This window comes from Stutzerimonas sp., assembly GCF_982611455.1.
Map to the genome: position 1 here is coordinate 25,637 of NZ_CEXBBO010000023.1, position 52,304 is coordinate 77,940.

The 52,304-nt window shown below is 61.2% G+C and carries 47 protein-coding genes and 1 pseudogene; 18 read left to right on the forward strand and 30 right to left on the reverse strand.

The features are described from left to right. Positions 1-227 precede the first annotated feature (227 nt). Positions 228-1,796, reverse strand: coding sequence for a class I adenylate-forming enzyme family protein (locus AC2LD7_RS14500; RefSeq protein WP_484598438.1), 1,569 nt, complete (start codon positions 1,794-1,796; stop codon positions 228-230). A gap of 279 nt (positions 1,797-2,075) precedes the next feature. On the opposite strand from AC2LD7_RS14500, the gene AC2LD7_RS14505 reads away from it, so the two are divergent. Beyond that, positions 2,076-2,399, forward strand: a complete 324-nt coding sequence (locus tag AC2LD7_RS14505) for a PA3694 family proteiin (protein WP_484598439.1) — start codon at positions 2,076-2,078, stop codon at positions 2,397-2,399. A gap of 84 nt (positions 2,400-2,483) precedes the next feature. Here AC2LD7_RS14505 and lptF read toward each other — a convergent pair whose 3' ends face one another. The 3 genes from lptF to AC2LD7_RS14520 form a co-directional block, all read right to left on the reverse strand. Continuing rightward, the gene (gene lptF, locus AC2LD7_RS14510; protein ID WP_484598440.1) at positions 2,484-3,287 is read right to left on the reverse strand and encodes a lipotoxin F family OmpA-related lipoprotein LptF; all 804 of its coding nucleotides are present in this window, start codon (positions 3,285-3,287) and stop codon (positions 2,484-2,486) included. A gap of 44 nt (positions 3,288-3,331) precedes the next feature. Next, positions 3,332-3,727, reverse strand: coding sequence for a DUF4398 domain-containing protein (locus tag AC2LD7_RS14515; RefSeq protein WP_484598441.1), 396 nt, complete (start codon positions 3,725-3,727; stop codon positions 3,332-3,334). 272 nt (positions 3,728-3,999) lie between these two features. After that, positions 4,000-4,335 (reverse strand): pilin assembly protein, encoded by a 336-nt coding sequence (locus AC2LD7_RS14520; protein ID WP_484598442.1) that lies wholly within the window; start codon positions 4,333-4,335, stop codon positions 4,000-4,002. A 201-nt stretch (positions 4,336-4,536) separates the two neighbouring features. Between AC2LD7_RS14520 and ppc the strand changes: the two genes are divergently transcribed. The 11 genes from ppc to AC2LD7_RS14575 all read left to right on the forward strand — a co-directional run bounded on the left by ppc (position 4,537) and on the right by AC2LD7_RS14575 (position 14,471). Then, a complete protein-coding gene (gene ppc / locus AC2LD7_RS14525) occupies positions 4,537-7,173 on the forward strand; it encodes a phosphoenolpyruvate carboxylase (protein WP_484598443.1) in 2,637 nt (878 codons plus the stop codon). 256 nt (positions 7,174-7,429) lie between these two features. Then, positions 7,430-8,077, forward strand: coding sequence for an adenylate kinase (gene adk / locus AC2LD7_RS14530; protein ID WP_484598444.1), 648 nt, complete (start codon positions 7,430-7,432; stop codon positions 8,075-8,077). A gap of 161 nt (positions 8,078-8,238) precedes the next feature. Continuing rightward, the gene (gene tsaB, locus AC2LD7_RS14535) at positions 8,239-8,916 is read left to right on the forward strand and encodes a tRNA (adenosine(37)-N6)-threonylcarbamoyltransferase complex dimerization subunit type 1 TsaB (RefSeq protein WP_484598445.1); all 678 of its coding nucleotides are present in this window, start codon (positions 8,239-8,241) and stop codon (positions 8,914-8,916) included. A gap of 59 nt (positions 8,917-8,975) precedes the next feature. Continuing rightward, positions 8,976-9,338 (forward strand): hypothetical protein, encoded by a 363-nt coding sequence (locus AC2LD7_RS14540; RefSeq protein ID WP_484598446.1) that lies wholly within the window; start codon positions 8,976-8,978, stop codon positions 9,336-9,338. 16 nt (positions 9,339-9,354) lie between these two features. Beyond that, positions 9,355-10,218, forward strand: a complete 864-nt coding sequence (locus AC2LD7_RS14545; protein ID WP_484598447.1) for a DUF72 domain-containing protein — start codon at positions 9,355-9,357, stop codon at positions 10,216-10,218. 84 nt (positions 10,219-10,302) lie between these two features. Further along, on the forward strand, positions 10,303-10,995 hold the full coding sequence (locus tag AC2LD7_RS14550; RefSeq protein ID WP_484598481.1) for an extensin-like domain-containing protein: 693 nt from the start codon (positions 10,303-10,305) through the stop codon (positions 10,993-10,995). 55 nt (positions 10,996-11,050) lie between these two features. Next, a complete protein-coding gene (locus tag AC2LD7_RS14555; RefSeq protein ID WP_484598448.1) occupies positions 11,051-11,836 on the forward strand; it encodes a class I SAM-dependent methyltransferase in 786 nt (261 codons plus the stop codon). Between the two features lie 179 nt (positions 11,837-12,015). Next, positions 12,016-12,435 carry an HPF/RaiA family ribosome-associated protein gene (locus AC2LD7_RS14560; RefSeq protein WP_484598449.1) on the forward strand — a complete coding sequence of 140 codons (420 nt, stop codon included), beginning with the start codon at positions 12,016-12,018 and terminating at the stop codon, positions 12,433-12,435. Positions 12,436-12,749: 314 nt separating this feature from the next. Then, positions 12,750-13,010: a hypothetical protein gene (locus AC2LD7_RS14565; RefSeq protein ID WP_484598450.1), complete on the forward strand. Its 261-nt coding sequence runs from the start codon at positions 12,750-12,752 to the stop codon at positions 13,008-13,010. 202 nt (positions 13,011-13,212) lie between these two features. Beyond that, a complete protein-coding gene (locus AC2LD7_RS14570; RefSeq protein WP_484598451.1) occupies positions 13,213-13,470 on the forward strand; it encodes a DUF2789 domain-containing protein in 258 nt (85 codons plus the stop codon). Between the two features lie 173 nt (positions 13,471-13,643). After that, entirely contained in the window at positions 13,644-14,471 is an 828-nt protein-coding gene (locus tag AC2LD7_RS14575; RefSeq protein ID WP_484598452.1) for an inositol monophosphatase family protein, read from the forward strand. Between the two features lie 120 nt (positions 14,472-14,591). Here AC2LD7_RS14575 and AC2LD7_RS14580 read toward each other — a convergent pair whose 3' ends face one another. The 7 genes from AC2LD7_RS14580 to AC2LD7_RS14610 all read right to left on the reverse strand — a co-directional run bounded on the left by AC2LD7_RS14580 (position 14,592) and on the right by AC2LD7_RS14610 (position 23,604). Beyond that, positions 14,592-15,059, reverse strand: a complete 468-nt coding sequence (locus AC2LD7_RS14580) for a DUF3597 domain-containing protein (protein WP_484598453.1) — start codon at positions 15,057-15,059, stop codon at positions 14,592-14,594. A 110-nt stretch (positions 15,060-15,169) separates the two neighbouring features. After that, a complete protein-coding gene (locus AC2LD7_RS14585) occupies positions 15,170-16,645 on the reverse strand; it encodes an efflux transporter outer membrane subunit (RefSeq protein WP_484598454.1) in 1,476 nt (491 codons plus the stop codon). Next, a complete protein-coding gene (locus AC2LD7_RS14590; RefSeq protein WP_484598455.1) occupies positions 16,638-19,799 on the reverse strand; it encodes a multidrug efflux RND transporter permease subunit in 3,162 nt (1,053 codons plus the stop codon). Before AC2LD7_RS14590 ends, AC2LD7_RS14585 begins: the two co-directional genes overlap by 8 nt. Continuing rightward, on the reverse strand, positions 19,796-20,971 hold the full coding sequence (locus AC2LD7_RS14595; RefSeq protein WP_484598456.1) for an efflux RND transporter periplasmic adaptor subunit: 1,176 nt from the start codon (positions 20,969-20,971) through the stop codon (positions 19,796-19,798). Before AC2LD7_RS14595 ends, AC2LD7_RS14590 begins: the two co-directional genes overlap by 4 nt. Positions 20,972-21,238: 267 nt before the next feature. Continuing rightward, positions 21,239-22,522 (reverse strand): mechanosensitive ion channel family protein, encoded by a 1,284-nt coding sequence (locus AC2LD7_RS14600; RefSeq protein ID WP_484598457.1) that lies wholly within the window; start codon positions 22,520-22,522, stop codon positions 21,239-21,241. A gap of 159 nt (positions 22,523-22,681) precedes the next feature. Beyond that, complete coding sequence (locus AC2LD7_RS14605) at positions 22,682-22,768, reverse strand: small membrane protein YohP (protein ID WP_484598482.1); 87 nt, start codon at positions 22,766-22,768, stop codon at positions 22,682-22,684. Between the two features lie 101 nt (positions 22,769-22,869). Beyond that, positions 22,870-23,604, reverse strand: a complete 735-nt coding sequence (locus AC2LD7_RS14610; RefSeq protein WP_484598458.1) for a sulfite exporter TauE/SafE family protein — start codon at positions 23,602-23,604, stop codon at positions 22,870-22,872. Positions 23,605-23,878: 274 nt separating this feature from the next. On the opposite strand from AC2LD7_RS14610, the gene AC2LD7_RS14615 reads away from it, so the two are divergent. After that, entirely contained in the window at positions 23,879-24,697 is an 819-nt protein-coding gene (locus tag AC2LD7_RS14615; RefSeq protein WP_484598459.1) for a CAP domain-containing protein, read from the forward strand. A 35-nt stretch (positions 24,698-24,732) separates the two neighbouring features. On the opposite strand, the gene AC2LD7_RS14620 is transcribed toward AC2LD7_RS14615, so the two are convergent. From AC2LD7_RS14620 to AC2LD7_RS14660, 9 genes are all read right to left on the reverse strand, one after another. After that, positions 24,733-25,104, reverse strand: coding sequence for a SpoIIAA family protein (locus AC2LD7_RS14620; protein ID WP_484598460.1), 372 nt, complete (start codon positions 25,102-25,104; stop codon positions 24,733-24,735). A gap of 295 nt (positions 25,105-25,399) precedes the next feature. Beyond that, positions 25,400-25,681, reverse strand: a complete 282-nt coding sequence (locus AC2LD7_RS14625) for a peptidylprolyl isomerase (RefSeq protein ID WP_484598461.1) — start codon at positions 25,679-25,681, stop codon at positions 25,400-25,402. A 106-nt stretch (positions 25,682-25,787) separates the two neighbouring features. Then, a complete protein-coding gene (gene glpD / locus AC2LD7_RS14630) occupies positions 25,788-27,338 on the reverse strand; it encodes a glycerol-3-phosphate dehydrogenase (RefSeq protein ID WP_484598462.1) in 1,551 nt (516 codons plus the stop codon). Between the two features lie 334 nt (positions 27,339-27,672). Beyond that, positions 27,673-28,431: a DeoR/GlpR family transcriptional regulator gene (locus tag AC2LD7_RS14635; protein ID WP_484598463.1), complete on the reverse strand. Its 759-nt coding sequence runs from the start codon at positions 28,429-28,431 to the stop codon at positions 27,673-27,675. 145 nt (positions 28,432-28,576) lie between these two features. Further along, positions 28,577-30,088, reverse strand: coding sequence for a glycerol kinase GlpK (gene glpK / locus AC2LD7_RS14640; protein ID WP_484598464.1), 1,512 nt, complete (start codon positions 30,086-30,088; stop codon positions 28,577-28,579). A 12-nt stretch (positions 30,089-30,100) separates the two neighbouring features. After that, the gene (locus AC2LD7_RS14645) at positions 30,101-30,970 is read right to left on the reverse strand and encodes an MIP/aquaporin family protein (protein WP_484598465.1); all 870 of its coding nucleotides are present in this window, start codon (positions 30,968-30,970) and stop codon (positions 30,101-30,103) included. 328 nt (positions 30,971-31,298) lie between these two features. Then, on the reverse strand, positions 31,299-32,954 hold the full coding sequence (locus AC2LD7_RS14650; RefSeq protein WP_484598466.1) for an FMN-binding glutamate synthase family protein: 1,656 nt from the start codon (positions 32,952-32,954) through the stop codon (positions 31,299-31,301). Positions 32,955-33,053: 99 nt separating this feature from the next. Further along, entirely contained in the window at positions 33,054-33,479 is a 426-nt protein-coding gene (locus tag AC2LD7_RS14655) for a DUF1810 domain-containing protein (RefSeq protein ID WP_484598483.1), read from the reverse strand. A gap of 536 nt (positions 33,480-34,015) precedes the next feature. Continuing rightward, positions 34,016-36,502, reverse strand: coding sequence for a helicase-related protein (locus tag AC2LD7_RS14660; RefSeq protein WP_484598467.1), 2,487 nt, complete (start codon positions 36,500-36,502; stop codon positions 34,016-34,018). 291 nt (positions 36,503-36,793) lie between these two features. On the opposite strand from AC2LD7_RS14660, the gene mepA reads away from it, so the two are divergent. Together mepA and AC2LD7_RS14670 are read left to right on the forward strand one after the other, a co-directional pair. Then, on the forward strand, positions 36,794-37,582 hold the full coding sequence (mepA, locus tag AC2LD7_RS14665; protein WP_484598468.1) for a penicillin-insensitive murein endopeptidase: 789 nt from the start codon (positions 36,794-36,796) through the stop codon (positions 37,580-37,582). A gap of 39 nt (positions 37,583-37,621) precedes the next feature. Continuing rightward, positions 37,622-38,322: pseudogene (locus tag AC2LD7_RS14670) on the forward strand (DUF72 domain-containing protein). A gap of 246 nt (positions 38,323-38,568) precedes the next feature. Here the strand turns inward: AC2LD7_RS14670 and AC2LD7_RS14675 are convergent. Next, positions 38,569-38,832 carry a hypothetical protein gene (locus tag AC2LD7_RS14675; protein ID WP_484598469.1) on the reverse strand — a complete coding sequence of 88 codons (264 nt, stop codon included), beginning with the start codon at positions 38,830-38,832 and terminating at the stop codon, positions 38,569-38,571. Then, a complete protein-coding gene (locus AC2LD7_RS14680) occupies positions 38,774-39,184 on the reverse strand; it encodes a hypothetical protein (RefSeq protein ID WP_484598470.1) in 411 nt (136 codons plus the stop codon). The genes AC2LD7_RS14675 and AC2LD7_RS14680 overlap by 59 nt, the downstream gene beginning before the upstream one ends. 285 nt (positions 39,185-39,469) lie before the next feature. Here AC2LD7_RS14680 and AC2LD7_RS14685 point away from each other — a divergent pair, with 285 nt between their 5' ends. Then, positions 39,470-39,907 (forward strand): hypothetical protein, encoded by a 438-nt coding sequence (locus tag AC2LD7_RS14685; RefSeq protein WP_484598471.1) that lies wholly within the window; start codon positions 39,470-39,472, stop codon positions 39,905-39,907. A gap of 332 nt (positions 39,908-40,239) precedes the next feature. Further along, positions 40,240-41,430 carry a sugar transporter gene (locus AC2LD7_RS14690; protein WP_484598484.1) on the forward strand — a complete coding sequence of 397 codons (1,191 nt, stop codon included), beginning with the start codon at positions 40,240-40,242 and terminating at the stop codon, positions 41,428-41,430. A 62-nt stretch (positions 41,431-41,492) separates the two neighbouring features. On the opposite strand, the gene AC2LD7_RS14695 is transcribed toward AC2LD7_RS14690, so the two are convergent. From AC2LD7_RS14695 to AC2LD7_RS14715, 5 genes are all read right to left on the reverse strand, one after another. Beyond that, complete coding sequence (locus AC2LD7_RS14695) at positions 41,493-42,806, reverse strand: methyl-accepting chemotaxis protein (RefSeq protein WP_484598485.1); 1,314 nt, start codon at positions 42,804-42,806, stop codon at positions 41,493-41,495. Between the two features lie 171 nt (positions 42,807-42,977). Beyond that, on the reverse strand, positions 42,978-43,391 hold the full coding sequence (locus tag AC2LD7_RS14700) for a septal ring lytic transglycosylase RlpA family protein (RefSeq protein WP_484598472.1): 414 nt from the start codon (positions 43,389-43,391) through the stop codon (positions 42,978-42,980). Positions 43,392-43,674: 283 nt separating this feature from the next. Further along, positions 43,675-44,451 carry a transporter substrate-binding domain-containing protein gene (locus AC2LD7_RS14705; protein WP_484598473.1) on the reverse strand — a complete coding sequence of 259 codons (777 nt, stop codon included), beginning with the start codon at positions 44,449-44,451 and terminating at the stop codon, positions 43,675-43,677. A gap of 200 nt (positions 44,452-44,651) precedes the next feature. Continuing rightward, positions 44,652-46,652: a peptidase U32 family protein gene (locus AC2LD7_RS14710; protein ID WP_484598474.1), complete on the reverse strand. Its 2,001-nt coding sequence runs from the start codon at positions 46,650-46,652 to the stop codon at positions 44,652-44,654. A 189-nt stretch (positions 46,653-46,841) separates the two neighbouring features. Then, positions 46,842-47,636: an ion transporter gene (locus tag AC2LD7_RS14715; protein ID WP_484598475.1), complete on the reverse strand. Its 795-nt coding sequence runs from the start codon at positions 47,634-47,636 to the stop codon at positions 46,842-46,844. Positions 47,637-47,927: 291 nt separating this feature from the next. Here AC2LD7_RS14715 and AC2LD7_RS14720 point away from each other — a divergent pair, with 291 nt between their 5' ends. Continuing rightward, positions 47,928-48,779, forward strand: coding sequence for a CAP domain-containing protein (locus AC2LD7_RS14720; protein ID WP_484598476.1), 852 nt, complete (start codon positions 47,928-47,930; stop codon positions 48,777-48,779). A 204-nt stretch (positions 48,780-48,983) separates the two neighbouring features. Here the strand turns inward: AC2LD7_RS14720 and AC2LD7_RS14725 are convergent, their stop codons facing one another. The 3 genes from AC2LD7_RS14725 to AC2LD7_RS14735 all read right to left on the reverse strand — a co-directional run bounded on the left by AC2LD7_RS14725 (position 48,984) and on the right by AC2LD7_RS14735 (position 51,120). After that, on the reverse strand, positions 48,984-49,562 hold the full coding sequence (locus AC2LD7_RS14725) for a hypothetical protein (RefSeq protein ID WP_484598477.1): 579 nt from the start codon (positions 49,560-49,562) through the stop codon (positions 48,984-48,986). A 14-nt stretch (positions 49,563-49,576) separates the two neighbouring features. Continuing rightward, a complete protein-coding gene (locus tag AC2LD7_RS14730; protein ID WP_484598478.1) occupies positions 49,577-50,182 on the reverse strand; it encodes a hypothetical protein in 606 nt (201 codons plus the stop codon). A gap of 284 nt (positions 50,183-50,466) precedes the next feature. After that, entirely contained in the window at positions 50,467-51,120 is a 654-nt protein-coding gene (locus AC2LD7_RS14735; RefSeq protein WP_484598479.1) for an ion channel, read from the reverse strand. Positions 51,121-52,304: the final 1,184 nt, after the last annotated feature.

Below are 52,304 nucleotides of genomic sequence, written 5' to 3' on the forward strand. Positions count from 1 at the left end.
GGCGGGCCTTCCTACCAGAGCAAAGCAAAAGCACATTCCATGAAACCATGCACGGGCCGCTTCGGTGGGAGGCGCGCCCCGCGGCGAAAGCGGATTGTCTGCCGGCTCAAAGCCAAAAGCTTCGCCCCGAGGGCGGGCCTCCAACAAAAGCACACTGCCGAGCATCGTGCCGGATTAACGGGGGGGGCATTCGCCGGCCGACTGTACGGCCGGCGTTGCCGGTCCGCTCAGTCCGCTGTGCCGTGCTCGGCCATGTAGCGATCACGTAGTTCGCGCTTGAGAACCTTACCAATGGCGCTGCGCGGTAGCTCGTCAGCCAGTTCCAGGCGTGCCAGGCGCTGGGTCTTACCAACGCGACCGTTGAACCAGTCCAATAGCGCTTCCGACGTTTCCGTCGCACCGGTCTTCAGCACCACGAAGGCCACCGGCGTTTCACCCCACCGCGTGGATGGCACCCCGATCACGGTGGCGTCGGCTATCGCAGGGTGTTCGCGCAGTATCGCTTCGAGATCGCTCGGGTACAGATTGAAGCCGCCGGAGATGATCATGTCCTTTTTGCGATCGAGCAGGGTCAGGAAGCCTTCATCGTCGAAGCGCCCGACGTCCCCGGTGCGGATAAAGCGCTTGCCGCTGGCGTCGAACCATTCGGCTTCGGCGGTTTTCTCAGGCTTGTTCAGGTAGCCGATCATCATCGCTGGCGAGTGCCCGACTATCTCGCCTACGGCGCCGGGTGGCAGCTCGTTGCCCTCGTTGTCGATCACACGGATGTCATGCCCTTCGGCCGGTTTGCCGACGGTGTGCAGTTTGTCCGGATATTCATGGGCAGCGAGGATGCAGGTGCCGCCGCCTTCGGTCATCCCGTAGAAATCCATCAGTGCACCGGGCCAACGCGCCAGGACGTCCGCCTTGAGCGCGGCGTTGAACGGGGCGCTGGTGCACATCTTGTAGCGGAAACGGCTGAGGTCGTAGTCGCTGAAATCAGCCCGCGCCATGATTCGCTGGTATTGCACCGGCACCAGCATGGTGTGGGTGACGCCGTGCTGCTGCGTCAGCCGCAGGTACTCGCCGGCTTCGAACTTGCTCATCAGCACCACCGTGCCGCCAAGCGCCAACGTTGGCAGAAAGGCGACCAGCGTGGTGTTGGAGTACAGCGGCGTGGAAATCAGCGTGGTGGCGTCGACGCCATAGTCGTAGGCCGCGCTGCGGCGGACATGTGCCCAGCGCATGGCGTGGGATTGCACGATGCCCTTGGGCTCGCCGGTGGTACCGGACGAGTAAATAATGTTGAACGCCCAGCTCGGCTGGATTGCCACCGGTTCCGGCATCGCATCGCTCAGCCATTCGGACAGCCCGTTCGCAGCTGTCTGATCCAATCGCAAGACTGGGCAAGGCAGTTGCGCCGAGATCGGTTCCAGGTGCTGCGCCGATTGCGCATCGACGAACAACAGCCGGGCCGAGGCGTCCGTCAGCATGGTCAGCAGGCTTTCGGCACTGGCGGACGGCGCCAGCGGGGCGACCGCTACACCGGCGCGCAACGCTCCGAGAAATACCGTCGCATATTCGATGGAATTAAGGGCGCATATAGCCAGCACATCGCCCGCCTGCAAACCGTCGCGCTGCAGCGCGGCAGCGACTCCGTTCATGGCGGCGTCGAGATGGGCGAAGCTCAAGCTGCGCCCGTCCTGGATCAGTGCGGGGTGCTCAGGTCGATGCTTGGCCCAGTGCCCTATAAGGTCCGGAACGGCGGCGAAGGGCTGGTCGAGATCGAGGGCATAGGGGCGGGTCAGGATATCCATGGCTGGCTCGTTCGGTCGGGTGAGATAAACGGCGCCGTGCAACAGCAGGTCGGCCCCAAGTTACGTCAACCTTCAGCGGTTATCGCATCCGCGGGAAGTGCTATTCGTTACGTCAATGGCAAACAATCAACAGTGGGAAACTTGCTGAGGGAATAGAGGCTGGCCTTTACCGTTACCTGGCTTCGATCATGCGCTCGCGGTGCGACAAGATAGCTCGGTCTTCGCCTTGGGCGCGTTAATTTTGCGACAATGCGGAATTTCCGATCAGGTGAGCCCGCCATGTCCGAACGCAATGTTATCCCGCTGATTCTCACTGCCGTCGGCAGCGTCATTGGCACCGTCGCGGTGCTGTCCTATTACGGCTATGTGCACATCGCCAAGCCAGAAGACGCCCTGCTATTGGCCGACTTCACCATGCTCAAGACCATTCCCGGCGAGGACTACCGCGTCTCGCTCAAGCCTGCGCCGCAGGTAGCGCAATGCATCGACGGCGTGCTGGTGATGTTCGATACCGAGCAGAAGGGTTTGACTGGTGTGCTGGTGGACAGCCGCAAGCAGGCGGTGCGCTGTGAAGGTGCGGCGATAGGACAGCGCAACGACTAACGGGCAAAAAAAACCGCATGAATGCGGGCAAAATCTAAAGCAACAGGTAACTTGCCGGGCGAGTTGCCTCGCCCGGTCGATCATTTATTCCATCGACGAGCGCGGGGCGACCTGCTGGTTGTCGTTGGAAATGGTCACTTCAACACGACGGTTCATGGCGCGATTGGAGGGAGAGTTGTTGCTCGCGACCGGATATTCCTCACCGTAGCCGACGGTTTGGATCCGCTGCGGATCGACACCGGCGCGGGTCAAAGCACGAAGCACGGACTCAGCGCGCCGCTGTGAGAGCTGCTGGTTATAAGAATCGGAGCCGGTGCTGTCGGTGTAGCCTTCAACCACCACCTTGCGCTCCGGATTCTCATTGAGGAAGTCGGCGAGCTTCTGCACGCCGCGCATCCCGGACGGCTTGAGGTCGGCCTTGTCCAAGTCAAACAGCACGTCGCCGAAGGTCACTAGCGTGCCGCGCTCGGTCTGCTTGGCCTGCAAGTCCTGCTGCAACTGGCGAATTTCCTGCTGCTGTCGCTTGAGCTGCTGCTCGCGTGATTCGAGACGGGCTTCTGCACGCTTGGCCGATGCCTTCTCGATCTCCTGTTCGGCGGTGCGTAGAGCGATGGTCTGTTCGGCGAGCTCGATACGGCGCTTGGTCAGGTAGGAGAGCTGGTCGACTTTTTCCTCGTCTGCATCGTTTAGGTAAGCCTGGTTGGCTTTTTCCAGCATGTTGCCGGCATCTTCGGTTTCCAGCGCGGCCAACTGATTGGAGCGGGCGTCGGCCTGCAGTTGTGAATATTGACTGCGGGCCTGCTCGAGATTCTGGTTGGGCTGAGAAGAACAGGCTGCCAGCCCGATGGTCATGGCCAGGACTGTTGGAAGAGTCAGTAATTTATTCATAACGGATCATCCTTTGGGAAGGGCGTGAGAATTGAACGTCGTGATTACTGGATGCTGCGCATGCTTTCTTCGCGCAGTTCCTGAATCCCCTGGTTGGCGTCCTCTACGGCCTTCTGCGCCTTGGCTGCCTGAGCCTTGCGCTCGGCGACGCGGGCATCCCACTCGGCTTGCTCGGCCAGCTTGCGGGCTTCGTCATAGTTTTCCTTTTGCATGGCCAGCTCGGCCTGCTTCCATTTTTCCCGTGCGGCGCGCATTTCGACCGCTGCGTATTCGGTGCCCCCTGCGCTTACCGCGCTACGTACCGCAGACTCGGTGACGGCGAACTGCTCATTCGGCGGGTTGCCGGCGCAGCCAGCCAACAGCAAGCCTCCAAGTGCAACGGCTGCAAGTTTGGGGAAGTGGAATCGCGAGAAGGGGCCTTCGATAGCGTTCATTTTCATGGTCAGTCTCCGATGGAAGTTTTGCCTGACGGATGGGAAACATTGCCCGCAAACGTTGCGCTCGGCCTGGAATCGAGTGGCCTGCGATCAGAACGGGCATGTTTTTGTGAGGCCATTTCGCCACAATCGTTCCAGTGGATAGGCAAACGGAGCGCTTGGATGGCGCTCTTTAGAGCCATCGGGACGGGCCGGAGACTGCCTCGGGTAGCCGCCTCGGTTCAGCCATACGGCGCATTGCGGGGCGTATTCAGTGGCAGAGGATCGTCTCTGAATTATTCCGATCGCTCGGCAAGTAGGCGCTCCAGATGCTTGCGCGAAAGTGCCAGGAAGCGCGGCGTAGGGCCGACGTCTTCATAGATCGGGTCGCCTTGCTCGTCGGTGGAAATTACCTTCGTGCCCTGTTTGTAAGGGAGGCTGGTTTCGATGGCTTCGAGCGCGGCGCCCACCAGCTCTCCGAGCAGCTCATCGGTGCTGCGCTTGGGATACATCTCGGCCAGTGCAGCCAGCCGCGCAGCACTCTCGACATCCAGCGGAATGGTGTATTGCGCGCTGCTCATGCGGCCGGTGGCAGTGCTTTCCCACTCACGGACCAGTTCTGAGATTTTCATCAAGCTCCATCCTTAGCTCGCCATGCGAGCGACATTTGCGTGAAATGCGAGCGGCCGTCGAAGAGGCGCGTTCTTGCGCCATGCCTTGTCATCGACGAACGCGCTGGGCACTCTGTTTGGAGGGTTCTTACAGCGTAGCCGTTCAGCATCGATTGCAGATCGGCTGCGAGCCTTCGACGGTGCGGCCTGGGAGATACGAACATGGCGAAAATCGACGCGCGCCTGCGCGAGAACGTTCATTTGCTCGGCGAACTGCTGGGCAACACCATTCGCGAACAACACGGCGATGCGTTCTTCGACAAGATCGAGCGCATCCGCAAAGGCGCCAAGGGCGCGCGCCGCGGTTCTGCCGACGGGGCCAAGCTGTTGCAGGAAACCCTCGACGGGCTGGCGGACGACGAATTGCTGCCCATGACCCGTGCGTTCAATCAATTTCTCAACCTGGCCAATATCGCCGAGCAATATCACCAGGTGCGTCGTAGGCGTCCCGGCGAACCGGCGCCTTTCGAAGCTGGGGTGCTGTCCGGTTTGCTCGAGCGACTCAAGGGCGAAGGCTTCGATCAGGATGTTCTTGCGCGTAAGGTCGGCCGGCTGGAGGTCGAGCTGGTGCTGACTGCGCACCCGACCGAGGTCTCGCGGCGCACCTTGATTCAAAAATACGACGCCATCGCCGCGCAACTGGCGGCCCGCGACCACACCGATCTCGGTGCGGCGGAGCTGGCCCAAATCGAACTGCGCCTGCAGCGGCTGATCGCCGAGGCCTGGCACACCGAGGAAATTCGCCGCAGTCGGCCGACACCGGTGGAGGAGGCGAAATGGGGCTTCGCCGTGATCGAAAACTCGCTCTGGCAGGCATTGCCGAATGTGCTGCGACATACCGATCAGGCACTCAGTCGCAGCACCGGCTTGCATTTGCCGCTGGATGCCGCGCCGATCCGCTTTGCATCCTGGATGGGTGGCGATCGCGACGGCAATCCCAACGTGACGGCGAAAGTGACCCGCGAGGTGCTGTTGCTGGCGCGCTGGATGGCGGCTGATTTATTCCTGCGTGATATCGAAGGGTTGATCGCCGCGCTGTCGATGCAGACCGCAAGTGACGAGCTGTTGCGTCACAGCGGCGAGTCGGCCGAGCCCTACCGGGCGCTGCTCAAGGGCTTGCGAGGGCGCCTTCTGGCCACGCGGGAATGGGCGCGCAGCGCGGTCGAACACGACCAGCCGGCGCCGCGCGCGGTACTACAGGAAAACCGCGAGCTTCGGGAGCCGCTGGAACTGTGCTATCGCTCGTTGCATGCAAGCGGCATGGGTGTGATCGCTGACGGCGCTTTGCTCGATACACTGCGTCGGGTCGCTGCGTTCGGGCTGTTTCTGGTGCGCCTCGACATCCGTCAAGACTCGGCTCGGCACGTCGCGGCCATGGCGGAAATTACCGATTACCTGGGCATAGGCCACTACGACCAGTGGGACGAGCAGCAGCGCCTGGATTTCCTCCAGCGCGAGCTGAGCAATCGCCGACCGCTGCTGCCTTCGCATTTCCAGCCTTCAGCCGAGACCGCTGAGGTGTTGGCGACTTGTCGCGTGGTGGCGCAGGCACCGGGTGCATCGCTCGGCTCGTACGTCATTTCCATGGCCAGGGGCGCGTCGGATGTGCTGGCGGTACAGCTATTGCTGAAGGAGTCCGGCCTGCAGCGGCCGATGCGCGTAGCGCCGCTGTTCGAGACGCTGGACGATCTGAACAATGCCGGTCCGGCCATTGATCGTCTGCTGGCACTGCCCGGTTACCGCCAGCGCTTGCATGGTCCGCAAGAGGTGATGATCGGCTATTCGGACTCCGCCAAGGATGCCGGGACGACGGCTGCGGCTTGGGCGCAATATCGCGCTCAGGAACGCCTCGTCGAGATCTGCCGTGAACATCAGGTCGAGCTGCTGCTGTTCCATGGCCGTGGCGGCACCGTCGGTCGCGGTGGCGGCCCAGCCCATGCGGCGATCCTGTCGCAGCCGCCCGGATCGGTGGCGGGGCGTTTCCGCACAACCGAGCAAGGCGAGATGATTCGCTTCAAGTTCGGTCTGCCGGACATTGCTGAGCAGAACCTCAATCTGTATCTGGCAGCCGTGCTGGAGGCGACCTTGCTACCGCCGCCGATGCCCGAGCCGGACTGGCGCGAAACCATGGATCGGCTGGCCGCGGAAGGCGTCGAGGCCTACCGCAGCGTGGTGCGCGATCACCCGCAATTCGTCGAATACTTCCGCCAGGCCACGCCCGAGCAGGAACTCGGCCGTTTGCCGCTGGGCAGCCGGCCATCGAAGCGTCGCGAAGGCGGCGTCGAGAGTCTGCGGGCGATTCCCTGGATATTCGCCTGGACACAGACCCGGCTGATGCTCCCCGCCTGGCTGGGCTGGGAGCAGGCGTTGCAGGTCGCACTGGAGCGCGGCGATGGCGAGCGGCTGAGAACCATGCGTGAACGCTGGCCTTTTTTCAGCACCCGTATCGATATGCTTGAGATGGTGCTGGCCAAGGCCGATGCGGATATCGCCGAGCGGTACGACGAGCGTCTGGTTTCGCCGCAATTGCAGCCCTTGGGTAGTGATTTGCGTGACCGATTGTCGCAGGCGGTCGAGGCCGTGCGGGGCCTGACCGGGCAGTCCGAATTGCTGGCGCATAGTCCCGAGACGCTTGAGGCATTCAGCTTGCGCAACACCTATCTAGACCCGTTGCACCTGATGCAGACCGAACTGCTGGCTCGTTCGCGGCAACAGCAGAACCCGGCGCAAAGCCCTCTGGAGCAAGCCTTGCTGGTTAGTGTCGCGGGTATCGCGGCCGGGTTGCGCAATACGGGCTGAGCCCAAAATAAAAGCGGACCGCGCCGCGCCGGGCTATTGTCATCGTGGCCGCGCGGTGCCGTTTTATCGTCATTCAGCGCCCGGCAATCTGCCCCATTCGCGTCGCGCTGGGGCCGCTTGTCTGCGTTCTGTGCGCTGTGTATCGTGTTCAACCTTTTGTCGCATGGCGGCAAACCAGAATTTTTGATTCGCCAGCGGTAGGGTTGCAGTCAATCGGCCCTGGCGGCATCCCTTTTGCAAACTTGAGGACTCATCCATGCGCGTAATTTTGCTGGGAGCACCCGGTGCCGGGAAAGGCACACAGGCACGCTTCATTACCGAGAAGTTCGCCATCCCGCAAATTTCTACCGGCGACATGTTGCGTGCAGCGGTCAAGGCCGGTTCGCCACTGGGCCTGCAGGTCAAAGATGTGATGGACAGCGGTGGTCTGGTTTCCGACGAGATCATCATTGCGTTGATCCAAGAGCGTTTGCAGCAGGCCGATTGCAGCAATGGTTTTCTCTTTGACGGCTTCCCACGCACCATTCCGCAAGCCGAAGCACTGCGCGACGCTGGCGTGAAACTGGACCACGTGCTGGAAATCGCGGTGGAGGATGAGGAAATCGTCGGTCGTCTGTCTGGCCGCTGGGTACATTCAGCTTCGGGCCGTGTCTATCACACCGAGCACAACCCGCCGAAAGTGGCCGGTGTCGATGATGTCACCGGTGAGGAATTGATTCAGCGCAAGGACGATCTGGAAGAAACCGTCCGCCACCGTCTGGCTCTGTACCACTCGCAGACCAAGCCGCTGGTGGCCTTCTACCAGACCCTCGAAGCCGCTAAAGGCACCCCCAAGTGCAGCCGCGTCGAAGGCGTCGGCTCGGTGGAAGAGATCACTGCCAAGGTGCTGGCTGCGCTCAGCTGAAAAAAGCGTGAAGCCGAGAAGAGCGCTGGAGGCTCGACGAGAACGCTGCATACGACAGTAGACGAAAGCTTGACGCAAAGAGCATCGGCCCGTTTCGTCCAGCCTCCAGCGGCAGTTGCGCTACAATCGCCGCCCTTTTTTTCGACTGACCGGAACTGCCGATGACCACGCTGCTGGCCCTGGATACCGCCACTGAAGCCTGCTCCGTCGCGCTGCTGCATGACGGTCGCGTGCTGAGCCACTACGAGGTGATTCCCCGGCTGCATGCGCAACGGCTGCTACCGATGATTCAGACCCTGCTGGGCGAGGCTGGCATCGCTTTATCGGCGGTCGATGCGCTGGCGTTTGGCCGTGGTCCGGGTGCGTTCACTGGGGTGCGCATCGCTGTCGGCGTGGTTCAGGGGTTGGCCTTCGCACTGCAGCGTCCGGTGCTGCCGGTGTCGACCTTGGCCACCATCGCCCAGCGGGCACACCGCGAGCACGGCGTGGAGCAGGTGGCGGTGGCTATCGACGCGCGCATGGATGAGGTCTATTGGGGTTGCTATCGTCTACATGAAGGCGAGATGCAGCTGGCCGGCACCGAAGCCGTTCTGCCGCCGGAACAGGTCAGCCTGCCGCGTAATGGCTCGGGAAACTGGTTTGCTGCCGGCACGGGCTGGCGCTACGGCGAGCGCCTAGCGGTGCGGCCGGCCGCGGTCGACGCCACGCTGTTGCCGCATGCCGAAGACCTGCTCCGCTTAGCCGGTTTTGCCTGGCAGCGCGGAGAAGCGTTGGAGGCCGATCAGGCACAGCCGATCTACCTGCGTGACAACGTCGCCACCCCGAAGGCCGTTCAGTGACGGGCGGCATTGCCAATTCCCAAACGGCTCGCTAGAGTTCGGCGAACTTGAACAGGTGAATGATGCGCCTCAACGGTCTCGCCCCCTCAGCCTATCCCATCGAACGCGCTCCCTTGCGGGAAAACGCGCCGGTGCCCTATCGCGAAAGCGAAAAGGCGGCCGGGCAGGCACGCGAGTCCATTATCACTCCGGCCGGTCAGGCCGATTCGACCTACGAACATCTCTTCCAGCGCAGCAAGAGCGAGTCCACCGATTACGCCTCGGTGGTGTCTGGCGATTTCATGCCGGCGCGCTTCGAGGCAATGATGGAGCGCCCGCTGACCAACCGCGCGGCGCAGGCGCTGCAGAGCTATGGCACCACCGCCAGCTTCAGTGCCGATATCGATGCCCATGAAGTGCTCGGACTGGATCTCTACGCCTGAGGCGTAGCCAATCCCGTTGAGCCTTCCCTACTTCCTCGGTTGCCCGTCCTGGAACGATGCTGCCTGGCGCGGTTCGCTCTATCCGCCTGGACTGCCGGCGGCCGACTTCCTTTCCCGCTATTGCTCGGTCTTCAACACTGTCGAGGGGAACACGACGCTCTATGCCTGGCCGTCGGAGCAGAAGATCGAACGTTGGGCGGCGTTGATGCCCGAAGGGTTTCGCTTCTGCGCCAAATTACCGCGGGAAATCAGCCAGGCACCAAATCTGCGTGAAGCATCCGACCTGGTCTTGTCGTTCCGTTCGCTGCTGGCACCGCTGGGCCAGCGCGTCACCCCGTTCTGGTTGCAACTGCCAGCCAGTTTCGGCCCGGCTCGCCTCGCCGAACTGGCGCAGCTGATCGAGACGCTGGACCGACCGCTGGCCGTCGAGGTGCGCCACACCGCCTTCTTCGCCAAAGGCGAGGAGGAGCGTGCGCTCAATCGATTGTTATATGAGCGTGGCGTAGAGCGGATTTGCATGGATACCCGCGCGCTGTTCAGCTGCCAATCACGTGATCCGGCGTTGTTGCATGCGCAAAGCAAGAAGCCGCGGCTGCCGGTCCGACCCGCGGCCTTCAGTGAGTCGCCACAGCTACGCTTCGTCGGGCATCCCGAGTTAGAAGCCAATGACCGCTTTCTCGCGCCCTGGCTGGAGAAAGTCGCGGAATGGATCGAGGCGGGTAAGCGTCCGCATGTTTATCTGCACACGCCAGACAATCGCCTGGCGCCCGATCTGGCCATGCGCTTTCATGATCAGCTCAGTGCACGGCTGCCAGGTCTGCCGCCGTTGGCAATTCCTGCGATGCAGAGCGAGTCGCAGCTGTCGCTGCTCGCAGACTAAGGCTGACGCGGCGTTGCGTGGCAGGACAGACAGCGGTCCGTGGATAGGCTGCAACCTTGGATCGCTCGCGTTGCCAAAGCCAGCATGACTTTTGGCCGTTTCTTCCTGTTACTGCTGCTCGCGCTCGCCGGATTCGTCTACGCAGTATGGCGTGGTCACGTCGACGTTCCGGCAAAGTGGAATCCCTGGGCGCCGCTGGATATCCGCGAGGCGCCTAACCTGCTCACCTCCTTCAAATTGCAGCGTCTGCAGGATAACCGCGTGCTTTGCGAACAGGCGTTGACGACATCGGATCTCGAGTATGTCGCCGTGCCCGACAGCACGCCGCAAGCGGGTTGTCCGGTGGAGAACGCGGTACGCGTCACGGGATCGGCGGTGCGCTTCAACGGTGCGTTCCTCGCGACCTGTCCGCTGGCGGCGGCTTATGCGCTGTTCGAACGGCATGGCTTGCAGCCAGCGGCGCAGCAAGTGTTCGGCCAGCCGGTGGTGCGCGTCGATCACTTCGGCAGCTTCGCCTGCCGCAATATCGCGCGCAGCAACAGGCGCAGTCAGCACGCTTCGGCCAACGCACTGGATCTGGCCGGTTTCCGGTTGCAAGACGGCACGCGGATCACCGTCGCTCGCGACTGGAAGGGCGAAGATGAAAAGGCGCGCTTCCTCCGGCAGGTCAAGGCGGCCGCCTGCGATGCGTTCAAGATCACCCTGAGCCCTGAATACAACGCCGCCCATCACGATCATTTTCACGTGGATATGGGCGGCTTTGGCATGTGCCGCTGAGGCATGCCGGTGCCTGCTCTGGCAGAATGCGGCGTTTTCCGTCACCGAGCTGCGTATGACTGCTTCTCCTCCGTTGGTCCGTATAGAAGCGCTTGCTCCACAGTTTGCTGAGCAGGCGGACATCTGGGCGTCGCGGCTGGGCTTGTCATCCCATGTGGATGAAGCGGTGTTCGCCCTGCAACTGGGCGAGTCCGGGCTGCAGCTGCAACTGCTCGGTCCACAGGCGCCGGGTCCGGTACGGGTGGATTTCATCGAAGGGGGCGCCGCGCATCGTCGTCAGTTCGGCGGCGGCAGCGGTCAGATGATCGCCAAGGCGGTCGGCATCCAGCCTGGCATTCGCCCCAGCGTGCTGGACGCCACGGCCGGGCTCGGGCGCGATGCCTTCGTGCTGGCGACCCTGGGTTGTGAAATGATCCTGTTCGAGCGCCAACCGCTGATCGCTGCGCTGTTGGAGGATGGCCTGGCGCGCGGTCGCGAGGATGCCGAAGTGCGCGCTATCGTCGAACGCATGTGCTTGCGTCAGGGCAATGCCATCGAGCTGATGACCCAATGGCAGGGCGAACCGCCGCAGGTCATTTATCTCGATCCGATGTTTCCGCACCGGGAAAAAAGCGCACTGGTGAAAAAGGAAATGCGCCTGTTTCGCCCCTTCGTCGGCGACGACCTGGACGCCGGCCTGCTGCTTGAACAGGCATTGCAGTTGGCCAGCCACCGCGTAGTGGTGAAACGACCGCGCAAGGCGCCTGCCATCGACGGCCCGAGGCCAGGCTACAGCCTGGAAGGCAAGTCCAGCCGCTACGACATTTACCCGAAGAAGAAACTGCTACCTACCGGCCAATGAGCTTTGTGCGAACGCCCAGTGCGCCTGGCGAAATCCAGCCGTAACGCATGATCGCTCTACCTGTTGACCGGCACCTGCCGTTGCGTTGGCCTTGCTTAATATCGCCAAGAGTGGCATTCCTAGCTCAGGCCGTTTGTGGCTAAACGGTGGTTACCTAGATCGCGTAGAAGGAAGAGCATATGCAGATCCAAGTACATAGCGATAACCACATCGAAGGAAGCGCCCGTCTCGTCGATTGGGTCAGCGGCAATGTTGCCGACAAACTGGATCGATTCGACGACGAAGTCACCCGCGTCGTGGTGCATCTGAACGACGAGAACGGCATCAAAGCCGGTGCTCATGACAAGCGTTGCCAGATCGAGGCCCGGCCGAAGGGCCAGCAGCCGGTCTCCGTCACACACAAGGCGGCATCCCTGGAACTGGCGGTCGACGGCGCCATCGACAAACTCAACAACGCTCTCAAGCATCAATTCGGAAAGCTGCGGAGCAAGCGCGCATCCGCGCCGACACCGATGGAAGGCGAGACCCTCGAGGTCGAAGATCGGGATGCATTGCTGGAGGAAGATTTCCTCGCCGACGAGCAACTGCGCACCTCCTGAAGCCTGCCGTTCGCGACTCGTCCGCGTGAACTCGGACGCATCTCCCATCGAAACAGGCAGGCATCGTCCCGCGATGCCTGCCCTTGCTTCAGTTATCACTCAACCCAGCTGATCCTATCGCCGCCCGATTGTCGGTAACACGGCCACCGGGCCTATCGATTCCTGACGCCTGTGCTATACCCCATTGAGGTACTGCACGAGGAGCGCCGAACACCGGCGCGCTAGGCTCGCGGCGGACCTTGACGAGAGGGGGACGAAGCGCGTGGGAATGGCTCGAGTGGCCGCCCATTGCCATCAACGAGTGAGGTGACACCATGACCATGATGCAATGCGAATACCGCGATCACGTCATTACTGCCGAAGTAATGGAGCATCCGGGCACTCCGACTCCCTGGGCTGGCGGTTGCCGAATAAGCAATCTTCAGGGGCAGACCACCCGGCGTATGGCCCTTCCGGTCGGGCACGCCTTCATGGCGGAACTCGAACAAGCACAGCGGGCGTCCATAGCGCACGGCAAGTGGTTGGTGGACCAATATCTGAGTCAAGGAAGACAGCTGTTCGGTAAGGCTGCGTAAATTCTCTTCATGCCTGTCGTGCCGCTCTGGTGCGGCAGGCTTTTGCGATGGATCCGTTATTGCGCCCGCCGCTGAGTCGATCCTGAAGCGCTGCCGCTACGCTATCTATTGAACTGTGCCTGCCCCAATCCTCTCTATCTAGAACAGCCGGATCGCCAGCAAGGCGGCTCGGAACCCTCTTGGTAGCCTGACGGAGCCCCTCATGGAATTACCCAATAAAGACCTCGGCACTCTTTTCGAACAACTGGGCCTGTCTTCGGACCCGGCCAGCATTGACGCCTTTATCGCCAGCCACCGGCCCTTGCCCAACCACATCAAAGTCTCCGAAGCGCCATTCTGGAGCGAGGCCCAAGGCTCGTTTCTCAAGGAGCAGCTAATGGAAGACGCCGAGTGGGCGCCCATAGTCGATGAGCTCAACGTACGACTGCATGAGCAGGGTAATGAGCTTTCAAAGATCTAATGGCACCTCCTACGGTGCAACACAGGCGGTAGCGGCCCGCGGCGGGAAAAGCTGACAGGGATCAACCTATTACAGCCGCGTGGGTCCCCGCTGTGCTCGGTTGCTTGCTGACATCGATTCACTAGAATCCGCGTTCCTGCGCGTCCGCCGCGCCCCGATTCAGAAGGACAGCCATGACTTCCGACCAACCGGCCGCCACCAGCGGCCTCGACATCACTGCGCGCTACGCCTGCGCCAAAGCCCTTGCCCTCGAGGCGGCGCAATTGGGCATGGAGTACTACCGAAAGCGCGACGCCCTGACCGTCGAGCACAAGGGTGACGATCTACAGGACGTGGTGAGCATCGCTGACAAACAGATCGAAGACTTCATACGCGCTCGGCTTGGCGAATGCTTCCCCGAGGATGGCTTTCTCGGCGAGGAGAGCGGTTCGGCCGATCTCGGCGCCCGCTGCGTGTGGGTGATCGATCCCATTGACGGCACGGCCTGCTTCGTCAACGGCCTGCATAACTGGTGCGTGTCGATTGGCCTGATGATCGACGGCGAACCGCACTTGGGCGTCATTGCCGATCCTAACCATGACGAGCTGTTCCATGGCTGTCTGGGCCAGGGCGCGTACGTCAATGACACGCTGCTGAAGGTCAGCGGCGCGACCCACGTGGGGCAGGGCGTGACCGCTACCGGCACCTTTCACCCGCGTGGCAAAGAGCACTTCATACCCTTTTTGGAAAAGCTGCTGGCCGAAGGCGGCATGTTCTTCCGCAACGGCTCCGGTGCATTGATGACGGCTTATGTAGCGGCCGGGCGCCTGCTCGGCTACTACGAGACAGAGCTCAAGAGTTGGGACTGCATGGCCGGGCTGGTGCTGGTGAGAGAAGCGGGCGGACGAGTGAACGACTTCTTCCGCAATGACGGGCTGCTGCGCGGCAATCCTTATCTGGTCGCTTGCCCGGGGGTCTATCCGCAGTTGGCCGAGATGATCGGCCCATCGCTGGACGGTTGAGGTATTCCGTTCTGGACGCTGGAGTGTCCTGGGTTTCGTTCCCACGCATCGAGCGCAGGAACGATCCATTTTGATCCAGGTCTCGTCGCTGCGCTCAACAGCGACGCGTTGGCTATCGACTCAGGTGCGCAGCTCCGGCGGTACGGTGCCGCCGTGTTCGGCGAGCTTGTGCATCACGGTACGGTGCAGCCAGGTGTTCATCTTCGCCGAGTCGGCCATTTGGTCGGGCGGGCAGCCCAGTTCGGTAGCGAGCTCTTTGCGCGATTCCAGGCTGCTATCAAGGCCCAGCAATTTCATCAGATCGACGATGGAGGTGCGCCAGTTCAGCTGCTCCGGGAAGTTCGCCGCCATGCCGTCGAGCTTTGCCGGAACATCTACCGCCGCGGTCGAAGGCCCTCCGGCTTCGTTGCTTGGTCCGGCGCCGGGCGGGGTAGTCGTGGCGTTATGAGCGGCCGTCGGGCGCTCGGAATCGACGACCGTATCCGGCGCATGCTGGTTCGGCGTGTTGTTCGGGTCGACGGGCTTGTGTGCTTCGTTGCTGACGCCGCCCATGCCCAGTTTTTCTTTGATCGTATCGAACAGGCCCATTGCATGATCCTCGGTTGATGTGGGTAGCCTTTGGACTACCGCCGCGGCCAGGACATTCAATCCCGCAGGTCGGAGCGATGCGCAGGAGCAACCGTCCGTCCGGCGACTCGCTAGCGTGCAGCCGTTTCATCGATTGCCGCCGCCGTGCCACCGCCGAGGGCGACGTAGAGTTCGATCAGGTTCTGCACCTGCGCGCGTTGCACCTGTATGAAGGCCTGCTCGGCATCGAAGCGGTTGCGTTCGGCGTCGAGCACTTCCAGGTAATTCACCACGCCTTCGGCATAGCGCTCCTTGGCCAGCTCGGCGATGCGCCGCAGGGTAGCGACGTTCTCCTGCTGCGCCGCGACCTGCTCGGCCAGATAGCGGCGACCGGCAAGGGCATCGGCTACTTCCCGGAAGGCCACTTCGATAGCGCGTTCGTATTCGGCGATGGCGATGTTCTCGCGGGCTTCGGCGACTGTCAGGTTGCCGCGATTACGACCGAAGTCGAACAGCGGCAAGCTGATCGACGGGCCGATGCTCCAGGTGCGGTTATCGCTGCCGATCAGGTTGCTCAGCTCGGTAGAGGCATAGCCGGCACTGCCGGTCAGTGAAACCTGTGGAAAGAAGGCGGCGCGTGCGACGCCAATGTTCGCGCGGGCAGCACGCAGCTGTTCTTCGGCGGCGAGGATGTCGGGGCGCACCAGCAGCAATTCCGACGGCAGACCCGCGGCCAAGGTGACCGGGTTGGTTTGTCGCGCCAACGCGTTGGCGTCCGGTAACGGGGCGGGCGGTTCGCCGCCGATCAGCTGGGTCAGGAAATTAAGCTGTTGCGCACGCGTTAGGCGCAGCGCGGCCAGCGCGGTTTCGGCCTGGGTGAGCAGTGCCTGGGCCTGGTTGAAATCCAGCGCCGAGGTGATACCCGCGTCGAAGCGTACCTGGGCGATGCGCAGGCCGTCGCGGCGGCTGCGTACGGTGGCTTCCGCCAGCGCGATACGCTCGTCGGCCTCGCGCACCGCCAGATAGGTGGCACTGACATCGGCGATCAACGACAAACGAAATGCCCGCTGCGCCTCGACAGTGGCCAGGTACTGTGCTCTCGCCGCTTCGCTTAAGTTGCGTACGCGACCCCAGAAGTCCAGCTCGAAGGCAGTGACGCCAATGCCCAGCGAGTAACGTTCGACCACACCGCCGCCCGCGGCAGTGGCATTGCTACCTTGTACGCCGCCAGCCCCGGCGCCTGCTGAAGTGCCGAATCCGCCACCGCCTCCGGTGGGAAAGCGGCCCCGACTGGCGTCGGCATTGAGACCGAGGCTGGGGTAGCGATCCGCGTCCTGGACACGAAACTGGCCACGCGCTTCCTCGATGCGTTCCACGGCCACTTGCAGGTCACGATTGCGCTCCAGTGCCGAGTCGATCAGCACTTGCAGGCGAGGATCGAGCAGGAAGTCGCGCCAGCCAATGCTCGCCGGAGCGACATCCCCTGCATCGGTGTTGTACGCCTGCGGATAGCGCGACGCGGTAGGCGACTCGGGGCGCTCATGGGGCGGTGCGAACTGGCATCCGGCGAGCAGGCTGATCAGTAGCACCGACGCGGGCCTACGCATGGTCCGGCTCCTCGTCGTGCTTGCTGGCCTTGTCTTCGCTGGTGGGCGGTCGGCGCTTGCTTAGCCAGCGGCGTACGCTGAGGTAGAACAATGGGATGTAGAACAGCCCGAGCAGGGTGGCGACGATCATTCCGCCCATCACGCCGGTACCGACCGCCACGCGACTGGCCGCCCCGGCACCGCTGGACAGCACCAGTGGCAGCATGCCGAGGATGAAGGTCAGCGAGGTCATCAGGATCGGCCGGAAACGCAGCCGTACCGCGCTCATCACCGCATCCGTGAGGTTTTTTCCGTGGCCTTCCTCTTCGATGGCGAATTCGACGATGAGGATCGCATTCTTCGCCGACAGGCCAATAATGGTCACCAGGCCGACGTTGAGATACACATCCGCCGGTAAGTCGCGGAGCATTGCGAACAGCACCGCGCCGAGCGCGCCAAACGGCACCACCAGCAGCACGGCGATGGGCACCGTCCAGCTTTCGTAGAGCGCCGCCAGCACCATCAGCACCATCAGCAACGAAAGCCCCAGCAGCATGCCGACTTGTCCGGACGCTTGCTGTTCTTCATAGGAAACCCCGGTCCACTCGAAATCGAAGCCATCCGGTAACTCGCCCGCCAGCCGCTCCATCTCTTTCATGGCCTCGCCAGTGGTATGGCCACCGGCGGCGTTGCCGGAAATGGTCATGGCCGGGTAGCTGTTGTAGCGTTCCAGCTGGGTAGGCCCCTGCGTCCATTTCACCGTGGCGAAGGCTCCGAAGGGCACATTCTCACCCTGTTCGTTGAGCACCTTGAGATTCAGCACATCCTCAGGCGTCATGCGATAGGGCGAATCGGCCTGCAACAGGACTTGCAGCACGCGGCCGTCGAGGTTGAAGTCATTAGCATAAGCGCTGCCGAAGTGAGTGCTCAGTGTGGTGTTGACCTCGGCGATCGAAAGCCCCAGCGCGCGCGCCTTGATCCGGTCGACGTCCACTCGCAGTCGGGGCGCGTCATCAGCCCCCTCGGGTCGCACCCCTTCGAGTATCGAGCTTTGATTCCCCTCGGCAATCAACCGGTCTCGCGCATCGACCAGCGTCTGGTAGCCGTTGTTGCCGCGATCCTCCAGTTTGAAGGTGAAGCCGCCGGAGACACCCAACGAGGGAATCGACGGTGGGTTTAGCGCAAAGACCGTTGCCTCCTTGATCTGCGAGAACGCGCCCATGGCCTGTCGCACCAGCGTCGGCGCGCTTTGTTCCTCCTCCGGTCGTTCATCCCAGGGCGTTAGCGTGACGAAGGACATCGCATTGGCCTGACCCTGGCCGAAAAAACTGAAACCATAGACGACGAACGTATTCGTCACATGAGGCTGCTCAGAGTAAAACGCGGTGACCTGCTCCATCGCTTCGGTGGTGCGCTTGACAGTGGAGCCAGGCGGGGCCTGCACGACTGTCATCACCGAACCTTGATCCTCTTCCGGCAGGAAGGCGCCGGGCATGCGCATGAACAGGAAGGCGGTGATCACCATCAATCCCGCAAATGGCAATAGAAACCACAGCGGCCTTGTGAGAACGCCGCTAACGGCATGGTTGTAGTGGCGTGTCGTGCGGTCGAGCCCGCGATTGAACGGCCCGAAAATGCGTTGGCTCCAGCCACGCTTCCCCGATTCATTCGAGCGGGGCTTCAGCACCGTCGCACAAAGGGCCGGGGTCAGCGTGAGTGCGAGCAAGGTCGAGATCGCTACCGCGATGGAAAGCGTCACCGCGAACTGCTGATAAATGGCTCCGGTGGAGCCCGGAAAGAAGGCAAGTGGCACGAACACGGCGATCAACACGAGGGTGGTACCGATGACCGGCGCGGTCACCTGACCCATCGCTTTTACCGTCGCCTCGGAGGGCGGCAGATTTTCTTCATCCATGATCCGCGTAACGTTTTCCACTACAACGATAGCGTCGTCCACCAGGGTGCCGATGGCCAGCACCATGCCGAACAGGCTGAGCAGATTGATGGAAAAACCTGCCAGCCAAAGCCCCAGGCAGGTACCTGCCAGCGTGATGGGAATGATGATGGTTGGGATGATCGTGGTGCGCCAGTTCTGCAGGAACAACAGCATTACCAGTATCACCAGGATCATCGCCTGGCCCAATGTCACCAGCACCTCCTCGATCGAGGCCGAGATGAAAGGCGTGGAATCGTAGGGGATCGACCAGGCGACATCCTCGGGAAAACTCGATTCCAGCTCGGCCATCCGTTGCTTGATGCCGCTGGCCGTGTCCAGCGAGTTGGCGCCGGGAGCGAGCTGAATGGCCAGGCCGGCAGTGGGCTGGCCGTTCAGCTCGCTCTTTATTGTGTAGTCTTCGGCGCCAAGCTCCACGCGTGCCACATCACCGAGGCGCACCGCCGAACCATCTGGATTGGCCCGCAGGATGATGTTTTCGAATTCCTCCGGTGAACTGAAACGTCCTTGCGTCTCGATAGGCGCATTGATATCGGTGCCCTCGCTCAGCGGCAGGGCACCAATGGAGCCGCCGGCGGCCTCGCTGTTCTGCTCTTGGACTTGGGCCAACACCTCACTGGCCGAGATGTTGAAGCTCGCCATGCGATCAGGGTCGAGCCATATACGCATGGCGTACGGGGTGTAGAACTCGCGAATATCGCCAACCCCTTCTACTCGACGTAACTCGTCAACGATATTGGTAGTGGCGAAATGACCCAGCTCCAGGCTATTCATCGCGCCGCTTTTCGAATTGATCGACACGATCAGCAGAAAGTTGGACGACGCCTGGAATACCCGAATGCCCTGGCGCCGGACCTCTTCAGGAAGGCGCTGTTCGACGCGGGTCAGAAGGTTCTGTACTTCCATCTGCGCGACGTCGATGTCGGTGCCGGGCTCCAGAGTAAGCTCGATCGACGCGCTGCCATTCGACCGGCTGGTCGAATTCAAATACAGATAACCGTCGACACCGTTGAGCTCCTCTTCGATCACCTGGGTAACGTTGGTTTCCAATACCGAGGCGTCCGCGCCGGGGTAGGTGACGTTGATGTTGAGCACGGGCGGCGCGATCGAGGGGTACTGTTCTATCGGCAGGCTCCGCAGAGCGAGCACCCCACCCAGGGCAATGCCCAACGCGATGACCCAGGCAAATATCGGGCGACGTATGAAAAATGTCGGCGTCATTGTTGGGAAGGCTCGGCTGGCGGGGCGTCACCTTCGGGGTGGTTGTCGTATGGCACCGTGCGCACCGGCTGGCCATCGCGCGCATTCTGCCCGCCCTCGATAATGATCCGGTCGCCGTCCCGCAGGCCGTCGCGTATTACCCAGTTGCTGCCATTCAGCTCGCCCAGCTCGATATCTCGCGTGGTGACCATGCCATCCTCGCCGACCAGCTGCACGCGGGCGCCGCGTTCGCTGATCATCACGGCGCGTTGTGGAATCAGAAAGCCGTTCGGTCGGACGCCGGCATTGATCCGTGCGCGCACGAACTGGCCGGGTAGTAACAGTCGGTTCGGATTGGGGAACTCGGCGCGCGCAGCCACGGTGCCGGTGGTTTCATCGATGCTCATGGCGTAAAAGTCGATGTAGCCGGGCTGTGGGAACTCAGTGCCATTCTCCAGTATCAGTTTCACCTCGACGTGGCCTTCTTCCGGCAGCTTCAGCTCACCTGAGGCGATCTGTGCGCGAATCTGCAGCAGATCGGAACTGGACTGGGAGAAATTCACGTAGACCGGATCGAACTGCTCGACGGTGGTCAGCAAGGTGCCGTTGGCGGCGCTCACCAGCGCGCCCTCAGTAACCTGCGCGCGGCCCGCACGCCCCTCGATTGGTGAATCGACTCGGGTGTATTCCAGGTTCAGCTCGGCGGATTGAACATTCGCCTGAGCCTGCGACACATCGGCCCTGGCTGTACGCAGCGTGGCTAGAGCGGTGTCGTACTCCTGCTGGCTGATCGCTTGCTTGGCGACCAGTCCCTTATAGCGCCTGACGTCCTGCGCGGCGTTCTGTGCGGTGGCTTCGGCGCGTTCCAGTGCCGCTTGGGCGGCCTTCAGATTGGCGCGCATCTCCCGCGGATCGATCTGGAACAGTGGCGTTCCGACTTCGACATCGGTGCCTTCCTCGTACAAGCGTTTCTGGATGATGCCATCGACCCGCGCTCGGATCTCGGCGACCCTGACTGCTTGGACCCGTCCCGGCAGTTCGATGATATTGGCGACCGGATGTGGATCGACGGCCATGACCGCCACCTCGGGTGGTGGCGGTGCAGGTTGTTCAGCGTTCTTGTCGTCGGAGCAGGCAACCAGCAATAGCACCGTGGCGCTGACTAGCGCACTGTTCAGCAGTAACAGCCTCATTCAATCTGACCTTCATTTGGCGTTCGCACAGCCCCCGCTGCGGTATAGCGCGCGGACTTACACTCGACCGCGGCGGCGCGAGTGCGGTTCCGGCAAAAGTCTCATTCGCGGGTAATGCGCCTCTGGTAGCCAGCAATATGTCGATTGGCACGGGTCAAGCGCTGCCTGCTTGGCGATACCCCTCGGTGCGCATCGCCAGCCGTGAGCGGGCGCCATCGAGGGGACGGCAGCGGTTTGGTAAGCGTTTGTGTCGAAGCCACCGGACGATCACTCATCCGGTGTGTGCAGCACCACGTTCTGCCGGGCCTGGTCTGGCAGCGAAACGTCGGCGGCGCGCAGCGCCTCAACTAGGGCTTTGCGCACCTCGGAAGCGGTGATGACAAAATCCGACCGGCTCGAATCACACCAGAACTCCACATCGAACACCAATTCGGTCTGGCCCAGATTGCTGAGCCGCACCGAGGCTTCCGGCGTCGCCAGCACGCCCGCTGTGGCTTGGGCTGCGTCGCGCATGATGTGGCTGATTTTGCCGATATCGATTTCATAGCCGAGGCTGCAGACGACCTTGCCGCGGCGGATCGGTGCCGCCGTGTTGTTGGTTACCCGCGACGTGAAGGTTTCGGCGTTCGGCACCAATACGCGGCGGCCATCGTAAGTGCGTATCTGCGTTGCGCGCAGCTCGATGCGCTCTACGCTGCCCTCGGTGTCGCCGATGATGATCTGGTCACCCAGCTCGAAAGGTCGCAGCGTCAGAATCAGCAAGCCGCTGACGAAGTTGGAAAGAATGTCCTTGAGGGCAAAACCCAGCGCCAGGCTGGTCAGGCCCAGGCCGGTCGCGAGCGTACTGGGTTCCAGCCCGAAGGCGCTCGCCGCCACGATGAGGCCGAGCAACCAGACGGTGTAATAACTGACCTGGCGGACCAGATTCTCCACGGTCAGGTCGTTGACCACGCGGCTGAAGACCATTCGCATCAGGGCGCGCACGCCGGTCGCCAGCCCCCAGAACAGCAGCAGTACCAGCACCGCCGCCAGGATGCGCGGAATGATATTGATGGCCGATTCGAGCAGGCGGGCGAACGCTGTTTCAACGCTTGCCTGGACGGAGGTGACGAAGCGGCTGCGTTCTGAGCCTCGGCGCTCTACTGCGGTCGCCAGCGCTCTATCGATCAGCGCGGCCCATTCCTGGGCAAGCGTATCCAGGGCTTTGCCATTGGCGTCGGCGTCCATTGGCGTGACCATTACCAGCGGCCGCCCGGCCACGCTGATCTGGCGATTATCGCGCAGCTCACCGGTTTTCTCGATGCGCGCGCGGGTGATGCCTTGAGGCGTTTCCAGGACAGCGGCCAGATGCTTTTCGACCTCTCGCGCCCGCGGTCTGGCTTCGAGCGCTTCGTTGGGCCCGATGCGGAACAGGGCACGGCCATCGAGGCGCACCGTGGCAACGCTTTCCTGCGCCTGCAACGGCGGCGACGCCAACACCAGCCAGACGAGTGACAGCACGACCAGCCAGATCGGGTGACGTGACTGCGAAATGATTAGGCGCTTTTGCATGAGGAGATTTCGGCTATCCAAGTCGGTTGGCCCGCATACGTTGCCGAAACGAACAGGCCGCCGGAAAATCCCGGCGGCCTGTCGATAATGCTTTTGTCAGCCTCGCTCAAAGGGCCCGCTGGCCATTGCATACGCGGGTTCGCCGGCTACTGGGGCTGGTCAGAACACCAGCATGAACAAGCCGATTACCACCAACAGACCGATCAGGAAGATGATTCCGACAGTGCTTCCCAGAAACTTCAGCATGAGGATGACTCCTGTTGCAGTGGGTTCACTAATTCCGACTGAGGCACGCTGTGATCGTTCAGAAAAGCCGCTGGCCGGGCCGGTGATCGCGGCGGCTACGATCAGAGGTTCTTCCAGATCAGCTGCAAGCCAGCCAATAGCATGCCGAGGCGGGCGATTCGGTAAAACCAAGTGTGATCGATGCGTTTGTGCAGCCAGAGGCCGGTCCAGACGCCGAAGGGCACGATGGGCGCCAGCGTCAGGCTCAGCAGCAGATTCTCGCGGCTGAATTGGCCGAGCGCGGCGTAGGGAATCAGCTTGATCGCATTGGTCATCAGGAAGAACAGGTTAATGGTCGCCACGTAGCGCAGCTTGTCCAGGTGCTGCGGCAGCAGGTGCATCAGGATCGGCGGGCCGCCCGCATGGGCGACGAAGCTGGTGAACCCGGCAATCGAGGAGAGCAACGTTCCGCGCCCACGCTGTAGCGGCCGTGGCTTGTCGTTGCGGGTGATCAGCCCGAGCGCTACGAAGCTCACCGCGATGGCACCCATCATCAGGCCGATCATGCGTTCGTCGAGCATGCCGAAGGTCAGTGAGCCGAGCGCGATGCCGATCAGCGCACCTGGCAACATGACCTTCAGGTTGGCGACGTCCCATTTGCCGAAATAGGCTTTCAGGCCTACCACATCCGCCAGACAGAGAATCGGCAGCATCACGGCGGCCGCCTGTTTCGGCGAGATGGCCAGTGCCAGTAGCGGCACGGCGATGCCACCGAGGGCTCCACCGAAACCACCTTTGGAGACGCCGGTGAGAAAGATTGCAGGCAGGGCGAATAGCAGAAAATCGGATAGGGTCATGGCTGGGTGTGTTCAGAACCATCGAAATGCGGCGTGTGGCGTTCGGTTTCGCCGCGCGATGATCGCACGTTTGCCGGCCTGTTTCGCTTGCACAGTGGATAGGTTCCGGCTGGCAGTGGTCAGCAGAAGTGGAAGCACATGCCCTTGCGTTTGGCTTGGCAGGGTGCGAGATCCTCGAGACAGGTGACCTATGACCGCATCTACCTTTTCGCTAACGCTTCCGACTGAAAGGCACCGAGCGTTGGGCAAAGCGCTGCGAATCGGCTCCGTGCTGATGCTCATAGCCGTTCTTGCGAGCGAGAGCAGGGCGGACGAGGCGGCTGATCTGGTCAGCCTGATCAATGGTTTTCGTAGCTCCACCGAGGCCTGTAGCGGTGGCGAGGATAACGCGGTGGGACCGCTGGCGCCCTCCGATGCGCTCGCCGTGGCGCCAGCGACAAGCGGGCCGCAGTTGCAACGTGCACTGCAGGCGTCGGGGTATCAGCCAGCGAAACTGCAAGCGGTTTCGGTGTCCGGGCCGGGGAATGCGCAGGCTGCCATGAGTGCACTCAGGCAACGTTATTGCGCCGCGCTGCGCAGTGAGGAGTTTGCCGAAATCGGTGTGTCGAGGCAGGGCAGTACCTGGCAGGTGTTGCTTGCCAAACCACTGCTTTCGCCTGATTTGGGCGATTGGCAAGAGGCTGGCAAAGCGATCCTGGAGCGAGTCAACGAAGCGCGCACGCAACCGCGTAAATGTGGCAGTCAGGCCTTCGGCGCAGCGCCGGCGTTGCGTTGGAACGACCAGCTGGCCGAGGCCGCGTTGACACATAGCCGCAATATGGCCAGTGAGGATTTCTTCAGTCACCAGGCTCCGGATGGCAGCCAGGTGAACGATCGCGCCAGCCGCGCCGGGTATCGGTGGAATCGGATCGGCGAAAACATCGCGGCCGGGCAGGGCTCGGTGGAACAGGCCGTGGCCGGCTGGCTCGCCAGTCCTGGGCATTGCGCCAACATCATGCGACCGGACTTCACCGAGATGGGAGCCTCTTATGCAACGAACCCGGACAGCGCGGCCGTCGTCTATTGGACGCAGGTGTTCGGTACGCCGCGCTAGGCTCCGTCGCGGCCGCGACGAAACGGGAACAGACCCTAGCCCTGGCCTTCCAGCCAGTTATGCGCTTCGGTGCTCTGATGCTCATCGAATGCCTTCATCGTAAGGCCGGGAATCAAAGCGCCTTCTATTTCGCTGGCCTTGCGTACCCATTCCTTGGCGCAAACCACGGCGCAGCGGTCGAAACGGCGGATAAAGCGAAACAACTGGGGAATCCGCGACAGCTCTACGCCCATCGCACCCAGCGTTGGCACGTCGAAGTCACCGATTCGATAGAGCATCTGTCCGTGCGTAATGCCTTCGGATTTCCTTATCAGCTCATCGAGTGCGAAGCGCATTTCGCTGCTGTCGAGCTTGCCGGAGAAATCTACATCGATGCGCTTGTCGCCTATGCGAGTGACATGAAACATGGTGAGTTCCTCTAGTGACGCCATCCGGTAAGAACGACCGTACCCTCACCTGACCATAGTCGTTTTCACTCGTTCGAGCCCGGCCGATGGCATCTCCGCTGGGAGGACGCGCTGCCTAGGGAACACTCTGCGTTCCGGCAGGACGGGGGGGTGTCTGAAGATGAGCTGCCACTCAGAAGCGTCGGAACTATCAATCCGATTGGTGCAATCCGATTGGTGGCTTTTTTGCACTTTTGGGGGAGATGTTACGGCGTCCCCGCACATGGAGGGCGGGGACGGAGGCGGGACGTGGATATCAGTCCTGGCGGCTGGTCACTTCCAGCAGGTGATAACCGAACTGGGTCTTCACCGGGCCCTGCACGACGTTGATCGGCGCGCTGAACACTACGGTATCGAACTCCTTGACCATCTGGCCTGGGCCGAACGAACCCAGATCGCCGCCCTGACGGCTGGATGGGCACGTGGAGTTGTCTTTGGCAACTTGGGCAAAATCAGCGCCGCCTTCGATGGCAGCTTTCAGTTCGTTGCACTTTTCTTCAGTGGGAACCAGGATGTGGCGGGCGGTGGCTTTGGCCATGGGTTGTTACTCCGTCTTGAGAAGGCGCTGAGCCTACCGCAATCGGGTAGCGATTCAAACGCCGGTAAAGCGTCCGCAGACAGCGAGCCGCAAACGCCGCGGACGATCAGGCAGCGTCTACATCTACCGTTTTCGTCGCGGTAGGCTGCGCATCCAGGTATCGCTGCAGTCGATCTTTTTCCTGTGCAGTGAACGCCAGGCCGAGCTTGGTGCGGCGCCAAAGAATGTCGTCCACCCGAGTGACCCATTCTTCCCGGCGAAGATAGTCCACCTCCAATGCGTACAGATCCTGCCCCAGCTGCTCACCCAGATCGGCAACATCGCGCGCCTCCCCCAGCATGCGCCAGGCCCGATTGCCGTATAGGGTTGCCCAGCGCTGCGCCAGTGGCAGCTCTAAACCGTGCACCTTCGCCGCCAATGTTTCGGCCAGTGCGTTGGTCGTGCTCATGCCTTCGCCGCCGGGAAGGCTGGCGCTGGCCGTCCAGCTCGCGCCCATGGCCGGGAAGAAGGGTTTGAGCTGAGCCATCGCCGCCTCGGCGAGCTTGCGGTAGGTGGTCAATTTGCCGCCGAACACCGAAAGCAGAGGAGCCTGCTTATGCTCGGCGACGAGCGACAGGGTGTAATCGCGCGTAACGGCCGAGGGGTTATCGGACTCGTCGTCGCACAGCGGGCGAACGCCGGCAAAGGTATGCAAGATGTCCTTGGGTTCCAGTTGCTTGCGGAAATGAGTGTTAGCCACGCCCAACAAGTAGACGATCTCTTCTTCGCTGATGCTGACCTCGGCCGGATCGCCGTGATACTCGCGGTCCGTGGTTCCGATCATGGTGTAGCGATCCAGATACGGGATGGCGAACACGATGCGCCGATCCTCGTTCTGCATGATGTAGGCCTGCTCACCTTCATACAGTTTAGGCACGATGATGTGGCTGCCCTGGATCAGGCGAATGCCGTAGGGCGAGCGCTGCTGCAGGTTTTCGCCGATGAACTGTGCGACCCAGGGACCCGCCGCGTTGACCAGTGCCTTGGCGCGTAGCGAGAAACGCGTACCGTCCTCGCGTTGCAACTCGACATGCCAGATGCCACCGCCACGCTTGGCGCTCAGGCATTGGGTGCGGGTATGGATGTGCGCGCCTTTTTCTCGCGCGGCCATGGCGTTGAGTACGACCAGGCGTGCATCGTCGACCCAGCAATCGGAATATTCGAAACCGCGCCGTATCGCCGGTTTCAGCGGGCTGTCATCACCGAAACGAAGGCTGCGTGAGGCGGGAAGCTTTTCCCGCTTGCCGAGGTTGTCATAGAGAAACAGCCCGGCGCGAATCATCCAGGCAGGGCGTAGATGTGGGCGATGGGGCAAGACGAAACGCATCGGCTTGACGATATGCTGCGCCTTGCGCAGCAGCACTTCGCGTTCGGCCAAGGCTTCGCGTACCAGGCGAAACTCGTAATGCTCAAGATAGCGCAGGCCACCGTGGATCAGCTTGCTGCTGGCCGATGACGTGTGGCTGGCGAGATCGTCGCGTTCACAAAGGAACACCGAGAGGCCACGACCTGCCGCATCTGCAGCGATGCCTATACCATTGATGCCACCGCCGATAACGGCGATGTCGTACAGCTCGGAGACGGTCTCAGTCACAGGATTCTCCACAAGAACGAACATTCACTTTCGAATATGAACATCGTAGCGCAGAAAAAATCCTCCCTCTAGAGCAGATGTTCGTTTTTTATATCAAAAGAAAATAATCGAACCTATATGAGCTGGTGATTGGAGCTGTACGGTCGGCCGGCGGCGTTCCGGTTTAGGCCACGGCGTCGGAGTCTGGATTCTGAATTGGTGGGCTGAAGCCCACCCTACAGTACGCAGGCGACGGCTCGGTTAATTCATGACTACACCTAAGTCTGCCGCCGATCATCACGCGACCCACCGTAGGGTGGGCTTTAGCCCACCAGACGCCCTAGGCGCGTTGATACGGGGCTCGACCTCTCAATGACGATCAGCCCGTCACTTCCAGCTTCACGCTGTTCCGTGCCAGCAATTCGAGGAAGGCTTCCGGTGGCTGGGCCTCGGTGAACAGCATATCGATCTGTTCCAGCGAACCGAGGCGGGTCATGGCGTTGCGGCCGAACTTGCTCGAATCCGCCGCCAGGAAGACCTTGCGGGCGTTGTTGATGATGGCCTGGGAGACGCGGACTTCCTGATAGTCGAAATCCAGCAGGGTGCCGTCCTCGTCGATGCCGCTGATGCCGATCAGGGCGAAATCCACTTTGAACTGGCTGATGAAATCCGCCGTGGCCTGGCCGACCACGCCGCCGTCGCTGCGCACGTTGCCGCCAGCGATCAGCACGTCGAAGTCTTCCTTGGGGCTGAGGATGCTCGCCACGTGCAGGTTGTTGGTGATGACCTTGAGGTCGCGATGGTTGAGCAGGGCGTGAGCAATGGCTTCGGTGGTGGTGCCGATGTTGATGAACAGCGAGGCCTGATCGGGAATATGTGCAGCCATGGCATCAGCGATGCGCCGTTTCTCGTCGCGCATCTGTCGGGCGCGCTGGGTGTAGGCGGTGTTCTGCACGCTGGAGTCATGGGCGGCGCCACCGTGGTAGCGGCGCAGCAGGCCGGCTTCACCGAGCTGATTGATGTCGCGGCGGATGGTCTGCGGCGTCACCGCGAACTGCTGCGCCAGCTCTTCGATGCTGACGTAGCCGCGTTCGCGCACCAGTTCGAGAATGCTCTGCTGTCGTGGGGCCAGACTCATGAAGGCTTCCTTCTTATCGATATGCCGGGAAGCATGCCGCAGTCTGGCGCGTGATTAAAGAATTGTTCGTTTGCGAATAGAAACGCCCGGCGCGGAATCGAATCCGGGCCGGGCGCCGCGTCGTTAGCAATGCCGGTTTTGGATGTTATTCCTCTTCCCAATCCCGAGTGCGGCCGACGGCTTTCTTCCAGCCTTTATAGAGCGCTTCGCGCTTCGCGTCGTCGCATGCCGGTTCGAAGATGCGCTCGATGGTGGCCTTGCTGCGCAGCTCGTCGAGGCTGCTCCAGAAGCCGGTCGCCAAGCCGGCCAGATAGGCCGCACCGAGGGCGGTGGTCTCCTTCATTTCGGGGCGCTCCACATGGGTGCCGAGCAGGTCGGCCTGGAACTGCATAAGGAAATTATTGGCCACCGCGCCGCCATCCACACGCAGCGAACGCAGGCGCTCGCCGGCGTCCTGCTGCATGGCGTCGAGTACGTCGCGGGTTTGATAGGCGATGGATTCCAGCGCGGCGCGGATGATGTGGTCGACCTTCACGCCGCGGGTCAGGCCGAACAGTGCGCCACGGGCGCGCGGGTCCCAGTAAGGCGCGCCGAGGCCGGTGAACGCTGGCACCAGATAGACGCCGTTGCTGTCCTTGACCTTGGTGGCGAAGTATTCGGAATCCAGCGAGTCGTTGATCACCTTGAGCTCGTCGCGCAGCCACTGCACGGTAGAACCGCCGTTGAAAATGGCACCTTCCAACGCGTAATTGACTTCACCCTTGGGCCCGCAGGCGATGGTGGTCAGCAGGCCGTGCTCGGACTGCACGGCTTTAGTGCCGGTGTTCATCAACAGGAAACAGCCGGTGCCGTAGGTGTTCTTGGCCTGGCCGGGCTCGACACACATCTGGCCGAACAGCGCGGCTTGCTGGTCACCGGCAATGCCGGCGATGGGAATGCCGGTGCTCTGGCCGGAGCCGAGATAGGCGTGGCCGTAAATTTCGGAAGATGAACGCACCTCGGGCAACATCTCGCGCGGGATATCCAGCGCCTCCAGCATCACTGGGTCCCAGTCCAGCTTATGGATGTCGAACAGCATGGTACGCGAAGCGTTGGTGTAGTCGGTGACGTGGGCTTTGCCCTGGGTCATCTTCCAGATCAGCCAGCAATCGACGGTGCCGAACAGCAGCTCGCCGCGGCGCGCGCGTTCGCGGCTGCCTTCGACGTGATCGAGGATCCACTTGATCTTTGTGCCGGAGAAGTAGGGATCGATGACCAGGCCAGTGGTCTTGCGGATGTGGTCTTCCATCCCGTCACGCTTAAGCTGATCGCAGATCGGCGTGCTCTGGCGGCTCTGCCAGACGATGGCGTTGTAGATAGGCCGACCGGTGAGCTTGTCCCAGACGATGGTGGTTTCGCGCTGGTTGGTGATGCCGATCGCCGCGACCTGCTCGTTGGTGATCCCAGCCTGCGCAAGGGCTTCGACGAAAACGCCGCTCTGGGTGGCCCAGATTTCCATGGGGTCATGCTCGACCCAACTCGGCTGCGGGTAGATTTGCGCGAATTCGCGCTGGGCGATGGTGATCACGTTGGCGTTGCGGTCCAGCACGATGGCACGGGAACTGGTGGTGCCCTGGTCGAGGGCGACGATGAATTGCTTGTTGTTCTGGTTGCTCATAGTGACGATTCCTTAACGAGCTTCGTGGGCAGTGACATCGTGTTTGTAATTGTTGCGATCCGTCTCCGAGGCGTCGCAGGCGCCCGCACCCAGGCTGGGCAGATGCTTGCAGATCAGTACTTTATAGCCCGCCGCGCCGATGCAGGCGCCCAGCACCGGGGCGATCAGCGGAACCAGGAAATAAGGGATGTCCCGGCCGCCAGTGAAGGCGATCTCGCCCCAGCCAGCGAAAAACGTCATCAGCTTCGGTCCGAAATCCCGCGCGGGGTTCATCGCAAAGCCGGTCAGCGGGCCCATTGCGCCGCCGATCACGGCGATGAGCAGACCGATCAGCAACGGTGCCAGCGGGCCGCGGGGCAGGCCGTTGCCGTCATCGGTCAGCGCCATGATCATCCCCAGCAGGATAGCGGTAATCACCACTTCCACCAGAAACGCCTGGCCGATGGAGAGCGACGGATGCGGATAGGTGGAAAACACCGAAGCCAGCTCCAAACTGGCAATGCTGCCGCGCGTCATCTGCTGTGCCTGTTCGAAATCGAAAAACAGGCTGCTGTAAAGACCATAAACCAACGCAGCGGCGCAGAACGCGCCGGCTGTCTGGGCGAGGATGTAGGCGGGCACCTTGTTGCGCTCGAAGGTGCCGAACAGCCAGAGCGCGATGGACACCGCAGGGTTCAGATGAGCGCCCGAAACGCCAGCGGCGAGATAAACACCCATGCTGACCCCAATGCCCCAGATAACGCTTATTTCCCAAAGACCTAGATCAGCGCCGCCAAGCTTTAAAGCGGCCACGCAACCGGTGCCAAAGAAAATCAACAGCGCGGTGCCTAGGAATTCGGCAATGCATTGCCCCCGTAGCGTCGGGGTGGACGGGTTACTCATGCGCAGAACCTCTTCTGGAGACTGTTGTTTTTATGATCCGAATACTGCGAGGGTTCGGAAATGTTCGGAAGCGAAAACTTAAGGTCAAAAGAAGGCGCTGTCAAAGTAAAAAACAGAACATTTCAACGGAAAACTGACGAAAGGCCGTAACGCCAGTTGCGGATGGCAGATTTCTGACGCGAGGGGGAGGGTTTGGCTGCGTAAGGCGCGTTCGAGGCGTGCCGTACCCGCCGAGTGATTCGATCTGGATAGGGCTTGTAAGGGAGACTGAGCCGGATCGCGGCTGACGAAGGGGCGCCAGCTACGATCCGATAGATACGACACTCGCTTAACTGATCAGCGGTTCCTCGACCTGCGCGGCGCCGCGCTCGGTCTTTTGTGGCATGGCTTCGAAGCCATCTGCCTGGGCCATGCTCCAGATGCGTGCGAAGAATTCGCTGTCGATCTGCCCCTTCAACAGCGCACCTGGTTGGACGAAGTAATACAGCTGTGAGAACAGCTTTATTTCCGTCGAGCTGACGCGCCGGATCAGGTGGTGCGGGCCCAGTTCGGCAGGGTGCGACAGCCCGGCAGCCGCGAGCAGTTCAGCCAAGGCATGCACGGTGTTGCGGTGAAAACTGAACACCCGATCAGCCTTGTCCGGCACTACCAGCGCGCGCTGGCGCAGCGGGTCCTGGGTGGCGACGCCGGTGGGGCAACGGTTGGTGTGGCAATGCTGGGACTGGATGCAACCGATCGCGAACATGAAGCCGCGGGCCGAATTCACCCAGTCCGCGCCCATGGCCAATACGCTGGCGATGTCGAAGGCACTGACGATCTTGCCGCTGGCGCCGATGCGGATGTGTTCGCGCAGGTTGCAGCCGACCAGCACGTTATGCACGAACAATAGGCTTTCGCGCAGGGGCATGCCGATGTGGTTGGTGAACTCAACGGGCGCCGCGCCCGTTCCGCCTTCCTTGCCGTCGACCACGATGAAGTCCGGATAGATACCGCTCTGCAACATGGCTTTGACGATGGCGACGAATTCCCAGGGATGGCCGATGCACAGCTTGAAGCCGACCGGCTTGCCACCGGATAGCTCACGCAGACGTGCAATGAAGGTCATCAGCTCCAATGGCGTGGTGAAGGCGCTGTGACTCGCCGGCGAGATGCAATCCAAGCCTTCCGGAATGCCCCGCGTGGAAGCGATTTCGGCATTGACCTTACGCCCCGGCAGGATACCGCCGTGCCCAGGCTTGGCGCCCTGACTCAGCTTGATTTCGATCATCCGTACCTGTGGGTCCCGCGCCTGGACGGCGAAGCGATCCGGGTCGAATTCGCCGGTCTCGGTGCGGCAGCCGAAATAGCCGCTGCCCAGCTCCCAGACCAGATCGCCGCCGTGCTCGCGATGGTAGCGGCTGATGCTGCCTTCACCGGTGTCGTGGTAGAAGCCGCCAAGTTTGGCGCCTCGGTTCAACGCCTGAATCGCATTGCCGCTGAGCGAGCCGAAACTCATCGCCGAGATATTGAACACCGAAGCGGAATACGGCTGTTCGCACTGCGGACCGCCAATCGATACGCGGAAGGTTTCCGGATCGCTGACCGGTGCGGTGCGGATCGAATGACCGATGCACTCGTATCCAGGTTCGTAGACATCGATCAGCGTGCCGAAGGGTTTGTCGTCCATCTCGTTCTTCGCCCGCGCATAGACCAGCGACCGCTGTGCGCGCGAGAACGGCACGCGATCCTGATCGCTTTCCAGCAGGTACTGACGAATTTCCGGGCGGATACCTTCGACCAGGTATCGAATGTTGCCGAGGATCGGGTAATTGCGGCGTACCGCGTGTTCGTGCTGGCGCAGATCGTAGATGCCCAGCAGCGTCAGCAGGGCGGTGATGCCGAACAGCGGCCACACCCAAGGGTGATTCAGAAACGGCAGGCAGAGCAGGGCGGTCAAGGCGCAGAGAACGAAAAATGCGTAGCGGCTGAACAGCGAGATATTCATCTATGAACCTGTCGAGAGGATTGGCGTGACCTGCCAGAAAGCGGGAAGCCTATCGCACTAGCCTCGACCCGCCTAACCGTGGGCCGAGGTAAATCCCGCTCAAGGATGCAGACGTGAGGTCGTCGCCGGGTCGGACTGTCCAGCAAAGAAGGCGTCCAGTACCGCCTGAAACAGGGGCCGCTCGGGCGCGACGCTGGCAAACAAGGTCATGCTTGAGCGCAACTTCATATCGTCTGGCGAGCCGAGAATCTGCCGCGCCGGGAGGTCAGTGTGCTGCAGCGTCGCCTGCGCGCATTCTTCCAGCCGTGCTCCCAGCAGTGGATGCTGCAGATAGGCGAGCGCCTCGTCCGTGCTGGAAATGGCGTAGCGTCGCGCCATCTCGCTATGGCCGAGCCCGGCGATCTGTGGGAAGACGAACCACATCCAATGGCTCTGCTTGCGGCCATCGCGCAGTTCCGCCAAGGCGCGGTCGTAGATGCCGTCCTGGGCGGCGACGAATCGTTTCAGGTCGTAAGGGTCCTGCATAAGAAAATCCTCAATCGCAACCGCGTTGCTCATCAGACCGTGCCGCGCCGGATTCGATGTGACCGCCCTTTACGCCTTGTTTACATCGCACTGACGCCCGCTGACCGAGCGGTGTTGTTTGATGGCTACGGGGAAAAGCCCCATCCGCAAAAGGAGACATTTCATGTTCGGTCGAATAATCAAAGTGAGTCTGCTCGCCGGCTGCCTGGTCATGGCTGGCACCGCTTCGGCCTCTGATCGCAACGTTGTGGTTCCCGCACTGGCGGGCGCGGCGGTGGGAGCGGTGCTGGTTGCGGTGTTATCGAAGTCCGATGATGACCATCACGAATATAGACAGCCTCGGCATGCTCAGTATCGCCCTCACGCCCGTTATCACCGCGAGCCTCCACGCATGGTGAGATACCGGCCAAAACGCGTTGAATATGTAATGGTAGAGCGTCGGGATTGGCGAAGAGGGCATCGTTAATAGCCAACGAGAGGCGGGCGCCCTGACAACTCATAACTGTTTGAGCTGACGGGGCGCCCGCCAAGTCTCGCTACGTTTTCACCCGGCTCGAAGAACGCCTTTTGGCGCCTGGCTGGTCCTTGGCCCGCTGTTCCTGAAAGCAGTTCTGACATAAACGGAATTGTCGCTCTGCCATCGGCATCGATCTGCCGCATTGTTTGCAGTTGCGGTTCTCGCCAGACAGGCGACGGCGGTCCGAATTGCGTGGTTTGCGTTGCCGTGACAGCTCCCGAGTAATCGCGCCGTTGAGCAGGCTGCGATGCTGTTCGGCCTGTTCCAGCGCCGGAAAGTGCGTGGGCAAGGTGCGAGCCAGATGCAGGTAGGTTTCGATGACATGCAGCGAGCTTTCCAATGTCGCCAGTTCGGCATCGATGATCAACCGCGGCAGCGGGACTTCTTTGTCCTGCGCGACCTTCTTCAGCCATTGCTGGGCGAAGATGCTGGCGGGGCTGTCGAGACCGCCGCGGATCGGCGTACAGGCGAAAATCCAGCGCAGCGGCAAATCGGTGGTCGGGTCGTCGATCAGCTTGATCCACTCGGCCAGCTCGTCCGGCAGCACCGAGATGAATTCATCCCCGTAGTTGATGTTGCGATTGAAGGTCAGCCAGGCACGCAACAGGCTGGGTTCGTCCATCAGCTCGGCAATTGCCTGAAGATGTTCGATCGATGGCCGGACCTGGAACTGCGACAGGTCCACCGGCAGATCGTCGCTATGGAACAAGCGCTTGATCGACTGCAGCGTCTGCGCATCCAACGCCGTGATAAGGCCACTGTCGTGGTGACCGAAACGCCCGGCACGCCCGCCGATCTGCTTCACCTCTTGAACCTTTAGCTGACGATTCTGAATGCCGTCGTACTTTTCGTCGGTATAGAAGCACAGCGTATGCGCCGGCATGTTCAGGCCCATGCCGACGGCATCGGTGGCGACCATGATGTCCGCCTCGCCTTCGCGAAAGCGCCTCGCCTGCTCGCGGCGCACTTCCGGCGACAGCGCGCCATAAACCACCGAGACGCTCTTGCCGGTCATCTCCAGCATCGCCTTGAGTTCCAGCACCGTCTTGCGGCTGAACGCGACCAGCATCGAGCCCTCATCGAGCTGCTTGAGCGTGGTCGAGCGGCGCGCCACTTCGACGGGCGACAGACGTTTGGTGCGCTTGACCACCAGTTCGTCCGCGCACAGATCGCAGAGCGTTTTCAGCGAGGGTTGGATCAGCTCCGGACCGGTCATGATGAGGTCCGGCGTATAGGCGCTGACCAGCGCATCGACCCAGGCCCAGCCGCGCTGCGAATCGGCCATCATTTGCACCTCATCGATGACCACCACATCCCAGGGCTGATGGCGGAAGCGCGCAAATTCTTCGACCGTGCAGCAGTAGTGCGTGGCGCCTTCGCGGATGATTTCCTCTTCGCCAGTGACCAGCGAGCAGGGCACGCCCATGGTCTCGATGCGCTCCTGGTTTTCCAGCGCCATCAGCCGCAGTGGCGACAAGTAGATGGCATTCTCGACGCCAGTCATCGCCTCGATGGCCTGGTGCGTCTTACCGCTGTTGGTCGGGCCGAGCAGGGCGGTCCAGGTGCGGGTAATGCGCCGCGCAGCGTAGAGCTTGTGGTAGTGCACGAAGCGCGGGTTGTTCTCCAGCAGCACCGCGAAGGCCATCTTTTCCTTGTGGTCTTGGCGGGCGAAGCGGATGGTCCGGCGCAGTTTCTTCGGCTCCATCATGAACACTTCGGTCAGCCGCTTCTCGCCCAGCAGCTGCAGGTCGAAGTCGCCGGCTTCCTCGATCGTCATCTCGAACTTGGCCAGCAGATCCTGGCGATCCTGTGCTTTCAGTTCGGCCACTTCCTGGTCGTTCAGCACATGGCCTTGGCCGCCTGGAATGCGCCGCTGCAGGTCCACCGCGACCTCGCCGTGACGTAGCTCCACGACATAGCGCAGTTCGTGCTTCACCTCGTTGAGGGTATCGAACGCCTTGGCAGCAAAGTCATCGAGGCGGGAGAGTCTTGCCGGCAGGCGATCCAGAACGCGCGTCTTTTGCTCGTCTGTCATACCGGCGAAGGGGCGCTCCAATACATGCAGACGATCCCGGACCAACCCTTCGATGGCGCCGTCCACGTTGGTTTCGAAGCCGTCGATGGAGGTGCTATCGGCGATGCGCAGCGCGAGGTCGGATTCCAGCAGGTTCTGTACCGGGCCGCAGTCGAGCGTTTTCTCGACGCCGAAGATATCGACGTTGCAGCTGTAGTCGTTCAGATCCCGATTCAGCAACCGGCCAATCAGGCTCTGGGGATCGGCGCTCTCAAGGTTGGCATCGACCGTCGGCTCGTCCAATCCCAACCAGAACAACCGCGCCGCGCGACCGATCTCGGGGGGTTGGTGGCCGATATAGGTGCTGAACCAATTTTCCTGATGGTTCTTCTTCGGCACGAATTCAGGATGACGCTCCGCAGCCCAGCTCATAAAACGCTGTAGTCGCTCCAGCTTTAGGGAGTTGCGGTGTTTGACTTCGGCCTTGCGCATGATCGACGCCTCTCTGATCAGTTCTGCTACCAGAGTATGGACAATCCTCTGGCCAGTTCCGATCGCTGTTTGCAATCTTCAGCCGAGGACGCGACCCGATCCGGGCTAGCGGTACCGCGCTGAACGTCTCTGACAGGGCAGAGTCGCAAATCAGGTATGCCGTTTCGGAAACACAGCCGGAGGCGCCGTCCAAGCTGGACGGGACCGCCCAGCAGTGATGGGATTCTCGCTATCGAGGTCGCTCAGTAAATGCATGGTTTTGGCTCAGCTGCTGCGATGCGATTTACCAGAATGACGTTGTGTATCCCGTCAGCTATCGCGGTCATTGCAGCGTGCTCCGCTCATCGGGACTGGTCCGATTTTGCCGAGCCATTGCCCGGCCCGCCGCGAATTGTCGGGCAGCACGCTGCTGGCTGTCTGATCGGTGCCGAGCAGCTATCGCCCGAAGGGGTTGGCTATCAGGCGGTGGAGCTGGAGCGCAACCGCCATTACGGTCATCCCGATCTGGTCGATTACGTCCAGGCGTTGGGCCGTCGCGTCGACCGCGCAGGCTTTGGCTCGATGCTGGTGGGCGACATGGCCCAACCGCGCGGTGGGCCCATGCCTTATGGTCATGCCAGCCATCAGAGCGGGCTGGATGTGGATATCTGGTTTCGATTGGATCTGCGGCCGCTAAAGCGCAGTGAGCGAAAGGGCATCGAGCATCCGATTCTGGTAGATGCAGAGACCGGCGAGCTCGACCGCACGCGATGGAGCGACCAGCAGGCCGAACTCGTTCGCCTCGCCGCCCAAGACCCTCGCGTGACGCGAATATTCGTCGACGGCGCGATCAAGCGCGACCTCTGCGAGCGGCAGTGGCAGGACCGCTCCTGGCTGCAACGCATTCGGCCCTGGCCATTCCATGACGACCATTTTCACGTGCGGCTGCGCTGTCCAGCGGACTCACCCGACTGTGTCGACCAATCCCCGCCGCCTCCGGGAGAAGGGTGCGACGGAATTCTTCCGACACCGCGAACGGCCACGACGGCAAGTCCCCCTCGACCATTGCCGACTGCTTGCGAGGCGGTGTTCGAGCGATAGGCGGAGAGCAGCATTGATGAAGCCGGGGATTCGAGTTTTATGAACGTTATCGCTAGCAGCGAGCCGGTTTTTCTAGGCTGTGCCGGCTGGAGTCTGCCGCGCGAGCGGTGGCCTGCATTTCCAGCGGACGGCACTCACCTACAACGCTACGCGGGCCGCTTCGGCGCGGTGGAAATCAACAGCTCGTTCTATCGTCCGCACCGGCCCGCGACCATATATCAAATGGGCGCAGAGCGTACCGGAGGCGTTCCGCTTCTGCGTGAAGGTCCCCAAACAGCTCACCCACGAAGCTCGCCTGGTCGATTGCGAGGCGGGGCTCGATCGCTTCCTTCATGAGTGCGGGCATTTAGGCGACAAGCTCGGTTGCTTGTTGGTCCAGCTACCGCCCTCGCTTGCATTCGACGCGACCAGTGCAACGTCTTTCTTCGAGGCGTTGCGGGTTCGCTATGACGGCTTCGTCGCCATCGAGCCCCGGCATCGAAGCTGGCTGGAAGCCGAACCATTGCTACAGCAGCAGCGAATCGCCCGCGTCGCGGCAGATCCGGCTCCATTTCCGGAAGCCGCCGAGCCGGGCGGTTGGCCGGGGTTTCGTTACTACAGGCTGCACGGCTCGCCGCGTATCTATTACTCCTCTTACGATGACGGCTGGCTCGACAGGCTTTCAGCGCGGTTGGTTGAAGAACGGCAGCAGGGCGCCAACAGCTGGTGCATTCGACAATACCGCCAGCAATGCTGGTTAACGCAACAGCCTTAGAGCTTCGCCCCGAGGCGGGCCTCCTACAAAAGCAACGGCTATGCACCTATGTGTGAAGGAGGCGCGCCCCGCGGCGAATGCGGGCTGCCAACGCGCTGGATTGCAGAAGCGCCTTCATCAGGCGTAAGACGGCGCAAGCAACAGGGTATCCGCAGCGGGAGCTGACAGCGAATCACGGAAGAGGGCGAGCCCCTCGCTTGTTTCGCATACCAGGCCATATTTCCCGTGGCGATCAGCGTGTGACGATACGCACGCGACCGGCGGTGTTGCGGCGGGTGCTGCCGTGTTCGTTTTCCGCGCGGCCGGGGATAGCGGCGCCCTGTTTATCCAGATCTGCCGAAGTCGTGGAATCGACCTCGTTGACGCCAGTGCTCAGGGAAGCCGCGTCGGGGTAGCCCGTCGTCAGGGTGCCGGTACTGGCAGTGACCGGTGTGGCGTCATCGTCGCCCCAACTGGCGCTGCGTTCGTCTATATCGATCGCGCCGTTGCGCTCCATCCATCGCTATCTGCGCCTCATTGGCCAGCGTCACGGTGACCAATGTGGAGCCGCGCCGCGCTGCTTCCGGGTAACGACCAGCATGCTTGGCGGAGTCTTCGCCGAACAGCGTGTGGAATATCTTGCCAACCTTGTCGACCACCGATTCTTCGGGCTTGTCGGCCGAGACGTCGACCTGGCTGCTGTCTATGTTGTCCGGGTTCTGCGAGGCCGACAGCTGGATGTCCGCACTGGAGATTCCCTTCCCGCTGAGCTCGGTCTTGACCTGTTCCGCCTCGGCGTAACGGTCGAATGCTGCGATCAGAACATGCGTCATATCACCACCTTCAGTCATGGCTTGGCTGTAGTCCATGGCTGGCGCGTGCGGCCAGCGTCCTGATTGTTGGGCGTGAAGTGACGGCCGATGGTTCAACGGATTGTTTTGACGAATGAGCGGAGCTGGGTCCATTTCTTGATCGACGATCGAGTCGGAAGAAAGAAGCCGCCCGGTGGTCGGAAAAGCTTCGCATAGCGATGATGCTAGATAGCCATCATTCGTGGCGTGCCCTATAGTGCCGCCCGCATCGGACGGCCAACGGTCCAACGCTAAGTGTTGAGCTAGAGCCGTCGGTGTTCACAACTTCCAAGGGAATGAAAAATGAAAGCCAAGCAACTCCTGGCACTGCCACTGATCGCCGCCCTGTTGTCCGCCTGTACTGCCACCACCTCGTTGCGCGCCAGTGATCCCACCCTGGCGGTGAAGATCAACGACAACGCGCCGCTGATGCTGAAAAAACCGATCAGCAAAACCTACAAAGCCACCAGTTTCGGCCAGTACCGCTTCCGCGCGACGCAGGAAGGCATGGCGCCCATGTACGGGCTTATCCCGCTCAAGTTCAACGGCGGCTATCTGGTTGCGGACATCCTATTCTTCGCCCCGGCGGCTTTTTACAACCTGCGCGAGGTTTACCCTTTCTACGAATTCGATGTGGCGCAAGGCGTGGTGCGCTACAAGAAGAACGAAAACGATCAGTGGATCAGCTATAAGCCGACCGCGGCGGAAGCCGAGCGAGCGCAGGCATATTTCGCTGAGTAAGGCTGCGCTTCGACACACTTCGAACGCTTATGGCCGCGCGTCGACAGCCTTGTCGGCGCCGCCTTTAAAGGGTGGTTGCAGCCGCTGGTCGCAGATTGCGTTCTGCGCCTGACAGCGGCATGGCGCAGGCGTAGAATCCGCGCCGCTTGGCCCGTACCGCCTGACTTTTTCTACTTCTTCCGGTTGAGTCCCGCGCTTCTTCGAAGCCGTGGGGCGATGGCGTTGTGCGGACTCAGGTCGACCTCTCATTTCTCTTCCTCATCACCTATTGCCCGTTACGCCACCTTGGCATGACGCACCGGTGAATGAATCGCACGCCAGGCATCGCCTACATGAACGAATCGGAAACCACCCGCGCCGGGAGCTGGCTCAGTGTCGTCGCACTGGCCATGGCTGCTTTTATCTTCAACACCACCGAGTTCGTGCCGGTAGCCTTGCTCAGCGACATCGGTAGCTCGTTTGAAATGCCGCCGTCGCAGGTCGGGCTGATGCTGACCATCTATGCCTGGGTGGTGGCGCTGATGTCGCTGCCGATGATGCTGCTGACGCGCAATGTCGAGCGGCGCACCTTGCTCATGGTCGTCTTCGCGGTGTTCGTCGGCAGTCATCTGGTGTCCAGTGTGGCGTCGAGCTTCGGCATGCTGATGGTCAGCCGCATTGGTATCGCTCTGTCGCACGCGGTGTTCTGGTCGATTACCGCATCGCTGGCCGTGCGTGTGGCGCCACAAGGTAAGCAGGCGCAAGCCTTGGGTCTGTTGGCGACTGGCAGTGCGCTGGCGATGGTTTTGGGAATTCCGCTCGGACGTGTGGTGGGCGAGGCGCTGGGCTGGCGCACGACCTTTCTGTCGATCGCGGCTATCGCAACCCTCGCTGTCATTTGCCTGGCAAAGACGCTACCGCTATTGCCCAGTCAGAATTCCGGATCGCTCAGAAGCCTGCCGGTGTTATTCAAGCGTCCGGCGTTGGTCGCCGCCTATGTGCTGACCGCGCTGGTGATTACTGCGCAATTCACCGCCTATACCTATATCGAGCCCTTCGCGCAGACCATCGCTCACCTAAGCGGTGACATGACCACCGTATTGCTGTTGCTGTTCGGTGGCGCCGGCCTTCTTGGCTCGATTCTCTTCAGCCGCTACAGCGGCCGTTATCCGAAAGGCTTTCTGATCATCGCCATCGGCACCATGTCGCTGTGCCTGCTGCTGCTGTTGCCAGCCTCTCGGGACGCATCGTTGCTCGGTGCCCTGGTGGTGGTCTGGGGGATTGCCGGGATGTGCTTCGGCCTGGCGCTACAGTCCAAGGTGCTGAACCTGGCGTCCGATGCGACGGACGTCGCCATGGCCATGTTCTCCGGGATCTACAACATCGGGATTGGCGGGGGTGCCTTGCTCGGCAGCCTGGTCACCATCCATCTCGGCCTGAGCAACGTCGGTATCGTCGGCGGATTGCTCGCGGTGAGCGGGCTGGTGCTGTGCTGCTTCGCGACCTACCGCTTCGCCCGGCCGGTCGGTAGCACGGCGCTTTGAGGACTCTATTGGCGGAGTGCGGCGGGTGGAGTGCCATCCGCCTATTCATGTGATCCTGCGGGTTACTTGAGCTCGTTGGCGAAGCGGGCAACCGCGCCTACCACCTGCTTGGCGCCGTCCTGAATTTCGACGATTACCTCGCCAGCCTGATTGGCGAGTGCAAGGCCCTGAGCGGCCTGCCCGCGGCTGTTGGCCATCTCGCGTACAGCTACCTCGACCAGCGTCTGGTTCTGCTGCACGACGCTGACGATCTCTTCCGTAGCGGCGCTGGTACGACCGGCCAACTGCCGTACTTCGTCCGCCACGACTGCGAAGCCGCGTCCCTGCTCACCGGCGCGGGCCGCTTCGATGGCGGCGTTGAGTGCCAGCAGGTTGGTCTGTGCGGCGATGCCGCCGATGGTCTGGACGATTGAGCTGATCAGCAGTGATTGTTGGCCCAGCGCTTCGATTCCCTTGGTGGCCGATTCGACTTCCTCGGCGATGCGCTGCATGGTCTTGACGGTGTCCTTGACCACTGCGGCGCCGCGCTCGGCGCTGGTGTCGGTGTGCCGGGAAATTTCATAGGCGATGCTGGCAGCTTCTCTGACTTCTTCTTCGCGGGCGACCTGGTCGCTGACGACGCTGGCGAACTTGACTATCTGGCAGAGTTTGCCCTCGGTGTCGTGCACCGGGTTGTAGCTCGCTTCCAGCCATATTTCGCGGCCGCGGCTGTCGACGCGCTTGAAGCGATCGGCGACGAATTCGCCGCGGTTGAGCGTCTGCCAGAAGGATTTGTATTCAGGGGAAGCGGCATCGGCCGCAGTACAGAACTGGCTGTGGTGTTTGCCGACGATCTGATTGAGCGAATAGCCCATCGCCTGCAGGAACTGCTCGTTGGCGGTGACGACGGTGCCATCCAGGCGGAACTGGATCACGGCCGTCGAGCGAAGCAGTGCATTGATGAATGCCTCGTTCTCCTTCGCCAGCTGCAATTGTTTGGTGACGTCCCGCGCGAAGCCACGGACATGCAACAGCCCGCCGCGCTCATCCTTCATCGGATACCAGTCAATGTGCAGCCACGCCAGGCTGCCATCGGCGCGCAGATAGCGATAGTCATCGCTGATCGGTGCGAACTTGGAAACGGCGGCCCTGAAATTGTGGAAGCAAGGCAGGTTTTTCACGTAAGCCGGGACGATATCGGCCATGACGCGGCCTTGCAGCTGCTCGACACTGTAGCCGAGCGTCTGAGCAAACTTCTGATTGACCGCCGCTATCCTGAAGTCCGGATCGAGAGTGATGGCGGGCATTGTGGTGTTCATGTGTTCATGCAGCTGACGCAGCGTAGACAGTTCTGCGGTTTGGTCTTGGAGTTGTTTTTTCAGGCGGCCGTTGAACATGGTTGCACCAAGGTGGGTTTGCATGGACACGCTATCGGCTCCACCGGCGGCTTCTTGAAGCTTCTGGTTACTTTTTTCGGTGCGGTGGCCATTGGCCTGGCTGACGACGACTGGGCGGGCTCGTCTAAGGTGCCTCATCGCGAGGCCGCTTTCTGTAAGCCCGCCAGCTACTCACTCGACCTTTTCGAGCCGCACCGGAATTACCCCCGAGCGGGTGCTGCCGATGCGCTCGAAGGCGGACTTGGACAGATCAATGATTCGGCCGCGCACGAAGGGCCCGCGATCGTTGATGCGCACTATTACGCTTTTGCCGTTGCGGGTATTGATGACCTTCACTCGCGTGCCGAAGGGCAGGGTGCGGTGGGCGGCGGTGAGCGAGCCCTGATCGAATCGCTCGCCGCTGGCGGTCCGCTTGTTGTGATGCTGGCTGCCGTAGTACGACGCCTTTCCCGAGCCGATGTGTTCCCCACTCACGGCGGGCGGCTGCGGGCTCGGTGTCGGCTCTTTGGGCGGGGCCGTCGAACAACCGGCAAGCACAGCGGCCAATGACAGGGCGATGATCCAGTTGGCTGGCCTATGGCGCATATTGATCCTTGTCTGAAAGTGAATAGCCGCGTGGCATCTTCCCAATCCGAACGTCACGGCGCCAGAAGAGAATGAGGCGGCACTGCCTGTAGATCGGCTCTGTGCCTCGACCCAGCGCACCGTAACGGCGAGTACTCATCTCACGGCGCGGGAGAATGTTGTGCATCGCCGCCCGCGCGTTGCTGACCCCAACAACAAGGTCAGCGAACCTGCTCATGCTGTTCAGGTTCGCCCGGTCGAGTTGCGCTAAAACGACCAGACGTTTTCCCTGGCGACGATCCGATTACTTGCCTGGCTTTGCCAGCCATGTGTCGGCGATGCGCTGGTACTCGCCGGTGGCCTTGGTCAGGTGCAGCCATTGATCGACGTAGGCCTTGAACGCCACATCATCACGCGGCAGCAGGAAGGCCTTTTCACTGTATTGCAGCGGTTTGTCTGGGTTAACCGCGCACAGGGTCGGGTAGTTGCGCTGCTGGTATTGCGCCTCGGATGAGTCGGTGATCATCACGTCGGCCTTGTTTTCAGCGACCGATTTGAAAATCACGGTGTTGTCGTGGAACAGCTCCAGCTGCGCCTTGGGCAGCTCGCGGTGGACGAAGGCCTCGTTGGTGCCGCCTGGTGGCTCGATCAGGCGGACCGACGGTTGGTTGAGTTGCTCGATGGTCTGGTACTTCTCGACCTCGTCGCAGCGGACGAAGGGAATCTTGCCGTCCACCGTGATCGGATTGCTGAAGAAGGCCTTCTTTTGCCGTTCAAGCGAGATGGATACACCGCCCACGGCCATGTCGCATTGAGCGAGGAAGTCCGGCATCAGCGTCTTCCAGGTGGTCGGTACCCACTCGATCTTCACGCCCAGCGACTTAGCCAACGACTCGGTCAGGGCGATGTCGATGCCCTCGTACTGCTTGTCGTCGCGCAGAAAGGTGTAGGGCTTGTAGTCGCCAGTGGTGCAGACCTTGAGGGTGCCGCGCTGCTGCACGTCATCGAGCAGCGAATTCGAGGGCGCGGCGAAACTCGCGCCGCTGGCCAGCAAGACGCCGGCTGCAATCAGAGATCTCATTGTTTTTCCTTGCAAGGGCGGGCGCAGCGGCCCGGTTATTTTTCTGGTTCGTCAGTCTCAGCGAACAGCTGAAACGTACCGGACCCAGACGGCGCACCACAAGGCCGGCGACCGCCGGTTCGCTTTGTGGGAGGCCCGCCCTCGGGGCGAAGCGGTGTAGGGCAGGCTTTAGAGCGAAGCCGTGAGCCTGCTGTGGGCATTTAGCCCTGCGGCGACCGGCGGATGGTCTTCATCAGGTCATCCGGCGTGATGTGCCCGACCACGCTGGCGGCGCTGCCCGGCTGCGGCAGGTTGAGGATGTTGCCTTTGATCTTGCCGATCACGTGCATCTCGCACGGCTTGCAGTCGAACTTCAGGGTCAGCACTTCATCACCGTGCACCAGCTGCATCGGCGCCACCTTGGTGCGCACGCCAGTGACGCCTTTGGCCTGTTTCGGGCACAGGTTGAAGGAGAAGCGCAGGCAGTGCTTGGTGATCATTACTGGCACTTCGCCGGTTTCTTCGTGAGCTTCGTAGGCCGCATCGATCAATTGCACGCCATAACGATGATAGAAGGCGCGCGCCTTCTCGTTGTAGACGTTGGCGAGAAAGGACAGATGCGACTCGGGGTAGACCGGTGGTGGCACACTGACTGGCTTGCGCGCGCCGTTCGGACGCATGGTTTCACGTGCCTCGGTCAGGGCTTCGACAGCTTCACGGCGCAGGGCCTTGAGCTGAGAGTTGGGAATGAAAAACGCCTGGGGGGCGTCCACCTCGACCTCTTCGGCGTGGTAGATCGTAGTGCCCAGCTGGCTCAGGAGATCGGCGATCTGACTGGGCACCTGTTCAGGCTTCTTCGCTTCGCCGAACGGACCGGCCAGCGAGACCGTGGCATAAGCGCTTTCTTCGCTGGTGACGTGAAGTTCCAGCTCATCTGCACGCAGCTTGGCCAACCAGCGGACGCCAACGCGGCGTTCGGCGGAAGTCTTCAGCAGTGCGTTCTGCCAGTTGTGATCCAGATTGCGGTTCAGCGGATGGTTCGGCCGTAACTGACGCAGGGCCGCCGGCATCTCGTTAGGTTCGACGCGGTATTGCCAGAACGATTGGCCGTCCTCTTCGAACTGCTTCAGCGGCTCGACCACGCTGGCGCGAAAGCCCACCACGTCGCGCTTGACCAGCACATTCAAGCCGTCGCCATTGGACAGCGGCTCGCGCGTCTGCACGGTCAGGTCGTGCTTGCCGACCTTGAGCACCTCGCCCACGGCCAAGCCGGTGAAGGTCGGCGAATCGAAGGCGCCGATGTCGATCTTGCGGTCGGTGACGAAGTAATCGGTGCTGCCGCGGTGGAAGGTCTTGTCCGGGTCCGGCACGAAGAAGTGCTCGGTACGGCCGCTGGAGGCACGGGCAAGGTCGCTGCGGTCTTCGAGTATCTCGTCGAGGCGCTGGCGGTAGTAAGCGGTGATGTTCTTCACGTAACTCACATCCTTGTAGCGCCCCTCGATCTTGAACGAGCGCACGCCAGCATCGACCAGCGCGCTGAGGTTGGCGCTCTGGTTGTTGTCCTTCATAGACAACAGGTGCTTGTCGAAGGCCACCACGCGGCCCTGGTCATCCTTGAGCGTGTAGGGTAGGCGACAGGCCTGTGAACAATCGCCGCGGTTGGCGCTGCGGCCGTTCTGCGCGTGGGAAATGTTGCACTGTCCCGAAAACGCCACACACAGCGCGCCATGGATGAAGAACTCGATGGCCGCGTCGGTGGCATCGGCAATCGCGCGGATTTCCTGCAGGTTCAGCTCGCGGGCCAAGACCAGCTGCGAAAAGCCGGCTTTGTCGAGGAACTTGGCTCGCTCCAGGGTACGGATGTCGGTCTGGGTGCTCGCATGCAGTTCGATCGACGGAATGTCCATTTCCATCACGCCCATGTCCTGCACGATCAGCGCATCGACGCCGATCTCGTACAGCTGCCAGATCAGCGCCCGCGCCGCTTCCAGCTCGTCGTCATGGAGGATGGTGTTGATGGTGACGAACACCCGTGCATGGAACAGATGAGCGAAGGTCACCAGCTCGGCAATATCCGCCACGCTGTTCTCGGCGTTGTGCCGCGCACCGAAACTCGGCCCGCCGATGTACACCGCATCGGCACCATGCAGGATGGCCTCCTTGGCAATGGACACATCCCGCGCGGGGCTGAGCAGTTCGAGATGATGCTGGGGTAGGGACATGAGCGCGGACCGGCTGTGAATCGAAAGTCGCGCATTGTAATGGCTTGCGGCCGGTTTGGGGTTGGCCGCTGGGCGTGTGGTGGGCTAATAGCGCCGAAGTGCGCGGCGGACGGACAAAAGCGGTAGGCCGTTCCGCGTGGAAATGTCGATCCTCAGGCGCCTCTTCGCTCCATGAATTTCAACCCAGCGCTAATCGAGCGATCTGGCTTGTAGGTCCAGTTGCGCAGGCGGTTCCTTTTCGCCCAATTGCGCACGCATTCCCCGTACCTCTTGAGTCAGCTGCTCAACCTGTTTCAGCAGGCTTTGCATCACCGCCCGGTCGGCTTCCTGTTGTTTGGCACTCTCATCGCTCTTGTCGGCGGTAAACAGCGAGCCAACGTAAGCCGCGAAGCTACCGAATAGCCCGACACCAGACACCATTAGCAGCACCGCTACGATACGACCCTCGGTCGTGACCGGGTAGTAATCGCCATAGCCGACGGTCGTGACGGTCACGATTGCCCACCAGAGCGCTTCCTCCGGCGTATTGATAGCGCTTTGCGGGTTAGGCGCCTCGACCAGCAACATGGTAATCGCGCCGAACGCGACCAGCAGCAGCGTGGCTGTGGCGACCGACGCGACAATGCTTTCAGCTCGGTTGCGAAACAGCAGGCGCCATATGATCTGCGTTGACTTGATCGCGCGCAGGGCACGCAGAACCTGCACGACACGCACCAATTTCGCCGCCTGCAGGCCTCCCGCCGGCACGCTGGCCAACAGGTCGATCCAGCCCCAACGCATGAACTGCCATTTGTCTTCGGCCATTTGCAGACGTCTGACAAAGTCGATGAAAAAGAACACGCAGACGATGTTGTCGATGTAACCCAAAAGCTCGGATACATCGGGCGGCAAGTCGAGCAGCAGGTCGGCGATCAGCGCTCCCACGACATACAACGAGAGCACGAGAATGAAAAGCTGGAAGGGCGAAACAGGGCGATTGGTCATGATAATGGCAAGCATGGGCGTGAGGTGGACTGCAGCTTAAGACATGAGGCGGCTCTGTTACACAGCGTAACCGGAGAGGACGAAGTGGGTGCCGAGAATCGGGTCGTCTTCGATTGCAAGAATCTAGCGGGCTGCGGAAGGGAGCATTACAGGAACCCGTGCAAAGATGTCGGTGCGGCAATAGGCATAGCCATAGCTGGGCAGGTTGCGTCGCTGGAGGCTCGACTTGAGATGCGCTCTCGGTGCATCGTCAGCCTATTCACAACCCTTCGGTTTTCGCTGGAGACTTTCATGCGCGTCCTTTCATCCTCTCTGCTTTTGTCCTTGCTACTGAGCGGCAGCAGCCTCGCTGTCGCTGCAAACGGCGGCGGAGAGGCGCAGCTGGTCGACTCGATCAATATCTATCGCAGCGCAGTGCAGCACTGCGACAGCCAGGCGAGCGAGGAGCTGACACCGCTTTCGCCCGATCCGCGTCTGGTATTGCCGGCGTCTGGCGCTGGCGATCTACAGGGCTCGCTCGCCCGAGCGGGCTATCCGATGGTCAACGTGCAGGCCATCAGCCTGTCCGGCCCGCGCGATGCGCAAGCGGCGATGCAAGCGCTGCGGGAAAGCTTCTGTCGCGTGGTGCTCGATCCGCAGTACGCCGACATCGGCATCAGCCGCGAGGGCCGTGACTGGCGAATCGTCCTGGCGCGGCCGTTGCTCGGCGGGCATCTAAAGGACTGGCAGGCGGAAGGGCAGATGCTGCTCGATGAAGTCAACCGTGCCCGTGGGCAAGCGCGGCAATGCGGCGGCAAGCCTTTCCCGGCGGCGGCACCGCTGGGCTGGAACGCGACCCTCGCCAGCGTCGCCGAAACCCATAGCCGGGCCATGGCCAACGGCAACTTCTTCAGCCCGCTCGGCAAGGATGGCCGCACGCCCGGAGATCGGGCGGAACTGGCGGGTTATGGCGGCACCCATGTAGGGCAAAACATCGCTACAGCGGTGGATCGGCCGAACAAGGTGGTCGAGGGCTGGTTAGCCAGTCCGGGACATTGCACTAACGTGATGAACCCGCGATTCCGCGAGCTGGGCGCGGCCTATGCGGTCGATCCGCAGAGCGATGCGGGAATTTATTGGGTGGGGCTATTTGGAGGGCAATGATGGGTGGAGCAGAAACTCGGCTAACCTTTGTTAGCTAGCGTTGGGAGTGGGCTGGTACGCCCAGCGTTGGGAACTCGCGACAATGCGCCGCGTCGCTAGCCAGGGTCCACCCGGCTGAGTAGCCCGGGTAGGCAGCGTTCCCCGCGCGAGCATGGGAACGCTTCAATAAATGTATGGCAACCCTATTGCCACCGGGCTGGCTGGCTAGATCAATTCCTTCTCCGCCGCTTCTTCCAGATTGCTCTTGGCGAGGTCGTTTAGCAGTGCATCGCCCGACTCGTTGAACGGCAGGGCAAAGACCAATAACAAGTGCATCCAGGTCGTCAGTATTTCCTGCTTCTGTACTCGACCCAGCTTCTTGCCTTCACCGTCGCGGAACATCATGTCCATCGTCAGGGTGTTGTCGAAGGTGCCGGGAATCAGAAAGAAGGTCGCGCCGGTGATTACCGCTAGGCCGAGATTTCCGGTTTCTTGATTGCGCAGCGTGACCGTCACGTAGAGGTCCGATTCTTCCTGTTGCGTGCTGACACGGGCAAAGCGACCACTGTCCATGAAGGCCTGCGTGAGCAATTCTTCGAGCTTGGCAATGTTGGGATTGCTCGCCGTCGGCGTGCCATTCACTGAATATTCAGTCTGAATATTAAGGTAAGCGGTCGGCTTCTCTTGCGCGGGTGCGGCCAGCGGCCATTGCTCGACCTGCTGCAGCGAATTGTGGGAGTAGGTCATGCAGCCCTGAAGACTCAGGGAGGCGGCTACGGCGAGAAGGGCTATCAGCTTTTTCATGTTTGGCTTCCGTGTCAGTTTGCAAGCTGCTGGGTGCTGTCTTGCAGCAATTGTTCGACGAGCTGTGTGAGCTGCCGCGAACCGAGCGATGTATTGAAATAGTCGTAATCCCAAAGGCCGGTGTTCTGGTTCAACACCAGCGTCTTGCGTGAGAGCGCCAGTTGCTTGCCGGCGGCATCGGTAATTTTCAACTCGGCGGCGAGGTCGTACTTGTCTACATAAATCGGCCCGTTCACCCAGATCCACACGGTCAGCGTCAGTAGCGCGCCCGGAAAATAACCGGGATGCGGAGTGCGCTTGCCCTTGAGCGAGCTGAAGTTGAACTGCAACTGAACATCCTTCTCGTCCAGCTTGGCGGGGAAATTGATGACCCGCTCGAAGTACTCACCGCGTTCGACGTGCTGGGTGATTTGCGATGTCAGCGTGTTGCTGATGTTTCTACGCTGCGCTTCATTCAGGTGCGAGTCGGAAACTTCTACATCCTTGAGCATTGCGCCGGCAGGTATCGAGTGTTCGACGATTTGCGAAGGCGGACCGATAGGTCCTGAAGGGGTGAAGGAGACGCAACCGGTCAGCGCCAGACTCAGCAGGCCGGCGGCCAGGTATTTCAACTTGCTCATGAAGGCATCCTTGAGGTTCTACGGAAAAGCATTGGCTTGCCGTGGACGGTCGCCGGCGCTCTCTACGGAGCGCTCCTTTTCGCCATCCTTGGGCGCGGCGGATACTAGCGTCAGATTGCCATCATTCAAACAGGCAATTTCTTAACTTAGGGACTCTGTCTCATTGCTCAGCCAGACGTCGATAGCCCGCTCCGTAAGCGGTTAAACGCAACGAAGTCCTGGCCGATACCAAGGCCTGGCGTCGAGCTGGAAGGGGCTCTTGTCGATCAGCAAATAGCCAATCGCTAGCGCCGGATGGTCAGGCCGATCAGGCGGGAAACCACCAGGGCGATGTACATCACACCCGCGAACTGTTCGAGCATCACCAACGCACGCGCCATTGGGGTCAGCGGCAGAATGTCACCGATGCCCACGCCGGAAAGAATGGTAAAACTCAAAAAGAGTAATTCGAGCCAGCTGCGTGGCGCTTCGGGCTCAAGTGCCGCTGTGAAACTGCCCGGCACCAGCAGCTGGCAGACGACAAAGCTGTACGCGAATGCCCAGGCAAGCAGGGTAAAGGTCGCGCCCACGGCAAACAGCTCATCGGTGGTGGCACGCTGATCTTCCATCATGTAAGCGATCAGGCTGGCTGCGGCATAGAAGTAGAAGGCCGCTTCAAGCGCTGCCAATGACAGGCTCAGCACAGGCCCACCGCGAACCTCGCCGATGATGGTCAGCACCAGAATGCACGCCGCCAGCGTAAGGGCAACCCATTGAATCAGCGGGCTGCGACGCACCATGCGCAGCGCCGCCACCAATACAACGATGCCAAATGTGCCAACGATCGCCCGCCCATGGGGCAGGTCTTCCAGAAAGGGGTACAGCACGATACCCAGCAGCTGGATGAGCAAAAGGCTGGCGGATGGGTTGCGAAGCAGAAACGATTGTTTAGTGGTCATTGCGGGCGTCAGCCGAAAGGGGATCGAAGCGTACAGTTTGGCGAGCGTGCCTGGCCACCGTCCGCTGCGCACATGAAGAGCGTCTAGGCCAGAACTTCACGCGGGTTGTACGACGTAGCGGATTGTCCCGGTGGCGCTGCGCTGAGTGATCTTTATCGATCAGGATCGCTGGCGCTCAATCATCAAGGCTTTCCCTTTTTGCTTCTCTGAAGGAGGATGCTGCCGGCTCATGCCGTCCTAGGTGCTGTGCATGGTTTGGTTTTGATTTGAAGGTAGGTGGATTGTGAAAAAGAAAAAACCCGTGGACCCCGTGCGGCAGGCCGAGAAGAACCGTGCGCACCGGATTGGCTGGTTGATTGCGCTGGCGGGAATTGTTGTCGGGTTTATATGGGTGATGCTGAAACCAGGGCTATAAGCCTTTTGAGGTTATGAGCCCGCGTCAAACCGTCGGAACCGGCGCGTGCCCTTGCTGCACGAGCGAAACAGCTACCGCTATGAATAGTGCGATGCTGCACCCAGGCCCCGCGCTGGCAACAACTCGACGGCAGCGAGACTGACCTGAGCGATGAACTTTCCTTTTTCTGATCGTTGACATAGCTGACATCGCTGCGAAGCGAAGACAGTGTCCACGGCGCTCTGCGCGCTCATCGTCGCCTTTTCAGTTGACTGAATGATCGTTGTTGCGCTATCAAATTCGAAGTGGAAACATACGTAACACCAGCCAGAAGGAGTAACACCATGAGTCCTATGATGAATCAAGACCCCGCTTTCATCCGTGGTCAATTGCTGATCGAAACTTACATGATCGTTAAAGCCTACTGCCTGAAGATGTTCAAAAAGGCTTGAGACGTTACCTTCATAATCCTCTCTACTAAACTTCAACTTTTATCATCAGGCTCTGGCGATCCAAGCTAAAATAACAAGTTCGCCTCTTCTGATTCCCCCTCCGCTTCACCCCTCAGTATCAATCTGCGCCGATTGGCATCCAGCCATTCAACGTATTCGCTTGTGTAAAACAAATGTCATTCAGACCGCTTGCCTGCTACAGGCTGGATGGGCTCTTCGTTCACCTTCCATTCTTATCGTTCGCTCCCGGTGCGCTCAGGCTCACTCGTTTCTGTTTTAGCGATAGCTAAGGATGGTCTGAAGTAGTTGTGTATTTCTGGCTGACTTCAGCCCCTGCC

Coding starts and splice junctions, on each gene's coding strand:
- AC2LD7_RS14650 (WP_484598466.1), bottom strand. CDS start 32,954: ATGAATATCTCGCTGTTCAGCCGCTACGCATTTTTCGTTCTCTGCGCC.
- AC2LD7_RS14615 (WP_484598459.1), top strand. CDS start 23,879: ATGCTCATAGCCGTTCTTGCGAGCGAGAGCAGGGCGGACGAGGCGGCT.
- AC2LD7_RS14585 (WP_484598454.1), bottom strand. CDS start 16,645: ATGCGTAGGCCCGCGTCGGTGCTACTGATCAGCCTGCTCGCCGGATGC.
- AC2LD7_RS14725 (WP_484598477.1), bottom strand. CDS start 49,562: ATGAAAAAGCTGATAGCCCTTCTCGCCGTAGCCGCCTCCCTGAGTCTT.
- AC2LD7_RS14705 (WP_484598473.1), bottom strand. CDS start 44,451: ATGAGATCTCTGATTGCAGCCGGCGTCTTGCTGGCCAGCGGCGCGAGT.
- AC2LD7_RS14560 (WP_484598449.1), top strand. CDS start 12,016: ATGCAGATCCAAGTACATAGCGATAACCACATCGAAGGAAGCGCCCGT.
- AC2LD7_RS14575 (WP_484598452.1), top strand. CDS start 13,644: ATGACTTCCGACCAACCGGCCGCCACCAGCGGCCTCGACATCACTGCG.
- lptF (WP_484598440.1), bottom strand. CDS start 3,287: ATGAATAAATTACTGACTCTTCCAACAGTCCTGGCCATGACCATCGGG.
- AC2LD7_RS14685 (WP_484598471.1), top strand. CDS start 39,470: ATGAAAGCCAAGCAACTCCTGGCACTGCCACTGATCGCCGCCCTGTTG.
- AC2LD7_RS14550 (WP_484598481.1), top strand. CDS start 10,303: ATGACTTTTGGCCGTTTCTTCCTGTTACTGCTGCTCGCGCTCGCCGGA.
- AC2LD7_RS14690 (WP_484598484.1), top strand. CDS start 40,240: ATGAACGAATCGGAAACCACCCGCGCCGGGAGCTGGCTCAGTGTCGTC.
- AC2LD7_RS14660 (WP_484598467.1), bottom strand. CDS start 36,502: ATGCGCAAGGCCGAAGTCAAACACCGCAACTCCCTAAAGCTGGAGCGA.
- AC2LD7_RS14680 (WP_484598470.1), bottom strand. CDS start 39,184: ATGGACTACAGCCAAGCCATGACTGAAGGTGGTGATATGACGCATGTT.
- AC2LD7_RS14540 (WP_484598446.1), top strand. CDS start 8,976: ATGATGCGCCTCAACGGTCTCGCCCCCTCAGCCTATCCCATCGAACGC.
- AC2LD7_RS14515 (WP_484598441.1), bottom strand. CDS start 3,727: ATGAAAATGAACGCTATCGAAGGCCCCTTCTCGCGATTCCACTTCCCC.
- AC2LD7_RS14500 (WP_484598438.1), bottom strand. CDS start 1,796: ATGGATATCCTGACCCGCCCCTATGCCCTCGATCTCGACCAGCCCTTC.
- mepA (WP_484598468.1), top strand. CDS start 36,794: ATGACGTTGTGTATCCCGTCAGCTATCGCGGTCATTGCAGCGTGCTCC.
- AC2LD7_RS14675 (WP_484598469.1), bottom strand. CDS start 38,832: ATGGAGCGCAACGGCGCGATCGATATAGACGAACGCAGCGCCAGTTGG.
- AC2LD7_RS14735 (WP_484598479.1), bottom strand. CDS start 51,120: ATGACCACTAAACAATCGTTTCTGCTTCGCAACCCATCCGCCAGCCTT.
- AC2LD7_RS14590 (WP_484598455.1), bottom strand. CDS start 19,799: ATGACGCCGACATTTTTCATACGTCGCCCGATATTTGCCTGGGTCATC.
- AC2LD7_RS14700 (WP_484598472.1), bottom strand. CDS start 43,391: ATGCGCCATAGGCCAGCCAACTGGATCATCGCCCTGTCATTGGCCGCT.
- AC2LD7_RS14520 (WP_484598442.1), bottom strand. CDS start 4,335: ATGAAAATCTCAGAACTGGTCCGTGAGTGGGAAAGCACTGCCACCGGC.
- AC2LD7_RS14655 (WP_484598483.1), bottom strand. CDS start 33,479: ATGCAGGACCCTTACGACCTGAAACGATTCGTCGCCGCCCAGGACGGC.
- AC2LD7_RS14620 (WP_484598460.1), bottom strand. CDS start 25,104: ATGTTTCATGTCACTCGCATAGGCGACAAGCGCATCGATGTAGATTTC.
- AC2LD7_RS14570 (WP_484598451.1), top strand. CDS start 13,213: ATGGAATTACCCAATAAAGACCTCGGCACTCTTTTCGAACAACTGGGC.
- AC2LD7_RS14595 (WP_484598456.1), bottom strand. CDS start 20,971: ATGAGGCTGTTACTGCTGAACAGTGCGCTAGTCAGCGCCACGGTGCTA.
- ppc (WP_484598443.1), top strand. CDS start 4,537: ATGGCGAAAATCGACGCGCGCCTGCGCGAGAACGTTCATTTGCTCGGC.
- AC2LD7_RS14730 (WP_484598478.1), bottom strand. CDS start 50,182: ATGAGCAAGTTGAAATACCTGGCCGCCGGCCTGCTGAGTCTGGCGCTG.
- AC2LD7_RS14555 (WP_484598448.1), top strand. CDS start 11,051: ATGACTGCTTCTCCTCCGTTGGTCCGTATAGAAGCGCTTGCTCCACAG.
- tsaB (WP_484598445.1), top strand. CDS start 8,239: ATGACCACGCTGCTGGCCCTGGATACCGCCACTGAAGCCTGCTCCGTC.
- AC2LD7_RS14715 (WP_484598475.1), bottom strand. CDS start 47,636: ATGACCAATCGCCCTGTTTCGCCCTTCCAGCTTTTCATTCTCGTGCTC.
- AC2LD7_RS14720 (WP_484598476.1), top strand. CDS start 47,928: ATGCGCGTCCTTTCATCCTCTCTGCTTTTGTCCTTGCTACTGAGCGGC.
- AC2LD7_RS14635 (WP_484598463.1), bottom strand. CDS start 28,431: ATGAGTCTGGCCCCACGACAGCAGAGCATTCTCGAACTGGTGCGCGAA.
- AC2LD7_RS14600 (WP_484598457.1), bottom strand. CDS start 22,522: ATGCAAAAGCGCCTAATCATTTCGCAGTCACGTCACCCGATCTGGCTG.
- glpD (WP_484598462.1), bottom strand. CDS start 27,338: ATGTTCGTTCTTGTGGAGAATCCTGTGACTGAGACCGTCTCCGAGCTG.
- AC2LD7_RS14710 (WP_484598474.1), bottom strand. CDS start 46,652: ATGTCCCTACCCCAGCATCATCTCGAACTGCTCAGCCCCGCGCGGGAT.
- glpK (WP_484598464.1), bottom strand. CDS start 30,088: ATGAGCAACCAGAACAACAAGCAATTCATCGTCGCCCTCGACCAGGGC.
- AC2LD7_RS14645 (WP_484598465.1), bottom strand. CDS start 30,970: ATGAGTAACCCGTCCACCCCGACGCTACGGGGGCAATGCATTGCCGAA.
- AC2LD7_RS14565 (WP_484598450.1), top strand. CDS start 12,750: ATGACCATGATGCAATGCGAATACCGCGATCACGTCATTACTGCCGAA.
- AC2LD7_RS14605 (WP_484598482.1), bottom strand. CDS start 22,768: ATGCTGAAGTTTCTGGGAAGCACTGTCGGAATCATCTTCCTGATCGGT.
- AC2LD7_RS14580 (WP_484598453.1), bottom strand. CDS start 15,059: ATGGGCCTGTTCGATACGATCAAAGAAAAACTGGGCATGGGCGGCGTC.
- adk (WP_484598444.1), top strand. CDS start 7,430: ATGCGCGTAATTTTGCTGGGAGCACCCGGTGCCGGGAAAGGCACACAG.
- AC2LD7_RS14610 (WP_484598458.1), bottom strand. CDS start 23,604: ATGACCCTATCCGATTTTCTGCTATTCGCCCTGCCTGCAATCTTTCTC.
- AC2LD7_RS14505 (WP_484598439.1), top strand. CDS start 2,076: ATGTCCGAACGCAATGTTATCCCGCTGATTCTCACTGCCGTCGGCAGC.
- AC2LD7_RS14695 (WP_484598485.1), bottom strand. CDS start 42,806: ATGTTCAACGGCCGCCTGAAAAAACAACTCCAAGACCAAACCGCAGAA.
- AC2LD7_RS14625 (WP_484598461.1), bottom strand. CDS start 25,681: ATGGCCAAAGCCACCGCCCGCCACATCCTGGTTCCCACTGAAGAAAAG.